The sequence below is a fragment of the Caryophanon latum genome (assembly GCF_001700325.1).
GTDB classification, from domain to species: domain Bacteria; phylum Bacillota; class Bacilli; order Bacillales_A; family Planococcaceae; genus Caryophanon; species Caryophanon latum.
The window spans coordinates 1-57,671 of sequence record NZ_MATO01000038.1 but is presented as its reverse complement, the minus strand read 5'-3'; the positions used below and the strand labels follow the sequence as shown (position 1 = coordinate 57,671).

The window sequence follows — 57,671 nt, the reverse complement described above, 5'->3', positions numbered from 1 at the left end:
CCAATTTGATGTTAAGGAAGGAGTTGAACGTTGATGAACTTATTCACAAGCGCTTGGATCCACCCGAAAATGACGACACGTTACGTCATTGAGTCAAAAAATATGCTCTTTACGATTTTACTTTTTTTAGCAACATTACTCGGTGTGTCGCTGACGAGCTATCACTTTAAAGCACAAATGGCACAAACGTTTGAGCCGCTTTCGCTCACGCAGTTTCTCATCGTCTACATCGTCGTCATTCCGCTTGCACTGCTGTTATTTTTAACGTGCGCGGCAATTATTACGACATGGGTCGGTAAGCTATTTAAAGGTACTGGTTCACTAAAAAACGTATTTCAAAGCATCGTCGTCGGGCATATTCCGATGTTGCTACCGATTCCATTTATGATCGCGTGGCTCATTGTCGATGTAAATGGCTTTTTAATGAGCACATCGTCACTTGCAGCGAATGTGTCACAGCTTGTCGCGGGGATTAGTGCCATTTGGGCTTTTTATATTACGGTCGGAACAGTTGCCGAGGCACACCGTTTCTCTTACGCACAAAGCATTATGACGTTATTAATTCCAGCTGCTCTATTTATGGGCTTTTTATTTATCGTACTCGTCGCACTCGTTACGTTTATGACAGGCACATAACGAACAAAAGGCAAGAGCTATTGCTGCATAGCTCTCGCCTTTTTCATGTATGCAACTTAGAAAATACCCGTTTCCATTTCTTCCTCGGATACGATGACGTATTCAATCGAAGTTAAGCCTGCTACTTGATGTGATAGCCCTTGGATAAAGACAACCTCGTTGTTATCACCAAACAACTTAAAGGCAAACATCGCATCCCCAACAGCGGCGTGGAAAATGTTGAAGCTACTTGCACCAATTTCCCAATTGACAACATGCTCGTCAAATAGCGCACCTGTAAACTGCTCGTACTCTACTTTTGTCGGTTTAAAGCCTAAATCTCGGAACGAAATGGCCGCTTCACTTTGCTCGTACGCGTGATACATCACTAACTCGACCTCACCAAACTCACTTACAAGCCCCGCACGCTTCGTTACACCTGCATCATTTTTAAACGTTACAATGTATTGTCCTACATCATACATCGTTAATTCAAATAGCTCGCTATCTTCGTAATACGTAAACTCATATAACGATTCGTCTAACGCCTCACCTGAAATTGACTCAATCGTCACGTCACTTGGAATGAAGCCGATGTCCATTACATCAAAAATAATGCTCGCCGGTGAAATCGATTCATCCTCTTCAATCGTCATTTCAAGCTTGCCATTCGTTTCTGTTACAGTAATTTCGTAATTTTGCGAGAATACGTATTCGATATATTCATCCGTTTCACGATATGCTGAAATTGTTAACGTCGACTTCCCTTCACTTAAACCTTCCACAACTAAATCGTCGCCTGAACGGTGCAATATTGCTACTGGATCATCTGGACCGAAAACGTAGCCATCTAGGAATGTTACGTTAAAGTCTGACGGGCGTAAACGTTTTACGACACGCTTTTCCATCACTTGTTGCGCACGGTGAATGAACGTCGCAAATTGTCCGCGTGTAACAGGGCTATATAAATCAAAAATGCCGTCTTTACCGATTGTAATTTTATGTTCATATAATGCACCGATATATGGCTGTGCCTCTGAGTCAACGATAACATCAGAAAATGGAAGTGGCGTATTTTGATAGCTTAACGCAAAAGCTTTTGCGAGCATACGCGCCATTTGCTCACGTGTCACACCGCGTCCTGATCTAAATGAGCCATCTGTAAAGCCGTTAATAATTTGCGCATTTTCAAGTGCTGCAATTTCCTTGTAATACGCATGCCCAACCGGTACATCAGAAAAGTTCGGATTTTCCACGTCGTTCGTATCCAACTCCATTAATTTCACTAACGTTTTCACCGCTTGTCCACGTGTCACGATGACACCTGGACGATATGTGCCATCTTCAAATCCTTGAATAATTCCTTGCTTCTGTAATGCTTCAATTGCTGCATGATGCGAGTTTGCTGGTAAAACGTCTGAAAATCCTGCACTTGCAGGCGTCACAGAGCATACTGTCATCGTGACAGCTAGTGTCATCGCTAATGTGTTAAACCAAAATTTTTTCATACTTTCCACTCCCTAATTACGTGCAACCATTCAGCACATTTGTTCCATTACTTTATGTGTAACTTTTATATATAGATGGTGAATGTATTTGTTAGTCGACTCTTCACATCAACGTAAACTGTTTAGCGGGCGTGTCGCTAGCTTTTCGTATTACGCTCACGCTTTTCTTGCTGGCGTCCGCTTCTTATTTCGTCGTTCGCATTATACATTTCAATACAGTCTATATACACAACGTTGAACTACTTTTTGGCTGCAATTCCTTTAGACGTATTTATACATGTGCGTCTTTTTATATAACATCAAACGTGTCATTTAGCTGGGCGCGTATTGCGATTCGCTACACATTCAATTTAGACAATGAAAAACATGAATCTCACTATCTACAAATGACGTACTAACACATGTGATCGTACATCATCACATTATTTATTTACGTTTATTGTAACACATCATGTGCATCGTTTAGCGAAATTCCTTGCGCATCCTCGTGTATTTTTACGCTTATGTAATATGCTATGTTTACATCACTACAGCGCCCACACCCACCAAAGAACGAACTGGAAAATAAACACGGAAATAGGAAACAATCCGAGGACGAGCGGCATGACCTTTCTAAATGTATATAAAACATCAATCGTGCTTGCGCGCCAACATAAAAAAACAGCATATGCAGACATACCAAGCACTGCGAATGTTACCCATCTCATTAAATAACGGTGCAGCGAAATGCCCGTCTGTAAAATCGTTTCAATGCTTGATGCCATCGTTAAAGCAAGTAATGTCAGAACAATGCTCGTACAAATACGCGCGACATACGGCTTTGGCCATTGTATATTTTTCATTTCAATTCCTCCTACATTGCTATTATCAGTTGTTTTAACAAAAATTGCACGAAAAAATATACGATGTATGCGTAATAAATGATCATTTCATGTAAACATGAAAAAAACACCACCCGAAACATATATGTTCCAAATGGTGTTACCGTTTTATTAAATGCTTCCAATCACAAGTAATACCCAGCCCGCTAAAAAGAATACCCCACCAATTGGCGTAATCGCACCAAGCTTTTTAATACCCGTGACAGATAACACGTATAAGCTACCTGAGAAAAATACGATGCCTGCGATAAAGCAATATGCTGCCCATGACAGCTCTGTGCTAGCGCCTAATAATGCATCATTGCTTAAAATGCCAACTGCTACGAGCGCTAATGCATGATACATATGATATTGCGTGCCCGTTTCCCACGTTTTTTCGTAGCGCTCCTCTGCGAATTTCCCCTTTAACGCATGTGCTCCGAATGCACCAAGCGCAACTGCAAGAAAACCTAAAATTGCTCCAATTCCAATCATTTAAAAAACTCCTTCCAACTTGTTCGTCTCAAGTTTATCGACAAACGAACGGACGCACAATAGCTTTTTGCCGCAACGAGCACTTTTTCGATTATAATTAAGTTGTAAGAAAAAATATTTCCTTACTTTTTTTCGGTAACAACGCATGTTACAATTTGAATAGTCTATTAAGGGAATGAAAAAGATGGTTCGAAACAGTACATTATTTTGCTTTATCGTATTTTTAGCTTTCGGTGTCGCAGCGTACATGACGTTCAATGTGCTATTTTTCACATTAGCGATGCTCGCAATTAGTATTATGACAGCGATTTTTGCTGTCGACGCATTAATGGGAAGTCGCATTTGGGAAGGGCTTATACATACAGGCTTAACGGCGCTCTTTTTAGGATACGGCTTTTTCGGTGAATATTTATTACAGCTTTTATAAACAATTTGAGTAAACATCATTTGAAACGAAATTGTTTCAAATGATGTTTTTTATCGATTTAGACGTGTCAATAGCAAACATAATAGTCGCAATTCATTTATTTTTTCAAAAACACTGGTTAATGTTGGTGAATTGTTTCACAATGTTTTACAATATAAAGTAACATTTTTTTATTTGAAAGGGGAATTTTAGTGTGAATTTGCCACATATGCTCGTTACATGTCAAGCATACGCTGCGATGTGTGAACAACGACGATTATTCATCGATGAGGAAGTAACGAAACTCCGCTTAGAGCGCTGGACACTCGCACACTGTATGCCGTTTTTGTATACAGTATATACGCAAAATAAAGCCGATCACCTGTACATTGCCCAGCACATGCAGCACGACATTGAACAGCAGCTATTTGCGCAGCTCGACACGCCATATGATGCGCGCGAGGAATGTCGTGCACTGTTTGATGATTTATTGTATCCACACGCTTCAAGCGACGCTATTACATTGTATAATAGCTTGCCATTACCGCTCTATATCGATATTTTAACGACGCTTCACAATCGCTCACAGCTGCTGCATGAGCGCATTGATTACAAAATTGCCCTTGGACAAGTTGCGCTGGCGACAGAACGCACAGAGCTTGCCCAAAGTCTTTTTGTGTGCGCTTGGCTCGATACGACGTTTGCGCAGCTGCAAGCTCAGCAAACACCTGACCGAACGTTCGATTGGATTTTACAATACAATATGAACGATACGACATGCCAAAATGAACTGCTTGCGTCACTTTGCGCGCGCCGTACATTTGCGACTGACCTTGAATACGGCTTGCATTTCTTTTTACACGAGCCTCTACAAAACATGACGATCGCCGAGCAATGCTTCTCACTATTTGCTGTTTATTACGACGATGCGATTCAAACATCGCAATTTGCACAAATTGAGCAGCGCTTTCTCGATTTGCAGCACGAACCACGTAGCACAAAAGCACAATTTTGTAACATTCAGCAACTGCTAAAGCTTTACAACGACGAGCAATATGAGCTGCTATTACCACTTTTACACGAGCTTGCAACACAGCAGCACGTTTTTGCGCTGTCGATGCTCGGGAAAATGTATCAAAAAGGGCAAGGTGTCGCACCACATATGTTTACGAGCTATGAATACTTAAAGGACGCATACTCACTTGGCGATGACGATGCGGCGATGCATTTAGCTGATGTTGCCGCTTCGATGCCGCACGCACTTCAACACCAAATCGTCCAAAAAATGCACGCAGTCATTAGCGAAAATACATCGCACGAATCGATTCCATCTTGCTTAATTTACGGCAAATGGACGTTGCTACACGGCGCACCATTTAACATGGAGCAAGCGACGTTTTTACTCGAGCATGCATTTTTGCACGGACTGCAATTTGAAAAAATGCATGCGGCGTATTTATTGTCTCGCCTATATGCAAAAACGGACGCCACTGCCTCAAACGAATGGTATGACATCGCTGAGCAGTACGGGCTTACACAGTTTAAACATTTGCTTGATTAAAAACGACCGTAACGATGAAAAAAAATAGAACAAAACAAAGCGTTATCAGGAAAATACAATTTCCCGATAACGCTTTGTTGCTTTCCGACTACGCTTCGTCACGCGGACGCCTTCCTCAGGGAGCGGCTCGAGCCTTACAAATGCAAGTCTCTCGGCACGTTCTGTTCCCCCTAGAAGTCGCCGCTTCACACGCTACGTCATCAAAATTCGCCTTTTTTTCGTTCTATATAGACGGTGAATGTATTTTAGCGTTTTGTTCGTCGGCTCTCCACATCGAGGCAGGCTTTCCGCGGGCGTGGCTCGAGCCTTTCGTGTCACGCTCACGCTTTTCCCGCAAGAGTCCGCCTCTTGTTTCGAGCCTCGTTCACATTCTAAATTTCAATCACCTTGTATATATATTAGCGAGATGCTTTTGGTGGTTGACACACTTCACATTTACGCTGATGATTTTCTTTAAATTTCTTCCATGGCTTTTCAAATGTGTTGCCACAAGCGCATTTGAACTCAAGCTTTTGTGAGAAGCCACGGTATTCTGTCGTTAATAATTCACTGTCTGAATTTTTTTCGACGAATTCTTTAATTTCCTTTAACGTCCATCGTTTACCCATCGTTACACCTCCGTTATACATAAGAATCCATTATATCACGCAAATGAAGTGTTGACGATTATTTTATTGCGCCAAGCATCGGCTCGAGCAATGTAGCCGTTGCAGCGGCGGCTTGCTCTACCGTTTCGCTATGCGTGTGCTGCCATTGTGAAAATGCTCCGTAAATCGCCCAGCTGATCATTTGTCTCTCGCGCTCGCTGCTTGCTGGTAAAACGCGTGCAAGCAATGCTTTCGTTTCATTTTTAGCGACTTCCTCAATCATGCTCGCAAATGAATCGTAGCCTTTTCGGCAACTGCTATGCATCGCGTCATGCACGTTCGCAATGCCTGTAAACAGCTCGATTATTAACTGCTCCCCTACCGTTTCGCTCGTCGCCTCGGCAAGCTGCTCCTCAACTAACTGCTGTAGCACCGTGTCTAGCAGCTCGTATTTATCGACAAAATGCGCATAAAACGTCGCGCGGTTAATGTGTGCTGTTTCGGTAATCATCTTCACTGAAATGTGTGAAAAATCGGTCGTGCGAATTAATATATGAAAGCTATCAACAATGAGCTGTCTCGTTCGAATTGTACGTGGATCCATTGGCCGCACCTCCTCTTTACAACAATTATACAAAACTGTCGTTTAAGCAACAAAGCGCGCACTCTGTCCATTGTTTACCAAATTTTTTCGTTCTATACTGAAGTCAACAACAAACGAGGAGTGACGATGATGAGAATAAAACAAATTCCACTACAAGCAGGCGACGGTCGCCATTTACATTACGCATTACAAACAGACGATTTATATGACAACGATCCGTTCATCATTTTAGCTGACGACCGCTTCGCTCATAACACATTTGCCGATCACCCGCATAAAGGCATTCAAACGGTGACATACGTACTTGACGGCAGCTTAACACATTACGATTCGAAAACAGGTGGCGGCGGTCGTTTACACGTAGGTGACTTCCAAATGATGACGGCAGGACGTGGCATTATTCATAACGAAAATCCAGACGCTAATGAGGACGTACGCGTATTACAGCTATGGGTGAACTTATCGAGCGAGCATAAAAAAGTAGACGGGTATTATGAAGATTTACCGAAAGCAAACGTTCCGCGTGTGGCGCTTAAAAATGGGCATATCGACGTCTTAGCAGGAACAATTGATGGCGTTTCCTCACCGCTGACGCTTCTTACGCCGTTCTTTTACGGCAACGTCGAGCTACAAGCAGACGCGGCGCATACGTTTACGATTCCAGCGACGTACAATTCATACGTGTACGTGTTAGACGGCGAGTTTACAATTGACGGCGAAACAGCGCGTGCGTACGACTTCATTCACCTTGACCGCAGCGACGACGAACAGCACGTGACGGTTCACGCAACGTCTAATACGCGCTTCGTCATCTTTAGCGGTGAGCCGATCAAAGAGCCGATTGTTGCACAAGGTCCGTTCGTTATGAATACAACAGAGGAAATTCAGCAAGCGTTTCGTAGCTATCGTGACGGCTCATTTTTAGACGGAAAAACGTATTAAAATACGTAAAATATAACAACGTAGCTAACATAACTATGGTATAATGGAAGCTCATATGAAGAGGTTGTTCGCAAAAAGAGATTGCGAACAGCCTCTTTCGTGTTTTCAGAAGAGTTGCAAGGGGGAAACATTGTGGATACATATACAAATTTACGTGCTGGTGAAAAAGGGGCGTACTTATCGATTATCGCCTACATTTTTTTAAGTACATTGAAGCTTGCGTTTGGCTATATCGGTGACTCACAGGCGTTACGTGCAGACGGTCTAAACAACTTAACCGACATTATCGCCTCGATTGCGGTGCTTGTCGGACTGCGCATTTCGCAGCGGCCACCAGATGATGACCATCAATATGGACATTTACGCGCTGAAACGATTGCGTCACTCATCGCGTCATTCGTTATGATTTACGTCGGCATTGAAGTGTTATTAACTGCGGTGAAAAGCTTATTTACGACGACGCACGGCAACCCAGATACGTTAACAATTTGGGTATCATTATTTAGTGCTGTTGTCATGTATGCAGTATATCGCTACAATTTACAGCTAGCTGAAAAAATTAAAAGTACAGCGGTGAAAGCAGCAGCGTATGACAATCGCTCTGATGCGCTCGTTAGCATCGCAACAGCGGTCGGCATTACAGCAGCGATCGTCGGCTTACCGATTATCGATACAATTACAGCGTTCATCGTCGGCATCATCATTTTAAAAACAGCGTACGAAATTTTAAAGGAAGCGATTCATTTACTGACAGACGGCTTTGATCACGACATTTTAGAACGCGTCAAAGTCGAAGCAGCACACATTCCGCAAGTGCGGGAAGTGCGTGATGTGCGCGGTCGCCAGCACGGAAGCTTAATGCTGCTAGACGTAACGGTTGCGGTCAATCCAAACTTAAATGTGCGCCGCTCCCACGAAATTACAGAAGAAATCGAAGCGTACATTCGTACAATTGATGAACATGCCTTGGCATTCGTCCACATTGAACCGTACGACCCGAAGGAAATGATTATTTGCGAAGACGATTATCATTTTTAAACGACAAAAGGCTTGCTCGAACAATTCCGTTCCAGCAAGCCTTTTTCGTTATTTCACGCGTTGAAAGCGCTCACATACGAGCAACATATCGTCTGAAAATGCTTCTCCGTGCTGCGGCAATGTTTCACTAAAATAAGCAACATGCCCGCGCCACCAATCGTCGTACGTGCCTTCACCTTCTGCAACGGCAAACGCCTCACTCACTTCATTCATCGGCACAATTGTCACTTCCGTTGTCTCGATAATTGCGATTGGCTGCTCGTCACCATTTAAAACGATTGAATACATGCCAACTTGCGGAAGTGGATCGCCTAATTTGTCGTACAGCACTTTCGCTGAGCGCGTCGCGGTTTTCGTACCATTAACGACGTAGCTGCCTAATTCATCGGCAAGCTCCTTCGTATGCGCAAACGAAAATGCTTCATATAGCTCTGCATGTGGGTGCTGCTGTAAAAATTGCGCCCAGTACTGTGTTATTGCTTCGTTCATTGCTTTGCCTCTTGTATAATGCCTACGATGCGCCCGTCTTTTTTAATGCGCAGCCCGTTTAATTGCCCGCCGAATACGCAACCACCGTCAATGCCGATGTATTTGCCATCGTTTGAAATCCAAATGCCGTGGTGCTCTTCGTGACTCCCGTGCTTTTCTTCCTCGCTTCGGATGCGGGCGGTCGGCGTATGCCCAAACACATTGCGTAGCCCTGAGCCATTTTCCTTACCGTAGTGCTGACGAATCCATAAAAAATGCTCCTCGGTGCTTTCTTGCCACGTCGTATATTTTGACTGGAAGCCCGCATGTGTAAACAGCACGTTGCCCCATTCGTAATAGAGCGGCAAGCTTTGTAAAAACGCCAGCTCCTGCTCGTAATGAGTCTCCATGTAGTTCGCCTGCTCCTCCCGACTAAGATGCGCTACTCGCTCACCGATAAACGATGCGAGCGTTTGCTGACCACCGTTACGTAAAAAACGCTCCGCTAACGTGCCACGCGGATCTTCGACAAATTCTCCGAGCATCGCATCATGATTCCCCTTTAACACAATTACTTGCTCTTTATATGTATGACAAAGTTGTTGTATATGTGCCATGACCTCTTTTGATTTCGTACCGCGGTCAATGTAGTCTCCCATTAAAATTAATTGCTCGTTGTCTACGTCCCAATGCTTTAGTAGTGCAACAAACTCATCGTAACACCCATGAATATCACTTACACAAAATGCTTGATTCATACAAACTGCTCCCTTCCATCCAATACGACGATGTACTCGCGTTATTTTCCCTTTGTACTACTAGTTTATCACATGTTATAGCTGTTGTTACAGTACGATATTTTTTTCTTTTTAAATTGCATATCGAAGCTGTTATATAACAAAGAAAAAGTGCAACGATTTAAACGCGTCGTTGCACTTTTTTCTTTATGTTTCCCACAAATGCTCTGGCGTACGAATGACGAGTACATCACACGTCGCTGAGCGCACAATTGCTTCTGACACCGAGCCGACGAACATGCGCTGTAAACCAGACTTACCTGTTGCACCACAAATAATTAAATCTGCCTGTATTTCCTTTGCATACTCTTTCACGATAAAGTTTTTCGGTGAACCAATTTCTGCAACAGTACGCACAAACTGCAAACCGTAATCTTCTGCCTGTCGTTCAAAACGCGCAAGCAGCTCATCTGCCTCACGCTGCACTCGCTCTAATGTAGTCGTTTCCATACCGCTATTTAATGGCGATAGTACGGATGAATCCATTACGTGTACAATGTGTAACGTCGAACCAATGTTGCGACTTGCGATACCTAATGCTGTTTGAAATGCATATGACGCTTCACTCGAGTGATCTACAGCAATAATAATTTGCTCATACAACCTTGTCATTGTAATGCCCCCCTACTTCTGTTCAGTCACGTGTGTATGAGTCTTCATTTAGATGATGTGAACGAATCAATACACCTCGTATTACATATCTATTCCCATATTCGGCGTCGTTACAAACATTGCGCAAACGACAAAAAACGCGAGAAGCCGCATTGACTTCTCGCGCATATATTAACCGAAGCGTCCTGTAATGTAATCTTCTGTACGTGAATCGTTTGGTGTTTGGAAAATGACGTCCGTTTCATCGTACTCAATGACTTCACCGTTTAAGAAGAACGCTGTTTTATCTGAAATGCGTGCTGCTTGCTGCATGTTGTGTGTCACAATCACGATCGTATAATCTTTTTTCAGCTCGCTAATTAATTCTTCAACCTTTAACGTTGAAATTGGGTCAAGCGCTGACGTCGGCTCATCCATTAAAATAACGTCTGGTTTCATTGCGATGGCACGTGCGATACAAACACGCTGCTGCTGACCACCTGAAAGACCGAGCGCTGACGTTTTAAGACGGTCTTTTACTTCATCCCAAATTGCCGCACCGCGTAAACTTTCCTCTACTAATGCGTCTAGCACCTTTTTATTTTTAATCCCTTGCATGCGAGGACCGTACGCGACGTTATCGTAAATGCTCATTGGGAATAAATTTGGCTTTTGGAACACCATGCCAACTTTCGTGCGCAGCTTAATGACATCTTGAGACGTGTAAATATTTTCGCCATCAACGGTAATATCACCTGAAACACGTACACCTTCGATTAAGTCATTCATGCGGTTTAACGTACGTAAAAATGTTGATTTCCCACAGCCTGAAGGACCAATTAGCGCCGTTACTTCCTTCTCCTGAATGTTTAAGCTTACGTCAAATAGTGCTTGCTTGTCACCGTAAAATAAGTTTAATTTGTCTACGTTGATTTTCGTTGCTTTATACCCGCGCTCCATTGCGATCGGTGCTGCTTGTGTGTACGTTGTTTCATGTAAAATCGTTGTCATAACGAAACCCTCCAAATGTTAAAAATCTGCTTTGTTTAGCTTTTTCGAAATAAATGTTGCTGTCATGTTAATAAAGAAAATTAACACGATTAAGACGATGCCGACTGCTGCTGCTAATCCGATGTCCCCCGACTCCTGCGTCACTAAATATGAATGAACGGTTAACGTACGTGCTGATGAGAAAATGCTATCTGGCATTGCGGCAACTGTTCCTGCTGTTAAGAAAATCGCTGCTGATTCCCCGACGATCCGTCCGATTGATAAAATAATTCCTGATAAAATACCTGGCATTGCGCTCGGTAAAATGACTTTATATAACGTCTGTAGCTTCGTCGTCCCAAGTGCGAGCGAGCCTTCACGGTAGCTTTGTGGCACAGTTTTTAATGCTTCCTCCGTCGTACGAATAATGACGGGTAACACGATGATCGTTAACGTTAATGATGCAGCGAGTATTGACATGCCGAGCTTTAACGTTGCTACGAAGAACACTGCCCCGAATAAACCGTAAATAATTGATGGAATACCTGTTAAACTTTCTGTTGCAAAGCGAATGATGTTTACTAAACGACCTTGCTTTGCGTATTCTTGTAAATAAACTGCTGCTAAAATACCAAGTGGTGTCGCAATTACTAACGAAATGATAATTGTGTAAATCGTTGTAACAATCATCGGTAAAATACCGCCGCCACCTGTTGGCGAGTAGTCACCGAAAATGAAGTCAAAGCTAATGTAGCCAATACCTTTATAAAAAATAAACCCAACGATGAGTAGTAATACGCCGATGGATACGAGTGCTGATGCCCACAATAATCCACGTAATACGGCGTCCTTTGCTTGTCTCATATTATTGACCACCTTTTGATAGCTTCGATAACACGAAGTTTAAAATTAAAATGAATGAGAATAATACAATCCCTGTTGCAAACAGCATTTCTTGATGCGTGCCTGCTGCGTAACCCATCTCAAGTGCGATGTTCGTCGTCAGTGGACGTACGGAATCCGTTAAGCTCGTCGGTACGATTAACGCGTTTCCTGCGACTAAAATAACGGCCATCGTTTCACCGATTGCACGACCGAGCCCGAGTACGACTGCTGCTAAAATTCCTGATTTTGCTGCTGGTACGATCACTTTAAAAATCGTGCCAATTTGTGATGCACCGAGCGCAAGTGAACCTTCACGATATGCTTTCGGTACAGCGCGAATAGCCGTTTCTGATACGGTAACGATCGTCGGTAACATCATGATCGCTAATACGATAATGACCGCAATTAAGCTTTGCCCACGCGCTAGCCCTAAATTGTTTTGTAAAAACGGTACGATGATCGCTAAACCGAACACCCCGTATAATACAGATGGAATACCTGCAAGCAATTGAATGGCAGGTGATAAAATTTTTGCAACTGATTTCGGTGCGATTTCTGCTAGGAAGATCGCTGTAAATAAGCCAACTGGTACGCCGATTACGAGTGCGCCAATCGTTGCGTATAGCGATGCGACGATCATCGGCCAAATGCCGAACTTATCTTCACTCGGCACCCAATCTGATGCGAATAAAAAGTTAATAAAGCTATATTCACCTGATACGAACGGTGTCGCGCCTTTATAAAACACGAAGCCGACGATCAGCACTAAACTAAAGACGGAAAGGAGCGCACACACTAAAAATAGCTTCGATGAAAATTTCTCTAGTGCGTATTTTCGTTTATTCGCTTTCGTCATGTCTGTATGTGTTGTGTCCACTTGTAAATCCTCCTAATTAGTCAAGACGAATGGCGCCCGCCTCTTCAACAATATCTTGTCCTTCACTGCTTAAAATGAAGTCAATGAACTGCTCGCCTGCTTCATGTAAGCCCGCCTGATGCACGAATAAAAATGGACGTGCTAGCGCGTAAGAATTATTTAATACGTTGTCTGCTGTTGGTGCGACCCCGTTAATATTTAATGTGCCAATCGTTTCATCAATATATTCAAACGAAATGAAGCCAATTGCATGCTTGTTCGTCGCAACGGTCGTTTTAATGTTGCCGTTTCCGCTTGCAACAATGGCGTTACGAATGAGTTCGCCTGAGCTGTAGCCAACGATTTCTTGGAATGCATCGCGTGATCCTGAACCGTCCTCGCGCGATACGACGACAATTTCTAAATCGTCACCGCCAAGCTGCTTCCAGTTCGTAATTTCGCCTGTGAAAATTTGCTTCACTTGCTCCATCGTGACGTCCTTTACTGAGTTACTCGGATGCGTTACGACTACGATGCCGTCATACGCAATGACAACTTCTTCGACTGCTTCTTTTTCTTCTTCTTTTAAATCACGCGACGACATGCCGATGTCCGATACCCCGTTCATCGCATTTGTAATGCCGGCAGAAGAACCAATTTGGTTTACTTCAATATTGACATTGACGTCTGTTTCATATTTCGCTGCAAGCTTTTCAGCAAGCGGACCGACCGATGTTGAACCAGAAATGGCAATTGTTTCACCGTCTCCACTTGTCGCTTGATCTGCTTGTTGCCCGTCGCTACATGCTGCTAGGACGAAGCTGCTTGCAATCGCTGCACTTAACCATGTCTTTTTCAGAACCTTCATTTTTCTCCACCGTTTCTTTACAATTTGTCTGTCTTTCCTTTAACGTATTTTCATCATAACGCCCTTTTATTAATCGCTTATACGACTTTTGTAAATGCAATGTAAAGATTCCGTTTCAAATTGCAAATAAATGTTGTAAATATTAAGAAAATTCTAATTCGTGTTTACAAGCGCAACGTAATTGTAAAAAGCAAGGATATTTTTCGTTATCGCTACGTAAAGCTAGTAATTTGTCACAAAAATAATATGGAAATTTTTTATAAAAAAGAGGATAATTAAGGGTGACAACGGCATGAAGGAAGTGAAAATCTTGATTCAATCACCAGAGCTTTTTGAGGCGGTATTTAATTTTCGAGATATAGGTGGGGTGCAAACGAAAGATGGACGCACTGTACGCTATCGTCACTTATACCGCTGTGGCGAAATTAGCCACGCAACACAACATGATTTGCAGCTATTGGATCAGCTCGAATTAAAAACGATTCTTGATTATCGAGATGAAGAGGAAGCAATCGTTAGCCCAACCCCTTCAATTCAAGGTGCTGAGTACATTCGCATTAGCGCAACGTTCACATCGACATTGCGAATGAACCCATCACTAGAGCAGCTACATGAGCAAAGCGACACGTTATTTACAAAAGAAAACTTTTTGCAAGCGTATCGTCAGCTCCCATTTAAAAATCCAGCGTATCGTGCATTAATGGATCGTATCGTAACGAAGGACGTACCACTTCTTCAGCATTGCACAGCTGGCAAAGACCGCACAGGCGTCGGCACAGCACTCGTTTATTTACTGCTCGGCGTTGACGAAGAAACAATTGTGCATGAATATTTACAAACAAACGCCATTATCGACTTACAGCAGCCAGAATGGTACACCCATTGGGCAGCAACATTCGGTCATATGGACGGCTTTACATATATCGCAAAGGCAAATGAAGAATGTTTACGTACTTCGCTACAAGCGATTTTAGAAACGTACGATAGCTATGATACGTATTTCTTTGAAGAATTCGGTATTACGAAGGCGATGCAGCAAGACGTGCAAAGCTACTACTTAAAATAAACAGCAAGCGTGTTGATCTATTCGTTTGAATAACATGCAACATTATCATAAAAACAACGAGCGGTGCTAACGTCAAATCGACATTAGCACCGCTCGTTGTTTACGCAACAAAAAAACAGCTACGACAGCTGTTTATGTATTCATTATTCCGTTGTTTTACGCAGCACAGACGTCATAAGAAGCGTTCCGGCCACAAAGAAAAATTCATCTTGAAATTGCTGAAAGAGCATCGGTGGCTCACTCATAATCGCAAATAAAACAACCAGCATTGTAAAACAAAAGCTCGCGACAAAAAATTTTTTTCCTTTCAATGTGGTGTCCCCCTTTACAGTACATAACGCTGACGCTGCACGTAGTCTTTTGGTTGCTTTATTTTTATTACATTCATTATAACTAACTTTTCTGAAAATTGTTAGCGCATTCATCGAATCTCCACTACATGTTATGTCAAATTCTTGTTAGTACACACAAAATAACAGCACCAACTTCATATTTTTCCTATTTCTCTATACCTTTTTTCTTTTTTTATGTAAAAGAATGCGCCAGTTGCAGCAAAGCAAATGGCGCGTTTTCGTTACACTCGTTTTTTATTAAATAAAAATAATAGTAATGCAGCTATAATACATGCTGCTGTAATATACAGCCATGTCCAAGACGTTTTTTCCGCTTCAGGTTGTGCAGCGACAACTTCGACTTCCTCTAACGCTTGTTCGATCGTCGTTTGTTGTTGCGTCTCGACTGGTAGCTCTGTATAGCGCTTCTCACCTAGTACGATAAACTGTAGCGCTGTATCGTCGCTTGCTTTATCAAAATCGCGCTCACCATTTGGTCCAAAATACGACTCCGCAATCGATTGCCCAACCCAAACAGCTGGGTCTGTCGTCGTCGCAATTGCACTCGGATGGTTGCCAAGTATATAATCTTGCCCGTTTACAGTAATGACGTTTTGCCCATTTTCAACGCGTGCTGCCTCAATAACACCAGTCGGACCTGCTGTAAAGCTTGCCGCTTCGATCATCGTTTGTCCGTTAACAGCGTTGTTAACGTGCTTCGCAACGAACTGCGCAAATGCTTCACGTGTCAGCTCACCTTGTTGCTCTGCCGATAGCGTTAACGCACCGTTAAAATAAGCGGTATTGACTGCTTCATATGTAGCATTCCCGTCTAACGTTTGAACAAAACCTGCATCAACTGCCGCTTGTGCATCCGCTAAGCTATAATACCCTGCGACCCACTCAGCAAGCTGCGCCATCGTTAACGTATTTGCAGGATCAAATTGCGGTGAATCAGCTTGAATAACGTGCAGCGCGGCTAGTAGCACGATGTCATCAGCCGCCTCCGTTACATACAAATCACTATATAAATTGTCGCGGTTCATAATATGTGCGTGCGCATTTGTCGCGATGAGCGAAAACAGCACGACCGCCATCATTATTTTTTTGAACATAGAACTTCCCCCTTTATTTCGATTGTAACTGTAAGCTGCCGTTACGCTGTGTAATAAATGGTTCATGCATGCCAGACAATGTGCGTAACGTGTCGTAATGAACTGTAAATGATGGTAATTCTACGAGTAATTCTTCTGGTAAAAAGAAGCCGTTGTAAAAGCCAGCTTCAATGACTAAGCTCGCTGCTGTGCCATCTTCATTTTGAAGCACTTGCCCGAGCAATAGCACGTGCGCATACTCCAGCTCGTACTCGATGTATACATGGTCGCTTCGGAAATAATAGCGTGCGTTACTACGGTCATTAAGCCACGACTCATGTAGCATGTAATTGTTTTCCCAGTCGAGTAGCTCCTCATTTACGAGTTTGGCGTCTGCCTGTAAGTCGTCAATAATATGCTCCTCAACTTCTGCTGTCCAGTCAATGTCTAAATAGTTGGCGATCACTTCGAGCTCAAGTCCTGCTGTTTCGTCTAAAAACACTTGACGTGCTTTCACATTTTTTTCAATCGCCACGAGCAAATCCGCATGTCCTTGCAGCGCTTCTTGGCTCGCCTTTAGCTGTGCGTACGTGCGATATAATACGTCGAGCTCTTGCAAGTAATCATGAATTTGCTGCTCCATTACCCATTTGCTGCCGAGTAAATCGACGACGTCACTGCCGCTATGAATCATCGCAAGCCACGTATCGAGCCCAACTTCTGAATAAAATTGCAACTGTTCAATCGCTTGCTGCTGATCCGTACGAAAAGCCGCTTCTGCTTGCTGTACTTTCGGCGTTAACGCTTCAATTTCACGCTTCGTTTCATCAAGCTCACCGTGCAGCTGTGAAATCGTCGAGTCGTCGTACACGATTGCTAAAAAGTCCGCAAATGCCCCCGTTAAATGCGCTGAAACCGGTATCGCACAGCTACAAAGTAACACGATCAATACAATTTTCTTACCCATTGGCAATCATCACCCTCGTTGACATATAGCTTGCAAGCAGTGAAATGACAACGCCACTTACTAGCTGCACGATGCAAATAACTGCGACGTCGCTTCTTGCTACTGAGCCTAAATACGGCATCGCCTGCTGAAGCGGCACAAATACGACGTTGTATAACATGACCGTCAACACAATCGCAATGAAGGAGCCGATGAAGCCAATCACGCTACCTTCAACTAAAAATTGTAAACGCACAACGCGTGGGTCCATCCCTAAAAAGAGCTTCACGCGTAGTTCCTTCTCACGCTGATACATCGCTAAATGGAACGTCACATATACGATGCCAAACGCGAGCGCAAAGAAAATAATGACAGTCGCAACGCTTAGTCGCTCAACAGTCGTTAACGCCTCATCAATGATGCTTGCCATTTGCTGTGGATATACAACTTGTACGATGCCGTTTACATCGTGTAACTGCTCGCTAATCGTTTTCATGTAGCTTGCATCATGCACTGTAAATTTCACCGCATCAGGTACAGAGCCGTCTGTAAAACTTTCTAGCATATGCTCCTTGCCGTTAAAGAAAAAGGCAATTTGCTCAAGCATTTGCTGCCCGGTTTCAATCGTGACGTCATCTGTATACGTTTGATGCGCTAAAATATCGGCAACGTCTTGTACTAAGCCATCCTCGACATATACTTTCATCGCAAGCTGCGACTCGACGTAATCGAGCGCATCGCTTAAATACGCACGCGCCAGCAGCAGCGAACCAATGAGCGTTAAAGCGATCAATAATAGTGCGACCGATGCGAGCACGCTTCCTTTATTGCGCTGTAAGCCGATTTTGGCATCGTCAACGATGTAGCTTAGTTGCTGCTTGTTCCACAATGCGTCCACCCTCCATCCAATACGTCGTTGCATCAATATGTTCATGCGATTGATGCGTCACGATGAGCATCGCAATTTGCTCCTCTTCATGTAGCTCATGCAGCAGTTGAAATATGTCCGCCGCTGTTTCTTCATCTAAATTTCCGGTTGGCTCATCTGCTAGCAATAATTTCGGCTTATTTAACAACGCGCGTACGATCGCGACACGTTGCTGCTGCCCACCAGAAAGCTGCGCTGGAAACATATGTAGCTTGTCTGAAAGTCCAACGCGGGCAAGTAAACGCTCCGCTTCCTCGGTAATTTGTGCAAGCGGTCGCCCAAGCGCTTTGCCTGCAAGCAGTACATTTTCAAGCACCGTTTTTTGTTCAATAAGCTCAAATGACTGAAAAATAATGCCCATTTTGCGACGCAGCTCAAACTTTTGAAGCTGCTGCATCGGCACACCGTCAATGAATAGTTCGCCACTTTGCGCTTCAACGTCGCGATACAATAATTTCAAAAACGTACTTTTACCACAGCCAGAGCGTCCGCGTAAAAACGCAAACGCCCCGTGCGGCAATGCAAAATGTACGTCCTGTAATACCGGCGTTTCACCGTACGCAACCGCTACATTTTGTAATGTAATCATTTAAATTACGCCTCGCTGTAACCAAGGTAAGAAGCCGCGTAAAAAGCGCTCCGTTGCCGGCATGAAATACGAGCCGTAGTGGTAATCCGGGTCTAGCGTCGTGTTCACCCAAATGCCGCCTGTGTTGACGCGGTCGATGTATAAAACAGCACCACCGTCTTCCGTTGATACGAGCGTTTCACAGCCTTCGCTCGGCCAAAATACACCGTGCTGATGCCACGTCGCATCGTCTAACGTTAAATAGTTCGTAAATAAATCGTGGTCTGCACCCGGTAAGCGTAAGCCAGAATCTGCACCTGGCTCTAGCCACCACCAAAAATTCGTCGGGCGGAATTCCCAGTTATGCTCTGGTAGCCATTCTGTATGCGGTGGACCGAACGTGACAACAATTTTGCCACTGTTTGCGAAGTCATAAATTTTCTCGATGTTTTGCGATAAAATGCCCGTGTGTGACTGCGACGGAATGAGTAGTACGTCAAATTCCGATAAATCCGTCGTCGCGAATTGACGTGCCGGAATGCGCGTATGAATGTACTGTGCAAACTCCGACGTTTTGTACGTGCGGTGGTGATGTGAGCTCCCGCTATATAATACAGCAATTTTACGCATTGTTTGCCCCTCCTTGTAAACGTGCCCATTCCTCATCAACCCATTGCAGCATGCGCTGTGGAATAACGTCGGTCGTTTTATTTTGCTCCAGCTGCATGCCAAGCCCTAGCTGGAAAAAACAACTACCAGCATGCATAAAAATCGTACCGTTCGTTGATTCGCGGTCGATGTATGTAATCGTTTCGCCACCTGGTAACGTAAGCAGCACTTCCGCATTCGCCGGCGCTTCGTGATGCCCACGCGCAAAGAAGCCTTTGACCCCTTTATTCGTCGTCATGTCGTCCTCTAGCACGCCGTCAAATAAAAAGTGGTCGCTTGCAATTTGCACGTTGTAATCGCCGTGCCAGCGAATTTCTTTAGGCTGAAACATCGCTTGACCTTGTAGCCACGGCGTTACTAAATTGCCAAAGAAGCATACAATTTTTCCTTCTTCTAAAAACGAATCGATCATCGCTTTTTCCTCTAATAAAAAATCTTGGTCAACGAAGCCGAGTACGATCATACATTTGTATAGTGTTAAATCGGTATTCGCTAAGTCGTATTGGTCGATGCAGTCAAACTGCGGTGCAATCGACTCTGGTGAAAACACATTTTGTGGATGAATTACGATGTAGTCTTTCATGGTTGCGCTCCTTCTAATAGTAATAATGCATCAATAAGTGATTTCGTAAATGGATGTGTCGGTGCATGAATGACATCATCAGTCGGTCCGATATCAACAATCTCCCCTTCATGCAGCACGATGATGCGGTCGCAAAAGCCTTTCGTTAGCGCGATATCGTGTGTAACAAATACATAGGAAATGCCGTACTGCTCGTTCATCGACTTTAATAGCTGAATAAGCTCTAGTCGCAGTGACGTATCGAGCATCGACGTCGGCTCATCCGCAATAATGAGCTTCGGCTTGCAAACGAATGCGCGTGCAACACCGATTCGTTGACGCTCACCACCAGACAACTCATGCGGGTAACGACTCATATATTTTTCAGGGTCAAGCGATACGACACGCAACGCTTCTTTCACCATATCGCGTCGCTTCTCTTTATTTTTTTCGATGCGCTGAATAATGAGCGGCTCTTCGACAAGCTCTTCAATCGTCATGCGCGGTGACAGCGATTCGTACGGGTCTTGAAAAATCATTGCAATATGCTTCGCGAATTTGCGGCGCTCCTTGCTCGGTAACGCCGTTAAGTTCGTCCCGTCGAAATCAATGTGCCCGTTTGTCGGTTGCTCAAGTCCTGCTAATATTTTACCAATCGTACTTTTTCCCGCACCAGATGCACCGATTAAGCCGATAATTTCGCCTTGTGCAAACGAAAATGACACGTCTTTTAAAACCGCTACTTGCTCGCTTTTATGATGACCGTACACTTTCATTAAGTTTTGAATATTAACGAGTCGCTCCATAGCTTTGCTCCTTCTTCGGGTGTAATAACGGAATGGCATCGATTAAACGGCGCGTGTACGGGTGTGTTGACGTCTTCGCTAGCTCACGCGATGGACCAAAATCGACAATGTGCCCGTATTTCATGATAATTAAGCGATCTGTAATCGATAATACTGCCGGTAAATCGTGTGAAATGAAAATCATCGACAAGTTCATATCTTGCTGCAATTTGCGCAGCAGCTGAATAATTTCGACTTGCACAATAACATCTAAACCAGTCGTCGGCTCATCAGCAATGACGAACTTCGGCTTATTAATGAGTGCCATCGCAATAATGACGCGCTGACGCATACCACCTGACAACTCATGAGAAAACGCATAACGCCATTTCGGCTCAAGCCCAACTTGCATTAACACTTCATCAATACGCGCATCAATTTCCTTTTTCGATACGTGCGCATGTGCTACGATCGCTTCCTTCAACTGACGCTCGACCGATAATACCGGATTGAGTGCGTTCATCGCCGCCTGTGCAATGTAGCCAATTTGCTGACCGCGCAGCTGACGAAGTTCCTCGTCGCTAAACTGCTTGACGTCTTGCCCTTCAAAATAAATCGAGCCAGTCGGTACGTGCGCCTTGCCACGCAACTGCTGAATAATCGCGGCTGCAACCGTTGACTTTCCGCTTCCAGACTCGCCGACAATGCCGAGCACTTCCCCCTCTTTTACCGAGAAGTTCACGTCTGATACGACTGACGTGTACGCATTGTTTTTCGGATATTGCACCGTTAAATTTTCCACACGTAACGCAATATGATGTGCCACAAGCGCTTCGTTCGTCGTAATGTGTTGCTTCGGACGTTTCGGCGCGACCGTATATGCTCCAAGACGCGGATTCACTTTTTCCTCTAAGTAATAGCCGATAAATGAAAACGCGAGCACGACAAGCACGATGCACACACCAGGTGGGATAATCCACCACGCCCAAGCGTCTGTTAAAAAGCCGCTTCGACTGTTCGCGTAATATAAAATACTGCCCCAGCTTTTCATCGTCGGGTCGCCCATACCTAAAAAGCTAAGCGACGACTCCATTAAAATGGCCGCGTTCACCGAGCCAACAAACTGCGGAATAAAGAGCGGAAACACGCCTGGAATAATGTGACGTCTAAAAATATAAAAATCGCTCGCCCCCATCGTTTTCGCCGCAAGCACCGGACCTGCTGACTTAATCGATAACGTTTGCGCACGAATTTGACGCGCCTTCCCTGCCCATAATACGAGCGTAATAACGAAAATTTGCGTGAATACACCAGGACCGATATATACCGCTACAACGATCATGAGCGGTAAAAACGGCAGCGTTAACACAATGTCGATGACGCGCATGACGAACGTTTCAAATCGCCCGCCAATGTAGCCAGCAAGTACGCCAATAAAGCCACCGATCAATGTCGCTAAAATCGCCGTCATCATACCGATAAATAGCGACGTTCGTGCACCGACCGCAAGCTCTGCTAAAATATCTTGCCCCATATCGTTCGTACCGAGCCAGTGCTGTGCGCTCGGTGGTAAAAACGATCCGCCAACTTGCTTGTACGCATCGTACGGAATAACCATTGGACCAAATAACGCAAATAGCAGCACGACCGCAAACATGCCGACGCCGACAGCACCAATTATTTTTGTCGATTTACGCATTATGCTTGCACCTTCTTCGTCGTTGATTTTGCACGCGGGTCAATAAATGGATACGTAATGTCTGCTAAAATATTCGCCGCAATAACACCGAGTGTAATCATGAAAAACACCCCTTGTAGCATCGGGAAATCGCGTGCAACAACGCTTTCATATAACAAACGCCCAATGCCCGGATATGAAAACACCGACTCGACGATGACCGAGCCACCAATTAACGACCCGAGTGCCATCGTAAACTGCGTATAAATCGGCAGCAGCGCATTGCGTAACCCGTGATTGAAAATAAGCGTTCGTTTTTTTACACCTTTTGCTTCTGCCATAAGCATGTAATCTTGCCCGAGTGATTCAAGCATTGATGATCGCGTCAGTAAATAGTTCGAGCCGACCGTCGCAATGCTAAGCGTCGTCACCGGTAACACTAAATGCCAAAGCACGTCCTTCACATAGCCCCACGTCGTTCCGTCTTGCACGATCGACATCGCACCGTACGTCGGGAACCAGCCTAACTGCACCGCGAAAATTGCAATAAAGAGCATGCCAATCCAAAATCCCGGAATTGCTTGAAACGTTAACATCGTCGTTAGTAATGTGACGTCACGACCTTTTCCACGATTCCACGCTGAATACGCACCAATCATAACTCCGATCAATGTGCTCAGCAGCAATGCTGGTAATACGAGCAATAACGTCCAGCCGAGCTTGTCCGCAATAATGGCCGTCACAGGCTGCGCGTACGTAATCGAATAACCGAAATCCCACGTCAAAATGCCTTGTAAATAACTAATATATTGTTCCCACAATGAGCCGCCTAATCCTACCGAATTGAGAACATCCTGTCGCTGCACATCTGTTAGCTCGCGAATAGTCGATTCATCAAAAAAGTAAAGGAGCGGGTCTCCAGGTGCTAAACGTGGCAATCCGAAATTAATCGTGATTGCCACAAAAAGCACGAGCATGTATTGGAACAGTTTTTTTCCGATTGTCGAAAATGTTCTGCTCATGTACGTTGCCACCTTATTTTACAATTACTGGTTGTGTTGCAGATACTGCTTGCTTCGTTTCCTCTGGTAAGAATGAGAACTTGTTCACAATGCCGTAGCCTAATGATTCTACGTAGCCATCATATTTTTCCGCGTTGTATGCATACACTTCTTTTGGATAATACAGTGCAACCGCTGTTGGCTGCTCGTTATAAAGCTTTTGCATATCAAATGAAATCAACTTGCGGTCTTCAATCGTCGATGCTGCCATCCATTGTTCAATTAACGTATCCATCGCTGGGTATGGCATTTCTTTTGCCCATAAGTAGCCCGAGCGGTGCGACATAATGAACTGGTCTGGATCCGCTACGCCGTGTGGGCCGATTAAGCTAACGTACGTATCGAAGTTTTTCTCTGAGTTATGTGCTGCAAACGTCGTTGGGTCTAACGTTTCAACGAATAACTTTAAGCCAACTTGTTTATATTGCTCAACCATCATTTCTGCTGCGCGTACGTAAATTGGTTCTGCTGATGATACTTTAATCGAAATGTTTAGCTCGTCGCCTTCTGGTGTTTCACGGAAGCCGTCACCGTTCGCATCGCTATAGCCAAGTTCATCTAAAATCGCGATCGCTTGTGCTGTATCGTACGGTGTTGAAAGCTCTGGACTCGTCCATGGTGATGCTGGGTGCGGATAGCCTTTATCGCCTGCTTGCCCTTGTCCGAGTAAAATCGTATCGACAATCGCTTGACGGTCGATTGATAACGACATCGCTTGACGGAATTGCTCGTTGTTAAACGGCGCTTTTTGATAGTTTAAGCCAAACTGCACAATCGATAAGTTCGATGCTTCGGCTAATTTAAACTCACCTGATGATGTGAACGTACTCACTAGCTCTGCTGGCACGGTGCGAGATGACACGTCAATTTGACCTGATTTTAACGCGTTAAACATTGCTGACGGGTCGGCAATAATCGGTAGCGTTAATTTTGCAACAGACGGCTCACCCATGAAGTAATCGTTGTTTGCTTCTAAAATGTAATGCTGGTCTGCTACGTATTCCGTTAACTTAAATGGTCCTGTGCCGATTGCAAGGTCCGTGTATTTACGCGGGTTTTCAACGTTGCTCCAAATGTGCTCTGGTAAAATCGGTAAGTCTGCAAATGTAATCGTTTGCAGTGATGGGCATGCGTATGCACACTCAAATGTTACCGTTTTGCCATCTTCCCCAATGTTAATTTCATCAATTTGTGGCACTTCGCTTACGTGGTGTGTATGACGATTCGCTGGGCCGTCGCGGTAATACTCATATGTAAATTTTACGTCTTCAGCTGTGAACGCTTCTCCGTCGTGCCACGTAATACCGTCACGCACAACGACTTCCCACGTATCGTCATCAATTTGTGTTGCCGATTCCGCTAACCATGGTGTCGGCTCGTCAACGTACGGCGATGGTGAAAACAATTTGTCATACACCATATCTGTTAGCCAGTCCAAGTTGCCTGTATAAATGTTTAACGGACCGACATCACTTGATAAGCCGATTGTTAAATTATCGAGTTGCTCTGTGCTCGCTTCATCGGTCGCATCTGCTTGCTCCTTTTCATCATTGTCTGAGCACGCAGCGAGCGTTAGCGTTAATGCAAGCGCTGGGAGTGCTACCCACTTTCTCACGTTTTTCATCTATGTTCCTCCTCGAAATTGTCTCTACAAGTTCGTATCATACAACTAATGATAATGATTATCAATGTCACTGATAATATTATCAATTAGTTGCTTATGTATTTACACTTCGTTTACGAACACTTCACGTCACTGTTATAAAAATATTAAATATATACATAAGAATTGCGAATACAAGTATGTTAATTCATTAAATCTACAGGTGCGTTATGCGGCTCGCGTTGCTGGGGCTCGGCAGCGAACACGACGTTTGTCATGAAGGCCGTGACTCGTGTAGTCGCGATCATTGCCTTCCTCAACGTATAATTTTAGTTCCCCTAGAAGTCTCGCCGTACGCTACCTATCATTCATATACAGCGTTTATTTCAGCTTGGTAACTAAAAATCATGCATTTCACTGTATACAAATGGCGTATCAACAGACTTGACGTAATATTAAACGCGCTCATGTTCCCCATTACAAAAAAGAGCGAACGAATAAGTTTTCACCTAGTCGTTCGCTCTTTCATATGACATTTTCTTTGATGTCTCTCCATATATATTTAGTCTAAAGATAATAACTCCTCTTCTAAATGAAGCATAAAGCGCGTAAACGTCGCCATTTCTTCATCTGTAAAATTAGCTGTTACTTTTTGCTGTAGCGCTTCTACTTCTACTAAAATTTCTTCATAAACCGCTTCCCCTGCATGTGTTAGCGCCAAATTTTTCACGCGCTTATCTGCACCTTGCGTAATGGCAACCCATTCTTTATCATGCAGTCGACGAATATGTTCAGATACAGTTGGTTTTTCTACTTTCCACGCTTTTACAATATCCATGCTCGTACAGCTTCCATAGCGGAAAATATAGCGCAAAATTTGAAATTGCATAGATGTCATTTTACGTGTCGTGCAAATTTCATTTACTTGTGCAATATAAAAGCGATTTAATCGATTCATTGACGTAAATAATTCCATTTGTTCTCTCCCTACTGTCTATGCCCATTCACGGCGCGCAACCGCTTACATACTTATCATTATAAAAGATGTAAAAATGAAATAAAAGAATTCCCCTCGCTTTGCACAAATTTTACAAAAATCACGCATAAACCTTCAAAAAATAATGATTTCTAACAAAAACTGTAACGTTACAGTTGTCATTTCGAGCAAATTTCCCCTTCGAATTGACACGTATTCTGTAATTCGACACATATTGACGTACTATTTTCGTCCATCTTCATTTTTTTAAGCGCATCTATCTTTTTTTTACAAAGCAATGTACAGTTAAAAGAACAAAAGTAATACTTGGAGGAGTGTATGAATAACAAACGTTGGATTGGTGTTTTTTTCGCCTTAATTAGCGCCGCCTTTTGGGGAATTGGTGGAACAGTTGCACAATATTTATTTCAGCAGCAGCACGTCGACGTCAATTGGTTTGTCACGGTGCGTCTATTACTTGGTGGTACTTTGCTCGTCGGCTCACAAGTATTACTCGGTAAGCCGATTTTTAACATTTGGAAAACGAAGCGAGATGCTGTGCGCCTCGTTATTTTCAGCATTGTCGGCATGCTGCTCGTGCAATATTCGTATATGCTTTCCATTGCACTTGGCAACGCAGCGATGGCGACACTGCTGCAATATTTAGCGCCCGTATTCATCATTTTATTTTACATTATAACGAAGCAGCAGCCATTTACGAAGCTTGATGGCGCACTCATTTTTTTCACGATGATCGGGACGTTTCTATTGCTTACAAACGGCGATACGTCATCGCTGTCAGTGCCAGTTGCTGCGATCGTGTGGGGCATTATTTCCGGACTTGCACTCGCCTTTTACACGCTGTATGCAAAGCCGCTTCTTGAAACGCAATCATCTATTTTAGTCGTCGGCTGGGCAATGCTTGTTGCAGGTGTCATGTTTAATTTTATCGCACCATTTTGGCAAACAAGTAATATGACGTGGAGTACACCGACAATCGTTGGCTTAACGTTTTCAATCGTTTGTGGCACAGCGCTTGCTTTTTGGCTGTTCGTCGCAAGCTTGAATTACATTTCCCCGAAAGAAACGAGCATTTTTGGTACATTTGAGCCGCTCACTGCGGTCGTTAGCAGCATCGTCTGGCTCGCTCTTCCATTTGGCATTTGGCAATTTGTCGGAGCGCTGTGCATTATCGGCATGGTGCTTGTGCTGTCGTTAGTGCCGAAAAAAGCATAACGAAAAGGCTAGAGGAAAAAACGTCCTCTAGCCTGTTTGTGCGCTTAATACGTTACGTGAATGTAAATCGTTAATGCTTTGTCCCAGTTATTATCCCAATCTTCTTGTGGTACAATTTGATATTCTACAACACCGGGGCGTACAAATGTATTGTATAGTCCTTCTTCATCGCCCATTACATCGCTATGACTTGTCATAATACTAACAGGCTTTTCATACCAATCGTATTCACCTTGGTCAAAGTCTAATACTTGTCCAACTTTTGCGTAAATTGTTTCGCCGTTGTAATACGATGATTTCACTGTACCATCTTCTCGAATGCTATATTGAATATTTAACGTATTAGCAGGCTCCTCGATTTTTGGCAGCTGCGTTAATGATTTTGCTACTAGCTTACCTTGCTCAAACGCATATAAACCTGAATAACTAGAGCTAGATTCTAATACTAATTTTTTATCGATAACTGACCAATCTGCATGTTCATGCGCAAATAATGGTGTTGATGATACTTTTACATCATATAAATCTTTCGCTGTGACTGCTGCAATCGTTAGCCTACGATATGCTCCTGAATACATAAGTAATTGCTCAGCTTGATCCCCTGTCATCGATACTATTTCATTTCTATACCAATTATCATCGCCGACTGTGAATAAAAAGTCACCATCTGTATATTCCCACTTGTTCGTCTCATCATTGAAGCGATATAACGCAAAGTAACGATACGCAAATAAAGCATCTTTCCAGCCTGGAGATTCTGGGTCATCTGGAATCGTATCGTATTTTATAAGCATTTCATTGATACCATCCCCGTTAAAGTCCGCTACGACCGGCTCTAATAAAATTGAATCATCTGCAAACAGTTCGCTTTCTGCAAAGCTCTTCTGTAACACATGCTTTTCAAAATACCAATTCGTATACAAGTTTTTGAAAAACTGCGCCATATGCTCGCGCTTTAACGGATCACTCCCACCGAAATCGACGTACTTGTCGGTGCTAACACCTTTTCCTTTTGAAATGTTATACGCATACATCCAGTCGATTGCTTGTTGATCGGTCGGCGTCTTTCCTTCTACGTACGTGTAAAATGCTTTCGCCACTTGTAAACGTGTAAATGTCGCTGCTTGTGCTGTTTTATTCCCTTGTCCTGCTAACGAAATGCCGTGCTTTTTTAAAATGCTATACGCCACATCACGTTCATTGCCTTTTGACGTCTGTAACGTGTTGCGGTCAATAAAACGTGCCATCATTAACGCAAAATGCGCTTCCGTTAACACTGCTTTTGGCTTAAACGTCCCGTCACCGTAGCCGTTAATTAGCTCCGCTGAACCTGCCCACGTAATTGGCTCGTAAAATTGCGTCGTACGCGGCACATCGTCAAACTCCATAATGGCATGCGCTGTCATTGACGTAGCGAACATTGCTCCTGCGATAATCGCAGCTTGTGTAATCGTTTTGAAAACTCCCATTTACCCACCTCTTTTAATAATATTTGAATCTTTATACTTATTTATTGTAGTGCATCAACTAAGTCAAAAGATGTCCATGTAAAGAAAATAAATACAACTATTCATGAATATGTCGTTGCCTTTCCAATGAAAAGCGCGTGAATTTCCAATTACATAAAAAAACACTTCGGAAGCGAACTCCGAAGTGTTGTCGTTACAAGCGTGTTGATTAGCCATTCAACTGGCATTTCGCGTAGTGCGGCTCGCTTTCCTGGGGCTCGGCTCAAGCCTCCGCACCGCTCCTACGTCGCGCTTTACGGGGTCTTGAGGCACGAGCTGTTCCCCAAGGAGTCTCGCCGCACGCTTCCTGCCACTACAATACTGCCTTCATCTCATTTTTGCTGCTGAAAACAACCGATTCAGCTGTATACAAGTAGCTAATCAACAGACCTGTTGTCGTTATTATGTATTATTCGTTAGGCGTTGCTGTTTCTTGTAATGCCGTTGCTGGCACGTTATACATCGCACCTTCAAGCACACTGTACGTCTTTTGCCCTTGTGCATCTGTAAACGTTATTAATACATCATCGTAGTTTGGCTGTGGTAATCGTTGTAGCGTTGTCGGCTGCACGTTATATTGCGTGCTACCTTCTTTATAATGATATGCATTCGTCGCCTCATCAAATACATATATAGCAAAATAATGGTCTGTTTTAATTGTTTTGTATGCTTCCTCTGGCACGTCATCATACATATTAATTTCATGGTACATGACCAATTCTTCAACTTTGTCACCATTTAAATCGGCATATACCGGCGCAATTGGCTGCTGCTGTAGCTGTTCAATTTCTAATTTCGTGTACGCTGTCTTTTCAATGTACATGCGCGGGGCAAATACTTTTGTATAAAAGCTACGGAAAAACTGTGCGGCATGAACGCGCTTTAATGACTCATGCCCACCGAAGTCCACATATTTGTCCTCACTAATACCTTTTCCTTTTGATAAACCGTGTGCATACATCCAGTCAATTGCTTCTTTATCGCTTGGCACTTCTCCTTCAACCGCTGTATAAAATGCTTTCGCTACGTCTAAACGTGTAAATTCACGGTCGCGCAGTACTATATCATTTTCTACAGTACTTATGAACGTCACACCGAGCGATTCCAAATAATGATAGGCAAAATCATACGGGTTCTCCGCCGTCTCCTTTAAAGCAGCCGCATCAATCAAGCGCGTTAGCATCATAACAAACTGTGCCTCTGTAATAAAAGCATTTGGCTGAAACGTACCATCAGGGAAGCCTTGAACGACGCCACGATCTTTGGCCCATTGCAACGTTTCATAATATGTATAGTTCGCTGGAATATCTGCATAAATCGAAGCCTCTGTTGCAACCGCACAAGACGTCACTGCAACGCTCGATACCATTGTCGCTAAAAATGCTTTTTTCAAAAAAATCGCTCCTTATATAAATAACATACATTTAGTGTACAAATATTTTAGCGTATAGTCAATTAGACGAAAAAAACGTTTTTTAAAAAATCGACCGAAATGATTATATGAAAATAGGAAAAAAGGTTTATTGGCGATAAAAAAGCTAAGGAATAGTTAATCATTCCTTAGCTCACTCCTATATTACTACGTTTTACAAAACTATAAATCGAAAAACCTATTGCTGTGCCCAATAAAATCAAAAGAATGATAAGCATTTCTAAATTTCCTAACCCAAATGTGTGACCTTGTGCAACATATACGTCCTTCACACTTAAATACGCAAACAGCAGCGAAACTTCAAGCTGCAACGAAATGATCATATTAATGGCAATACGATTTTGCTCGTCATTACGCGACTTAACGTCATCCGCCATATTAATAAACTGAGGAAAACGCTTCACTACTTCCATTCCTATCCAAAGAATAATGCCAATTACTGGTGGAAAGAAAATAAATGGCTTTGCCGCCCACTCATCGACCTCACCTGCAAAATTGTAATGTTGCGGCACTTCAGCTGGAATGACCGACCAATTGACGATAATATGTGCGAGCGCCGCAACTAATGCGGCAAGCCCAATCCATTTTAATCCATTTTGCATACCGCTCACCTATCCTTGTGACATTTGCATATATACTTCCTCATACGGCTGCACAATAACAAAGCCTGTTCCTTCAAAGCGCATTTGAATCGAATCACCACTGCCTCGCCCAATGAACGTACGTAACGTCACGTCAGTTTGAATGACCGGCTCTAAATTTCCACTCCACGCAACAGTCGCGTTCGGGTCTGTAATAATTGGCTTGCCTGGGCGCACTGCTAACGTTAGCGGCTCATAGTGTGCGGTAATGGCCACAAGTCCAGTTCCTTCACAGCGCACGTTAAACAGTCCACCTGCAAGCATACCCGCTACTTTTTTCATCATTTTAATGTCGTGCTGAATACTCGGCTCAAACGCTAGTAAATCGTTGCCGTTTACAACGATCGCATCATTTTGCAACTCTAAAATGATAATGCGCTTACCGCTATCTGCTAAATATAGCTTCCCTTCACCTGATGCTCGCATTAATGAAGCACCTTCACCTGTGAACGCCTTTTTAAACATCGTACCTAACCCTTGCTCTCGAAGACGTTCACGCTCAAATTTAATATCGCCTGTATATGCAACCATTGAGCCTGCCTTTGCCCAAATATCCCCGTTTAAATTCACTTCAAGCGTACGTGGTGTTTCAAGCTCAAATATCCCTTCATTGCGCTCTATTTCCTTCGTTTCACTTACTAACTCATCTAATGTATAACGCATCGTCTCATCCTTTCAGTCGTTGAAAATCTCGCTGCAAGCTCGCAACTTTTAATTTTTTATGCTGCCATAAATAACGTAAATCGGCCGCGTTGTCGTACGATAATTGCACGTAAAAGTAGTTGATGTACTCAAGGAGCGCAAATACGTATATACCAACAATGACGAGTAACGTCGCCGTTGATACGTGCCACAGCTCAATCATACATATAATGCCAACAACTACGAATAGCACACCGTTTATTCGTTGCCAACGCTTAAACGTTCGTATGCGTGAAAGCGAAATTCGTTTGCGTGCGATGTAGCTGTTATATTTGACATACCAATAATACGTACCTTGTGCAAGCAACAGCTCCAGCAATAAAAACGCACTCCAAAACGCCGACGATGTATATAACGTCAAGCTTTCGTATGTATAGTCGACGAGCGCGCTTAACCCGATAAACAGTATAGCTGCCGTCGCTTCGCCAGTATATAAATAGCGAAATCGCCTTGCAATATGATCCATATAACACCACCTTCAAAAAACACTTCCGTACTATACTATACGAAAGTGTTTTCAGAAAGTTTCAACTTTTTTATCGAACGAGCTGTAAAAAATATTTTAAAATGCGTGCCGTTAAGCCCCAAATCGTATAGCGATCGTAATCGTAAAACCACTCTTCCATTTTGCGTGAGCGCCACTGATATTGCGCACCGTTCATAATTTTTTCAAACGGGAAATCTTCCCCAGGCTGCGGCGCGACGTCGACTAAATGCACGTACGGCTCATAGCTCAGTAAATAGCGCAGCGGCACGAAAAACAGCTCGGCTACTTCCGCTTCGTTAATATGAAAATCATCGACTGACAAAATGCCGACAAATGGATAAACGATAAATGATGGGGATGCGATATACGGGCTAAGCTCTGCAATAACGTGAATGTCGCTATGGGCGATGCCGAGCTCCTCATGCGTTTCACGAATAGCAGCCGCAAGTGGCGAATCGTCCGTCGCATCAATTTTACCGCCTGGAAAGCTAATGTCTCCTGGCTGTTTTCGCATCGTGTACGAGCGCACTTGAAATAGTACGTGTAGCTCGCCATCTTTTTCGACAAGTGGAATCATAACGGCGGAGCGAAAAGCATCCTCTTCACCGATAAATAACGGCTGTGCTTTTTGTAAATTCGCAATAATTTTATCTCGCAATAGTGACCTCTCCAATCTGTAAATGCTTGTGTCAATATCGTAACATGTTCCTTTAGAAAATACGTACGACATGCTTTTTTGCTTACAAAAAAAGCAGTACGCACAGCGGCATACTACTTTTCTAGCAATTATGATGTAATTTTCTTCATTGCTGGATCTTTCCACATAATCGCAATGACTAATCCGACAATAATAAACACCGTCGCAAAGTAATACGGATAATTAATATCAATATCAAACAAAATCCCGCCGATAATTGGGCCAAATACGTTCGCAAGCGATGTGAAAAACGAGTTCATCCCCCCAACGAAGCCTTGATCGTTCCCCGCAATGCGCGATAAATACGTTGTCACTGCTGGACGAATTAAGTCAAAGCCGATAAATACCGTAAACGTTACGAGCATAACCATCCAATATGAATTGACAAGCGTCATCGCAAACACTAAAAATGCCGACAACAACAGCATCCATCGAATTAACTGAATTTCACCCATTTTTCTCATCATCGGGTCAAATAGCACAACTTGACAAATCGCACCTAAAATCGCACCACCTGTAATGGCAATCGCAATGTCGGTCGGTGTGAATGCAAATTTGTGATCGACATATAACGAAAAGAACGATTCAAATGCTGCTAATCCGAATGACGAAATGAAAATAACGATAAACGCAATGAGGAAAATCGGCATTATAATTTTACGTAAGCTGCTTTTTCCTGCTCCCGCCGATTCATCGAGTGGCATTTGTTGACGCTCTGGCTCACGCAGTAAGATGAGCGATAAAATTGCCGCCACGACACCGAGTACGCCGGCTGAATAAAACGGCACACGCGTCCCAATTTCTGCGAGGAAACCGCCAATCCCAGGTCCGATAATGAAGCCTGTACTAATGGCCGCCGACATGTAGCCAAGCGCTTTCGGACGCGTTTCCATCGTCGTAATATCGGCAATAAACGCAGTAACAGCTGGCATGATGAACGCCGCACTCACACCGCCTAAAATGCGCGATACAAATAATACTTCGATCGTTTTCCCAAAACCGAATAAAAATTCCGAGAAACCAAATACAAATAAACCGAGGACGATCATAATTTTTCGTCCGAATCGATCGACTGCTTTTCCGGCAAATGGTGACACAATTAATTGTGTTAATGCAAACGCCGCTGTTAAATAGCCGACCGTTTTTCCATCAATATTTAGCTCGTTCATTAACGTCGGCAATACCGGAATGACTAACCCGATCCCTAAAAACGCAATGAATAAGTTCATTAACAAAATCGACAATGTTAATTTTTGTTTTTTCTCCATCGTTATTCTCCTATACTAGTAAACTATACGTACTAGCATAAACCCTATAGTAACTATACAGTCAATCGATGTGCTCTATTTTTTATTCTACCCGTAGTTTAAGCTCCACAATGTACTGCGTATCCTCATGTGGCGAGTAGCTCATCGGCATGTAAAACTCATACACGTTCGATAGCGGCACGAGTGCATGCTGCTGTATATAATTATACAAGCGCTCATACTCCTGCAAATACGTATGTGCGTTAAAAATAAACGCGATGCATACGTAACGCCCATCCTTCATACGCATAACGTCCATTCCTGGATTCAATTCTTCAATGTAGCGCTCAGTCAACAGCGGCGTAAACAAATAGTCATACTGCAGCGCTTCAAGCGAATCATATCGCTGCAACGCAAAAATCCCGCCGTACCGACTATTCATGACACTGCCTTCTCGCTCGACCGTTTGAAGCATCGACGAAAAGTACGATGTTGGAATGTACGCGGGCGTTAAACCTTTTGCGCGAACGACAAGCAAGCGCTCTGCCTCCTCCTGTCGCTCGTATACTTCCGTAAAGCTCGGAATATTCAATTGATCTTCGAGCTGCTTTTTCGTTTTCAATAATGTGTGCTGCACTTCCTTCATTTTGCGCAGCTTTTGCTCGACGATTTTTTCCTGCTGCGCTAAAAACGCAACGAGCTGCTCGGTTGTGAGCGATTGGGCATATTTAATATCCTCAAGCGACGTACCGATATATTTCAGCGACTTAATTAAATCGATGTAATATATTTGTGCTTCTGTATAATAGCGATAATTCGTCGTCTCATCGACAAATGCAGGCTTTAACAACTCAATTTTGTCATAATAACGTAGCGTCTGAATCGACAAATTCGTAAGCTTTGCGATTTCACCAATCGTATACATTTTCCCTACGTCGTCCACGCTAAATCCCTCATTTCTCACTCAATCCACTCTCCCACTAATCGAGAAAGACATACTGACATATATACGTGTTTACGCATAGTTTATCGTAGCGAAAATGTTTTTTCAAATATCAAGCGTGTTGATTAGCCATTCAACTGGCATTTCGCGTATTGCGGCTCGCTTTCCTGGGGCTCGGAGGCGAACACGATGTTGGTCATGAAGGCGGTGCTACATGGACGTAGCGTTCACCGCCTTCCTCAAGCCTTCGCACCGCTCCTCCGTCGCGGCTTACGGGGTCTTGAGTCACGAGCTTTTCCCCAGAGAGACTGTTATTTCTTCTAAACGATCTGCATGTTCATATTTCAATCCACCGAAAATGTACCACCTGTCGAACCACCGCGCGAAGTAATTTCAATCCACTCTCCCTATACAGAGAGAGACTGAGGTGTGATGTATGTACAAACGATTAATGCGATTTCAATCCACTCTCCCTATACAGAGAGAGACCATCACAATATTTTTTAACTGCTTCTAAGTAGACAATTTCAATCCACTCTCCCTATACAGAGAGAGACCGCTTTTTTCATTGCTGCTGATAAGTGCTCTTTTATTTCAATCCACTCTCCCTATACAGAGAGAGACTTTATTATGCAGAAATGAGGGGTTATATGTTGACGATTTCAATCCACTCTCCCTATACAGAGAGAGACTATTACCATAAGCATCTTCACCTGTAACCAATATTTCAATCCACTCTCCCTATACAGAGAGAGACTCAGAAACGATAGGCCGCTCAAAAGTGGTTGTGCCATTTCAATCCACTCTCCCTATACAGAGAGAGACCTTTTTGGATGGGGATAAACAAAACCTCGCACTCATTTCAATCCACTCTCCCTATACAGAGAGAGACGCTATCCAAAGCTTAAAAAAGCGCCGACCGTCATTTCAATCCACTCTCCCTATACAGAGAGAGACTCGTACAGCGCACAAAACGCTGGGTATCGTGCATTTCAATCCACTCTCCCTATACAGAGAGAGACGCGTCTTCCGGTACAAACAAGCCCCAATACAACGATTTCAATCCACTCTCCCTATACAGAGAGAGACATGGTTTGGCCCAGCACGCCGACGCAATTTCGGATTTCAATCCACTCTCCCTATACAGAGAGAGACACGAAAATCGATTCAAACATATCTTGCAGATCCATTTCAATCCACTCTCCCTATACAGAGAGAGACGCACGCATTGTACGCGACGATTGTTTTCAAATATTTCAATCCACTCTCCCTATACAGAGAGAGACATCGCGTCTACCGATGTACAGCGCCATTGGTCTGATTTCAATCCACTCTCCCTATACAGAGAGAGACCTTGTTGCTTACAAAGTTCGATACATAAGCTTTAATTTCAATCCACTCTCCCTATACAGAGAGAGACGGCTGTGCGAGTGTTATAAGCTTGAATGAATTGCAATTTCAATCCACTCTCCCTATACAGAGAGAGACTGCCAAATCTAGCAAAAATAAATAATAAATAATATAAAAACAACATTTCTATCACCAACGATATATATATAGAATTAACCTATGTCGTTCCACTCTCACATCTCACTAGTTTTCAAGTGCGGATGATGTTAGATTTTATGTTCACTTCACATTCGCACTATCACAAAATCAGTGGCTCTTCGACATTTAATGCTTCCTTCACACCGAAATGCACAACTTTGTTTTTATAATTATTTCCAAGTTCATAAAAACGTAAACTATCTTCGGATTCCTTAATAATATCGAGCAAAGCAAGCTGTAATTGTTTATATTGTGTTGCATCGACTTTACATTCAAATACTGAATTTTGTACACGTATACCATATGCCTCACATACTTTCGCAACACGGCGCAAACGTTTCTGACCAAGCGGCTTGCTTACAGCGACATCATACGTTACTAAAATTAACATAGCATCACTTCCAAATAAATGGTGGGTATTGCTCCACATCTTGACGAATCGTACGTGCAAGCAATAATGCCTGCGCATGTGGAACGAGCCCCCAATTAATTTTTTCACCTAAAAATGGATGAGTTAACGTTTCTTGCTTTCGTTCTTGCCAATACTTTAAAAACTTTTTGCGCGCATCATCAGTAAGTAACACTGCACCGTTTTCCTTTTCAATAAAATCTTGCGCACTGACCATTTTTTTATTAATGAGCTTCAGTACAAAACGATCCGCTACGACTGAACGTAGCTCTTCCATCACATCGAGCGCGAGCGATTGGCGACCTGGTCGATCTGTATGCAAAAAGCCCACGTACGAATCAAGCCCCACATTCTCAAGTGCGGCCGCCGTATCTTTCATGAGCAGCGTGTACGTAAATGACAGCAACGCATTCACACGGTCAAGCGGTGGACGGCGACTTCTCGTTTTATATACGAAATCGTCCTTTTGTTGCAAAATAAGTTGATTGAACAGTTGAAAATAATGCAATGCTGCTTGTCCTTCGATTCCTCGTAGCGATTCTTCATCAGTACAGGCGAGTACATCTTTTAACATGCTACTTAATCGTGCAGACGTTTCTTTAAAAACAGGCACGTCAATACGCATCGGATTTTCACGCGTTGCCCGCTCAAGCATCCACTTTTGATTCGCAATTTTGCCAAAAATAAAATGTTTCGCGTAATGCAGTCGGTCCGTTTGGCTATCAGAAATACGATACTGCGTTTTACGTAGCACAACATTGCCATACGATTCGCCGACGACACGCGCTAAAAAACGACCTCGTCGATCTAAAAATGTCAAAGCAATATTTTTAGATGCACACGCATGCATAAGCGCAGGACTCGCTCCTGCATAGCCGAACGTACAAATTGCTTCTAGATTCAGCAGCGGTACGCGCGCAAGCTGCTCTTCCTCTTTCGTAACAATAATCGTGTCACCTTTTAATGTTAAATAAATATCCGGCGTTGTAATATAAAGCGTATTTAACAGCTTGCGCATTACATAAACCCCCTCATATATGCAGCAACACTTTTCGATTCATTTAATACAGGTAAGCAAATCGATTCGAGTGAACAACTTAAACAATGCTTACCCGTTTTTACTTTTGGCGTGTGCTGACGCGTATAATAGCTTTGCATCTCCTTCACCATATTACGTACGTGCTGCTTGTCGTCCTCCGTAATATCAATCGTTTGGCGACGGCGAATTTCATCATAATACAGTGATGCCTCTGCGATTGTACAGGCGAGCATTTCTTCTAAACACATCACCTGCGCGACAAGCTGTACAATATCCTCCTTGCCGCGCTTTGGCTTACCACGTTTGTACTCGACTACATGAATGGTATACGTATCATTATATGCCGGCAAATATACGCCATCACGATGTCGATGAAACTCCACAACGTCACACACGCCTTGAATACGAAGCTCATGTGACAATACAGGCATTGCGCGCACGACAATCTTGTCGCCACGCTTTTCTTTTATAGCAGGCTGATCTACTTTTGTATGTACCGCCTGCCCTTCCACCGTCTTTACATTTTCAAGCCATTGCTGTTCAATATGAATGAGCGCCCATTGCCGACGACAAAATTGAAAATGTTGAATGCCCGACAATAACAAGTAATCACTGTCCGTCGTAAACAATTGGCGTTAACCCCTCGAGTTCTGTTAGTTCAATGTTGAGTTCGTTAATTGAATTCGCGTCCTCTGGCATTGTAACACGTAAGCTACGATGTACTTTTGCAGAAGAATATTGTCCCATTTTGCTATCGTGCTCCCACCAATACACATGTAGTACTTCCATCGAGCCATCTGGACGAGCAGATGATGTATCGTTTTCAAATAATGTACGAAGTGCCTCTTTTATCTTTTGAGCGTCCTCATATGTAAAACCTGTTTTTTCCGCTAACTGCGGGTTAATGCTTCCAACAAATTTGTATACGCCAAAGTCAACACGATGTTTCATACCCATAGTGTCTGAGCTTTTTCCGTCCTTCGTTACTGAATTCACGCTTTTCGTAATTTGTGTACTCGTAATGTTAACAGGTTGCAAGCTAATCGCCGGGTGAAGCGACACAGGACCTCGTACGCCGACTGATAATGTATCTCCGCTAAACGCGAACACTTGTCCAAATGCACGCACGTCCAACCATTCTTGTGCCGCACGAGCTGCGTAAAGCACTGGGTCTGCATTTTTCTTCGACTTCTTTAATGCAGCTAAATCGGCGACTGCATCTGCACGATCTTTTAAACTTTTAAAACCATCTGTTGCACGCTCGTCTGATTGCACAAAAATCGCTTCTCCTACATCTTGCAAGCGATTACGAACTTTACGCTTAATGCATACGTCTGATACTTCTCCGTAACCTTCAAAGTTTTGACGTGGACGATTTCCATTTAGCGGATCACCATTTGGATTAGCATTTTCTACACTAAACACAACAGCGAAATCAATTTTTTGTTGTAACGTTGTCATTATTTGTTCCCTCCACTTTATCTTTTTTCGTGTAAAACGCCTTTAGCTGACTGTAGTATCCTAGTAAATATTGACCATCTAACGCCTTGTTACTCATATAAGAGTCTGCATCAAACTGCGCTATAATGTCCTGCAGTACGCGGTCATAATACACACCGCTTCCTCCTAGCTTTTGGCGATACGGCGTTAAACTATGGTAAATTGTCATCCACGTACGTTGTGGATTCATTTGGAATGCATTCATATAGCGCATTGCATTCGTCGTACGCTTTTCCTCTAACTGTGCACTTCGCTCGATGATTTCTGCGACCGCAAGTAAACGACCAAATAAATATGAGCGATTGTTATTCTGTTCTTGAAGTGCCACTGTATAGTCCTCCTTGTCAAAATAATATTTCATGACGCTACATGCAACCTCGACCGCCTGTTCAAACTGTGATATAGATTCAAAGCTATGCGGATTCGATGCACGCGCAAGCATTTTTTGTACAACATCAAATGGCATTGGTCGCTGCTCTAAAATAATCGGAATGAGCCGCTCCACAGTTTGCTTCACGATTTTATCGCTTGCACGTGGACCGTATGCAATTTGCGCAATTGTCCGAAGCGTCGGTGCTTGCATATACGTACGCGGCTTTTTGTCAACCCACACCGTTTGTAGCCAGCTCGCCTTCACTTGATACATCGCTAGCCGTTCGAAATATTGTGCCGTTTGGAAATTGCGATACGATAAAATACTTAAACGCCCGGTCGTAGCAGCATCAAGTGAAATAATATGCACATGCTCATTTTCGATATGCTCAGCAATATTGGCACGCATTCCCTGCATAAGCTTAGCAACATTTTCAGCAAGCACTTTATTTGTATGCTTTTTAACAGGTGCATTTTCTGTAACCGGCTCAGTAACTTCATCAACTAGCGAAAACATGTCAGATAAGTCTAACTCAGGCTGCTCTAAAAAATGCGGCACATCAACTTGTTGCTCTGACCAAACGACATACACACGACCATCAATCGTAATGCCTTGCTGCTCGATCAGCCATTTTAAAGCATTATGAATCTTCTGAGATGCTTCATAACTAATCGATGCATTTTCAACAAATTCCTTCGCCGATTTGAAGCGACCTCGATACGTAAAGCCGGACTCGTCATTTGTAGAAATAAGTTTGCCTTTATCACCGGAATTGCGAATTTTATTCGGATGCTTCATCGTTCGCACACTTTCCTCACCTGTGATGTAACATAAGTCAACGTTATGAATCGTACTCATATAATACTGCATGTACTTTGCAAATAATTCCTTGTTTTCCCACGGTGGCACACTGTCGATTTTACGCACACGAAAACGCACGAACGCCGATTCTTGCCCTGATGCGACAACTTGGAATATGTCCGGCTTATCTTCTTTACTTGTCCATTTTTGTAAAAGCAGTCCCTGTTCATCTGTATGTAATACGCCCTCTTTCACTAAATCACGAATAACCGTGCCTTTTGAAATATATGCATAAATGGCTTGCACGTCGGCATGCGTATAGGATGACTTTGCCCAACTCCCAAGTTGCTCCTTATACTTCAAAAACGCATCCTTTTTATCCGGTTCATTCATAAATGCAGCGTAATCACCTGCTACGTACATGAGTTTATCGTGCAATGCATGTGGAGAAAACACTTTCCCGGCGCGCGAGCCCGAATCTTCGGTAAACGGTAATACGGTTGATTCTTTTTGTACTACGTGCGCGGAGTGATACTCTCCTTGCTCTGTCACGTAAATTTCAATATGCGCTGTCTGTGTCGTATGCGCAAATGGCAACAACATATATGTACGCATCGTTCCATCCTTTAACGGTTTCGCAATGACCTCTCCCGCTTTATCCTCATAATTTGTGTACGTATTGTATAACGCATGTAATACAGACATATTATTCACCTACCAATTCGGCATACGTATCATCAACAGACTGCATATTTCGACCAATTGTAAACGACTTCGCTTCATACGTACTTAGTTCTCGACGTATCGTACATTCATCCGGACGAATAAACGTAATGACGCCATTTTTCATTACAGGTGTCCAAAGGCACGTCATAAGCTGTTCCTTCCCTGATTCATCTGGATAATCAATGCCATGCACCATGACACCGTAGTGTAGCTCATCGATATTATCATACGCTCCTTCGCCACTGCCAAATTCCTCATACTCCACATACGCTTGACATTCGCGCGTGCCGAGAAAAATATCACGACGTCCGCCTTTTTGTACAGCGCGCTTTGCGATATTGTGATGCTTATGCTCATTGAAATCTGACTGTAAATCAGGACGACGATGATTAAATTCAAAATGAGCGCGCACTTGATACTTTACGTCTTTTAAGTAGCTGTAATACGCTAAATCATTTTTACCGTCCATTTTCATCGGACGCATTCCTTTTGACTCCATTTGAATCGGACTCATGACGCGCACTTCATCAATAATCCAAATGATGCTAGGCTTCCAATAAATAGAACTCGTAATACCTTTTAATGCTTCATACGTCGGAATATGCATCGTCATCTTTTCACCACCTAGTTTCGTGAAAGGGTCTGTAAATAACGCATAGTCACCGTACACTGTATACTCGATTTGATTACGCATCGTATTCCTCCTTCTAATTCTTTAACTTATTTCTCATATGCCCATGAAGCCAAGCTCTGCATCACCTTGCACATTAATTCCATAATCTTGATCGTATGCTCCTTCTCGCACGTAATAAATTCGTAAAAAGGGCGTTTCGTATAACGCGAGCATTTGGCTTCTCTCTAGCTTTTGGCGTTCGTGTGCGAAAACATTAACGCTATAATGCTGTGCTTTTTTTAAAAACTGCGAAAAGTCATCAACGTCTCGCGCCTCCAATGAAGCAATAAGCTCCTTCCCCTCTTTCTCATATGGCACAATGACAGCTGTTGTTGCACTATCAATTACTTCAAAATAACGTCCAACTGTTTTGAATGCGTAATGATGCTGTAAATTTGATAGTATTTTTCCTTCTAACCAATGTCCATCTAATGAAAATGCCAAGTCGTGTAACGTATACTCTTTCCCATTTATACTGAAATGTTGCTCATGCTTAAATGCATTGTAAAACTCACTAAAATATATATTCATTATGTCAGGCGAAAGTAAATTTTTTGCGTTTGATTCATCGTCGCGTAGCAGTAAACTCGTTTGATGTGCTCCTTCCACAATCGTCGGTAAGAAATGACGCTTCGGCAGCTTCATATTCATAACGTATACATCACGAGCTGCAACCTCACCGTTACGATTACATCGCCCTGCTGCTTGCGCGATGCTATCAAGTCCAGCAAGCGCACGAATAACGCATTGGAAACTCACGTCGACACCCGCTTCAATAAGCTGTGTGCTAACGCAAATAAGCGGCTCGCCTTCCTTTAGCTTGTCGCGTATTTCTGCCAAAATGTGCTGCCGGTGCGCTGGACACATCGACGTACTTAAATGGTATACTCCTCCTTGACCTTTCAATTGCTCATACAGCCGTAGCGCATCGCTTTTCGTATTCACAATAATCAAAATATTACCAACATGCTCGCGCTGCTGCTGCGCAAACTCGGCAACGTCCTCCACTGTCCAAATGTCGTCGCGTACGTGCGAAATGACATTCGTTCGCTTAAAGCTTGGTAAAATGGAACGCAGGTCGTCAATAAGCTCACCGTCAATCGTAATATGATGCTTCACATTTTGTAGAGCAGGCTGTGTCGCCGTGCATAAAATCACTGTCGTATTGCATACATCCTTTAAAAACGTAATAAACTCATTAAATAAGCTAATTGTTTTAATTGGCAATGCTTGAATTTCATCAAAAATGATGATGCTATTCGCTAAATGATGGAAACGACGCGTATAGCGAGACGATTTTTCGTACGCAATATTTAAAAACTGTACCATCGTTGAAAAAATAAGTGGCATATCCCAATTATCCTTTGCTCGATGAAGCTTACGACGTTGCTCGTGTTCCTCAAATGTTAGCTGTTCCACATCTCGATCTTCAACGATATTGCTATGATGTTCAAGTAGATCCTTTGTTTGCAGCACATCGCGTGTTTCCTGTGCATTTTGCTCAATAATCGTTGTAAACGGCACAATTTGAATGATGCGCTCCTTGTCATACAGCTGTGCATGTCGAAGTGCAAACCGTAAACTTGCGAGCGTTTTGCCACCACCTGTTGGAATCGATAACGTATAAATTCCTGTTGGCAAAGTTGCCTTCTCAAAGCATTGATCACTCAAATATTGACGCGCCTTCGTAATATCGTTTGGCACTGCTTTTTTCTGCTTGTCGGCGAGTGCCTGTTGTAGACGCTCCTCGTATAAAGGAAATGGCGGCTTTATTCGTAATGTACGTTCTTCATTTTCATCAAATAGTCGCGCATTCGTTCGGTCTGCATCGATCAATGCGCTAAATATGTATTTTGCTAAAAAGAAATGGAGTACACCTTGTTTTTGTAGTTTGCGCTTCAATAATTTGTACTCTGCATGTGCGGCGAGCAAATAGTTTTTTAAGTCACTCGCTGGCATCACTTCCTGAAAAAAGTGTTGAAGCATGCTTTTTAATTCAGGGTGAAGCTTGCCCCGCTTTACAAACGGTGATTGTCCATTTTCATCTAAAAAATCAAGTAATGTACTATGGTGTCCGTAAACCGCATTCGCGACAAGTTCACATACAAACTGAAGCTCTGGCAACTCCTTTGAAAGCTGCAAAATAATTTGCCCACCTGCTGTTGAATGGTCGACTGAGCCGCGCTTCGGTGGTGCGTCAGGGTTCGCAATCGCCTCTCGAATGTACGCTTGAAACTCAGTACTATATTTGCCAAAATCATGGAATAGCCCTGCTAAACCGACGATATGCGCTGCGCCAATTTTCGCACCGATTTCCTCACAATGTGCCTGTACTTCGCGTAAATGATTCGCTAAAAGCTGCGGTGTGTCGTCCTCACGTCGATAATGTGCAATAAATCCCATTTTACCACCTCACATGAATTGTAACTAATTAACATTTAATTGTAAATATTAAGCATATAAATAGCGCTAAACTTTTATTATATTCTGTCAATTAAACTCGATATAATGAGAAAAGCGAGGTGATAGCTGTTACGTATTCAACGTAGCAGCGTGCAAATGAAGCGATTACTATTAATTCCCGCGCTATGCCTAGTCGGTTGCAGCGATGGAACGATGTTATCAAATGAGCCTGCACCGACGACGGAAACAGAAGCGCCAGCCGAACAGCCTACAACCGAAACGAATGGAAACGAAGAGCAAGCGACGGGAGAAGAGCCGGTAGAAAACGACGGAGAAACGATTGATGATGACGAGTTGACAGCCGAAGAGATACTCGATGAAAAAGAAGAACATGTAGAGGAGGAAGCGATTCCATTAACTGCTCTTGAGCGAAACTTATTTAACGGTGCAGTCGATGCAATCGATTCACTTTTACAATGGGATAGCTATCATTCTGTTAAGACGACGGATCATGTTGTGCGCACGAATCCAGATAACAGCTATAGCTATAAGCATACGTTGTCGTATATGAAGCAACCGCACGAAACACATCTTATTTATGAAAGTGAAAACCCACAGTACATGGAAATTTACGCAAATGATACGGACGGCATGTATGCGAATGATTCAGCCGATGAGCCAAACTGGACGTATACGATGGATCGTGACACAATCGAAATGTGGCAGGAGGAGCCATTACCTGATACAACGGAGCTACTTCGCCTCATTGCGACAGAATCTGAAACGTTCACAGTCGTCGATGAAGATGCCCAAATGATTGAATTCTCATTAGCGGTGCCATCGACTACAATCGATGATTTACTAGATGTCGGTGATAGCGAGCCACCTACTATGTTTTTAAACTTAACGTTAACGATGACGTTTTCTGAGCGTGGCGTTGAGGAATACAAAATTGTGAGTGATTACGTCACACAAGAAAATGATGAAGGTCAAATAACGATTGAAGAAACATTTACAGAAGTGAATAATTTAGCGAATGTACGTGTACCTGCACATGTGAAGGAGCAAGCAGTGTTAGATGATGAAGTCATTGAATGGAATGAATAAATATAACAGCGCGCCTGAGTAAACGAACTCAGACGCGCTATTTTTTATGAAATGCGCTCCCACTGGTCAAATTCATCAACACCAGCTAAGCGTAGCTCGCCCGCTAAAACCGCGACGTAGCCATCTGTATGGGCAAATGCAAAGCCGTCGTCACAAACGAATATTTCATCAACGACCGGGCGTTCAATAAGTGGATTAAAAAAGTACATATATGTCGATTGAGCAATCGTAATCGGTAAATCTAAATCAAAGCGATTCAGTGCAAGAAGCGTGCCGCGTGATGCATCATTATAAATGGCTAATTCGCCGTCCTCTAGCTGTAATACAATCGGTGCGCGTTGTAACGGTTCATCTGTGTGCAGTTCATGTGCTGTCCATATGCCGAGGCAGCGTTTGCCAATGATCGCATTGCGCATATGACGCTGTGCCACGAGCTCTGGAGCTGTAATAACCGGTTGTTGAACATTCATAAAAATCACCTCATGCTTTATTACAGCCAATGTACATGATTTTCACGCATCGCACAACTACTTTGATTACCATTTCATAAAAATTTTTCGTCGTTTAACGAATTAAGCGCGTGAGCAATGTCGCAAGTAATTCGTCGCGTCGTGCGAACGTAGCAACGAGCGATTCCTCATGCTCGCCGTTATTCGTCACTAAATGAATGACCGGACAAATTTGCTTTAACTGATGAAAGGCGTGCTGTGCTTTTTCGTGACGCGTACGTGGCTCAAGCTTTGCAGGCAACGTTACAATCGCTTGCATGAGCGGGTCTTTACGTGTGCAAATTTCCGCAATAAACGGCGTTACGTGCGACGTCGTTCCTCCACCTAAGCTCGATAAAATGTATACGTCCTCATATTTTTCAAGTATTTTTTGTAATCGTGCTGCGTCGGTCGTGCTTTGTCCGCTCGCAATATATAACAGTTCACCGCGCGTGCCGATGACATGATCTGCCGTTTCACTAACGATGTCGCCAATGTAATCGCGCACCTTTAAGCTTAAAAAATCTTGTTGGTGTGAGCCAATCCATACAATTTGTACAGGTTGCGCCTCTGTTTGTAGCCATTTTGTTAACACATTGACCGTTGCCGCGCCAATTGCGATAAGCGCCTTTGCCATATTCGTCTCCCCTTTAATGCATAATACGTTCATTATACGAAAAACAAGATGGCATTGTCGCTTGTTTATGCAATTTTAAATGTTTGCATTAGCGTATTTAATTGCTTCGAAATGTTTTGCAGCTGTTGCACATTTTGCGTAATCGTTTCGACTTCCTCCGTTTGCATCATAATCGTCGCGGTCACTTCCTCCGTCGCTGCTGCACTTTGCTCGGAAATGCTTGCAATTGTCTGCATGCTTTGTAACATATAATCCTTTTGCTCGACCATACTTGCAAGGCGACTCGTCAACTCCGCAATATCACGATCTAGCTGCTGTGCACGCATCGCTTGATTATGAAACATCTCCTCCGTTTCAGCAATGACGCTCGCCTGCTCCTTCAACTGCTCCGTGCTTGTTTCCACTGTTGCTGCCGTACGTGCTGACGCCTGCTGAATTGCTTTAATCGTTTGCCAAATCGCTTCTGTTTCAGCATGTGACTGCTCTGCTAGCTTACGAACTTCCTGCGCGACGACCGCAAAGCCTTTTCCTGCATCGCCTGCTCGTGCCGCTTCGATTGATGCATTGAGCGCAAGTAAATTCGTCTGCTCCGAAATGCTTTGAATCGTTTCCATCACGTGCCCTATATCATCAACATAATGCAGCAAACCGGTCATTTCATGTGACAGCCCTTCATGCACAATCGTCGTTTGTTGCTGCTGTTTACGCAGCTGTACAATTTGTGTAATACCTTGCTGTGACTCGTTCATCGATGTCGCTACTTGCGCTTCCATTTGCGCCGACATCGTATGAATCGTTTCAATATTTGTTGATAAATGCGTCACATTTGTAAGCGATTGTTCCGTTTCATCCGCTTGATGCTGTGCACCACCTGCAATGTCAGCGAGCGCTTTTGTCGAATGCCCAAGCCCTTCATGCACCGCTTCTGCTGCCTCTGTTGAGCTCGCCGTTTCAACTTGCATATCATTTGCCGCATGCATCACACTCGTTACAGCATGACGCGTCTTATTAATCATATGATTATATGCTTTTGTTACCATACCAATTTCGTCATTCGTCACACGTGTCTCATCGACGTTTGCTGTTAAATCACCTGTTGCCGCCTTTTGTAGCGCCGCCTGCAACGGTATTAACGGCTTTAAAATGTGACGCACAACAAAGAAAATGGTCGCACCGAGCAAGCATGCCATCGCGATTGCGCCAATGATTGACCAACGTAGCTGTGTTAGTAGCGGTGCATTTATGACAGACGTCGGCATGCTCGTCACAACACCCCAGTTACCGTCGATGTTACGAAACGTAATCGGTGTAACGACTTCTGCAACCTCAGCTTGTAACAATGCATCGTTCTCATACGTTAATGTCGAGCTAGTAGCCGCTAGTTCAGACATGAGCTCCTCCTCTTTTGATGAAAAAATCGAAATAGTTTCGCCAACGACGCTTGCATCATTGCTATTTGCTGTAATGAGCCCACTATTTGTGACGACGCGCTGTACACCATCTGCCGGTGCATACGTCGTCACTAAACCGCCTAAAAAATCGAGCGAAAAGTCCGCAGATACGTAACCAATTGCGGCGTCATTCGTCATAACAGGTACAACGAGTGTTACCATTGATAACGTTTCACCACCGACCTCATAATCGTACGGATCGGTAATCATCGTCTCGCCATTTTGAATCGGACGCACGTACCACGCCTCTTGCTCATACGCTTCAATATTCGTCTCAGTCATCGTGCCATCGTCTTCCCGGATGAAATACGGCACAAATCGATTGCTTGCATCAATAAATTTTTGCCCTTCTATGGTCGAAGCTGTGACGACATTCGGCTCAAAAATCGCGGAATTACTAAGCCAGCTCGTATGTTTAGCGAGCAAATCACGCTTCATCGCTACAATCATTTCTGCTTGAAGCCCACCATCTCGATACGCCGACGCAAGCATATTCGCCTCCGTCTGTAATATGTCAAACGTTTCATTAAACACCGCCTGCATTTCAAGCGCAGATAACTCCGACGTACGCATTAACGATTCTTCCTGCGCCGCCTTACTCGCTTCCCAATCTGCCATACTCGTCATCCATGTGTAGAGAGAAAAAATGACTAAAAAGACTGCTAAAATTGTAACCGTTAATTTTGTATTTACCGATGCGCGCATATCGTTCCCTCCAAAATAAAGTAAGTTACATATTCCTTTCCCATTTGTACAAACAACGTAAACAAATACGACTACACAAAAAAATACAACGAAGCGCTATTTTTCATTTATAGCTTATTAAAACGTGATGATATACATCGAAACATATAAGTCATTATACCTTTTTACGCATAAAAAAATGACATAAGGGAATGTTCACCTTATGTCATATATTGTTCGTCATACTGTTCTTGGCATGCGCACAACGACTTTAAATAAATCACCATCGACATCGATCGTCATATCCCCTTGATGCAAATTAACAATAGACGCCGCAATCGCAAGCCCGAGCCCCGAACCTTCTGTATGACGCGCCGTATCAGCACGTTTAAAGCGCTCAACTAATTCCGTCGCATCTTCATTGAGCGCATAATTCGCCACATTTTTTACCGACAAATATATTTCGTCATCCTCTAGACGCAAATGAATGTATACACGCGTGTTAGGAAGCGAATATTTATACGCGTTAACGAGCAAATTATCGAACATGCGCCACCATTTTTGTCCGTCAATATACGCTTCGATCGGCTGTTGCGCAATCGTTACACGCACGTCCAACTGCGCTGCTTTAAACGCCTCTTCATGCTCACCGATCGCCTGCTGAACAAGCTGTGCAACGTCGACTTTGCTTTTTTGCATCTCGACATCACCGCTCGCCATTTTTGACACTTCGAATAAATCGTCAATGAGCACTTTTAAGCGACTTGCTTTCGCATCGACAATCGTCACATATTTTTGACGCTCTACTTCATCTATATGCGGCTGCTTTAACAGCTCCGTATATGTCATAATCGCAGTAAGCGGTGTGCGCAAGTCATGGCTCACATTCGTAATGAGTTCGGTCTTTAGCCGCTCGCTTTTTTGCTGCTCGAGCAAGCTATCACGCATGCCTTCACGCAACGTTTGCACATGCTCGCTATGATGCGCTAACGGATGATTTCCTGTAATCGATATCGCTTTTGGCGTCTGCCCGTTCACAACGTCCGCAGTATAAGACATAATTGTTGTGAGCTGCCCGACGCGGTGCAGCATCATAAAAAATAATAGCACGACAATTACGGTTAACACGATTACCGCTTCGGTCGCACTATACACGCCGCGAAACTCACCGACTAAAAAGCTCGCTCCACTAAATGCGACCATCCATAATACGATTTTCGTACCGATTGAACGTTTTTGAAAGGCGATGCGTACGATGTCGATTCCTTTATACAACACCGTTTGTCGCCAGAGCTGTTGCCACGACAATGTTTTCACACGCATAACGAACGCGAATGCCACATATAAAACGATGATGAACATGACGAAAATAATCGTGGCCCACGTTAGCTGCTTCGTCCATTCATATATGCTAATACGCTCTTGAACGATATCGATAACGAACATACCTGGTGTGTACGATAACGAATAGATGAACGCCCATACGATATAAATAGCACCGATGATGAATAATGCGAACATATCAATCGGTACGCTCGCTGTATACGTCACGAACGGGTTGTTACAACATAACACTTTACGCACATTTCGTCGCACACGCCATGCATATAGCGCACCGATTACCGCCATTGCCATCATACTGTACACGACGTATTGCATCATGACGAAAATGCTGTATTCGGACACGTATGATACGTTCGCACGTTTCGCGATCGTCATCGTTCCCCAAACGTGCTGCAATGAGCGTTCCACCGTATATGAAATCGGCTGAAGCGCGGGTACATCGTAAGAACCAATTAAAAATGTTCGCCTCACATTTTGTAAATCGCCTTCTTCTATATGATGTGTAAAAATCGCATCATCGTGAATATTACCGAACGCCGCTTCACGCATCGTTTTACTATCGTATAAATCATAGCTATAATACGTAAAGCTACTTAAATTGTTTTGCTGCTTCTTCGCCTCCTCAATCACAATTTTTTGCACAACTTGCTCCTTTAATGCGAGCACTTTCGTACGCACATATGCATCGTCAGTAAATACGCGCTCGATGTCGGCTATTTTTTCCGCACGTTCTTGCTCCAACGCACGCGCAACGTCTTCGTTTACACTTTGCTGTTTTTGTGCATATTCCGCTTCAATTTTCGTAAGTTGCTCAGATAGCGTGCCGTAATAATGACGATATGCTTCGACGTCTTTTGCGGTCACAGTTAAATAGTCGTTGAAATGCTCTTTCGTTAACGGTTGAATGACATGTGCCGCAATCGTTTGTGCAACGGTGTGCGCCTCGTTTTGCAACTGGCTTGACTGCCCGTATGTTTTTCCGATATATACAGGGCCGCGCTCAATAATTACACAAAGCGCAACGAGTACAACAAACGTTATAAATAAATGAACGAAATGTTTTATACGCACGCGACTTCCTCCTCACTGCTTTTCAATTTTGTAGCCAACGCCCCATACGACCTTTACGTAACGCGGATTTTTCGGATCTTGCTCAATTTTTTCGCGAATTTTTCGAATGTGTACAGCAACGATGTTTTCAGCGTTAAACGCCTCCTCGTTCCAAACGATTTCGTAAATGTCACGAATCGAATAGACGCGCCCTGCATTTTTCAGCAGCAATGCCGTAATATTGTATTCTGTCGGCGTTAGCTTCACTGGCTCGCCATCTACGCAAATTTCACGCGCTGCCTCGTCGATCGTTAAACCGCTTTTCACTTCGTTGTACGTGCCAAACTGAACGTAACGCCGCAGCTGTGATTTTACACGCGCAAGCAGCTCCATCGGGTGAAATGGCTTCGTAACGTAATCATCTGCGCCGACTGATAAACCGTGAATTTTGTCCGCCTGCTCCACCTTCGCACTAAGCATAATAATGGGAATGTTTCGCTCTTTCCGAATCGTAAATGTCGCCGTAATACCGTCCATATTCGGCATCATGACATCTAAAATAATGAGATGAACGTCGTGCTGCTCAAGTAACGCAAGCGCCTCTAGTCCGTCTGCTGCTTTAAGCACGTTATAGCTTTCGTTTTGTAAATAAATATCGATGCCGTCACGAATCGCTTCATCATCATCGACTACGAGCACTGTATATGTCATATATATCCCTCCTATTCTTCTTTATCATACCGTGTAAAGATGAGGAAAGTTGTATGCAAAATCTGAAGAATTTCTTAAGATTACGGCTTTGCGCAAGTACGACCTCAACATATTTTTGGTTTGTGCTTTTCCTGCTGGAGTCCACCTCTTGTTTCGAGCCTGCTCTCACTCTAAAATTTAATCGCCGTCTATTACGATGTTATCGCAAACGCCAATAAAAAAACTGCCCGAAAATTGCTTCTCGGACAGTTTTCATTATTTATGATAAGCGGTTGCGGTAATCTTCGTATACAAACGTACGCACCGTTTTCACGCCTTCTTCTTCGTTAAATAAACAAAGACTCGGTAAGTTTACACCGTTAAACATATGTGTTTTTACCATTGTGTAGTGCGCCATGTCTGTAAACACGAGGCGGTCACCTGGCTCTAGTGGCTCATCGAATGAATAATCACCGATAATGTCACCTGCTAAGCACGTCATTCCACCTAAGCGGTATGTGTACGGCTTCTCACCTGGTAAGCCTGAGCCGATAATGTGCGCGCGGTACGGCATTTCTAACGTATCTGGCATATGACACGTTGCTGACGAGTCAACAATCGCTAAGTCCATACCGTTTTGAATTGTATCAAGCACCGTTGCGACTAAGTAACCTGTATTCAGCGCACATGCTTCACCTGGCTCTAAAATGACTTTCACATCGTACGTATCTTGAATGCGCGTAATGAGCTTAATTAGTAACTCGACGTCGTAATCTTCACGCGTAATGTGATGCCCACCACCGAAGTTTACCCACTTCATTTGATGTAAATACTTGCCATACTTTTCTTCAAAGTGCACTAAAATGCGCTCTAGCACATCGGCACCTTGCTCGCACATCGCGTGGAAGTGAATGCCGTCTACACCGTCTAAGCTTTGTGGCTCAAACGACTCAAACGGAATACCAAGACGAGAGTTAATGTAGCACGGGTCATATAGCGGTGTTTCAACCTCTGAATACCCAGGGTTAACACGTAAACCGATTGAAATATGCTTTTCGTGATGTTGTACTTTATCTTTGTAGCGACGTAATTGGTCAAACGAGTTGAACACAATATGGTCGACATACGTTAAGTACTCATCAATTTCGTGCTCTGCATAAGCTGGTGCGTATGCATGCACTTCCTTGCCGAACTCCTCGTAGCCAAGACGCGCTTCAAATAATGAAGACGACGTAATACCTGCTAAGTAGTCGCGCGCCATCGGGAACGTCGACCACATCGAGAAGCCTTTTAATGCAAGTAAAATATCGCAGCCAGTGCGGTCTTGCACCGACTTTAAAATTTCCCAGTTGCGTTTTAAAAGTCGCTCATCAACAACGAACGCAGGCGACGGCGCAGTAGTCCAGTCAATGCCTGTTTCTGCTTGCGCCTGCGCCATCGCTTTTGTGATGCGCGCTTGTTTCGCGCCGCTCATTATTTCGCGTCCTTTGGGTTTGTAAAGTCTAAATCCACTAAATCTGGGTTATGCGATTCTTGCCACGGTAGACCCCATTTGTTTAATGCATCCATGAATGGGTCTGGATTGAAGTCTTCTACGTTCCAAACACCAGGACGCTGCCACTCACCGTTCATCACAAGCATTGCACCGATCATTGCTGGCACACCTGTTGTATATGAAATTGCTTGAGAGCCCACTTCACGGTAACACTCTTGGTGGTCACATACGTTGTACACGTAATACGTTTTTTCTTCGCCGTCTTTAATACCGCGCGCGATAATACCGATATTCGTTTTACCTTTTGTCAGTGGTCCAAGTGTTGCTGGGTCTGGTAATACTGCTTTTAAAAATTGGATTGGTTGAATCATTTGCCCTTGGAACTCGATTGGCTCAATTGATGTCATACCAACGTTTTCAAGTACGCGTAAATGCGTTAAATATTGTTGACCGAACGTCATCCAAAAGCGAATTTGCTTTAAGCCTGTAATATTTTTTGCTAAAGACTCTAACTCTTCATGGTAAAGTAAGTAGCAATCTTTTTCGCCAATTTCCGGTAAATTGTATACCATTTTGTGCTCAAGTGGTGCAGTTTCTACCCACTCACCGTCTTTCCAAAATCGACCGTTCGCTGTAATTTCGCGAATGTTAATTTCTGGGTTGAAGTTCGTTGCGAATGGTAATCCGTGATCGCCACCGTTTGCATCGACGATATCGATGTAATGAATTTCATCGAAGTGATGTTTTAATGCGTGTGCTGAGAAAACACCTGTTACGCCCGGGTCAAAGCCAGAACCTAACAATGCCGTAATGCCTGCTTCCTCAAAGCGCTCCTTGTAAGCCCATTGCCATTTATATTCGAATTTCGCTGTATCTAGCGGCTCGTAGTTTGCTGTATCTACGTAATGCGTTTTCGTCGCTAAACACGCATCCATAATTGTTAAATCTTGATAAGGAAGTGCCACGTTAATGACTACATCCGGATTGAATGAGTTAATTAGCTCGATTAATTCGTCTGTGTTATCAGCATCTACTTGTGCTGTGTGGATCATTGTTTTACCACCATCTAATTTTTCTTTCAGAGCGTCACACTTTGATTTTGTGCGACTTGCAATCATAATTTCCTCAAATACCTCTGAATTTTGAACACATTTGTGTACGACTACACTAGCTACTCCGCCAGCGCCGATAATCAATGCTTTACCCACGTTCATTCCTCCTAGTAAACGACCTACATAGTGTGTTTGCCATCGTTTGACAACAGCTTTGATTATAATAAATAAACTTAAAGTTTACAATTACATTTACTAAAAATTATTATTAATTTTCAAATTATAAGAAATTCATTAGCATTCCAACAATTTCAACGCATAATATAGCACACTGTTCCATAAACGAAATTTTCAAAAAACAATTCTCTTCTATTAAAACTACGTACTTTACAAATCATCAAGCGTGTTGATTAGCCAATCAATTGGCAGAAGCGTATTGCGGCTCGCTTACTGCCATTAATATGCAGCATTTATTTCCAGATGGTTGCTAAAAACAACCGATTTCACTGTATATAAATGGCTAATCAACAGACCTGACAAATCATGCCTTGCCGTTCATTTTGTCAACGCGTACATTGTGTGCCATACTTTTCACAACTACTTAAAAAGAAATAGGTGACCTTTATGTTTAAAACAATCGGTATTTTCGCCCACGTCGACGCTGGAAAAACGACATTCGCCGAGCAGCTACTATTTACGACAAATGCGATTAAAACGGTCGGGCGCGTTGATCATCAAAACACATTTTTAGATAACGATGAGTTAGAGCGAGCACGCGGCATTACAATTTTTGCAGAGCAAGGACGCTTCACATACAACGATTGCACATATCACATCATCGACACACCAGGACATGTCGACTTCTCCCCAGAAATGGAACGCTCGCTTGCGATACTTGATGCTGCCATCATCATTGTAAGTGCCGTCGAACGTGTACAAGGGCATACAGAAACGGTGTGGCAGCTGCTGCGTACTCGACAGATCCCAAGCATTTTTTTCGTTAACAAAATGGATCGTGAAGGAGCAAGTTTGGAGCAAACGATGGCGCAAATTCAGCAGCTGTTGTCACCGGATGCAGTCGTTGTTGACGAAACATTTGTAAGCGCGGTTGCAGAGCGTCACGAAAAAGTGCTCGATGCATACATTGCTGAAAACGTAAGCGATGAGCTATTGACGCATTCGGTGCAGCAGCTCATGCAAAACGGCGCGCTTTTTCCAGTCTTTAACGGGGTTGCGTTGCACGGAGATGGCATTGACCGCGTGTTAGATGCGCTTGACCGCTTCGTGACGACGACGTATGACAAAACAGGTGATGTACAGGCGAACGTCTTTAAAATTCGCCACGAGCTCGACCAGCGCTTAACGTTCATGAAGCTCATGCGCGGCACATTACACGTTCGAGATGATGTAATAATTCGCGGCAACGTATACAAAATACTCGAAATACGCGCATATAACGGGCAGCGCTTTAAATCGGTACAGCAAGCGTTCGCCGGTGATGTCGTTGCGCTAAAAGGCTTGCACGAAGCAGTTGTCGGTGATGTTATTGGCGATTGCATGTCGCAACAATTAACGTTAACACCGACGCTACAGGCAAAACTTCATGTTCATAACAAAATTCATGTAAAAGAAGTGCTTGCAATGCTACGTGAGCTCGAAGCAGAAGAGCCGACGTTGCGTGTCACATGGCATGAGCGCCATCAAGAAATTCAGCTGCACGTCATGGGCGTCATTCAACTTGAAGTGTTAACACATATATTGCGCGAACGCTATCGCCTTGACGTGACGTTCGATACGCCGACGATTTTGTACATGGAAACAATTGCAAAGAGCGCTTACGGCTACGGGCATTTTGAGCCGCTGAAACATTACGCAGAAGTACATCTTCACGTTGCACCGAACGCACGCGGTCGCGGTATGACGTTTACAAACCGCTGCCACGCCGACGATTTAACGACCGGACATATGCGCTTAATTGAGCATCACCTGTTTGAGCAAGAGCATCATGGCTTATTAACAGGCTCACCGATTACAGACGTGCATGTAACGCTATTAAACGGTGCGGCACACGCGAAGCATACAGCAGGCGGCGATTTTCGTGAGGCGACGCATCGTGCATTACGTCAAGCGTGTGAGCAAGTAGAAAACGTATTACTTGAGCCGTATTACCGCTTCCGCCTGCGCGCTTCAATCGACCACCTCGGACGTATGATGAGCGACGTACAGCAAGCAAGTGGTACGTTCGATGCACCAGCATTAACGGAGCATGATGCACTATTAACAGGGCGCGTACCGGTCGCAACATTTATGCATTATGCGACGACATTTTTAGCGTACACAAACGGCAAAGGTTCGATTTCGCTTCAGTTTGATCGCTACGATGTGTGCCATAATGCAGACGAAGTAATCGAACGGATCGGCTACAATAAAGATGCTGACCCGGACTACACATCGTCGTCTATTTTTTGCGCTAAAGGAAAAGGCTACTCGGTGCACTGGACAGAAGCGGCTGAGGCGATGCACTGCGTAAAGAAAACGTTGGAGTAAGCGCAAAAAGACGCTATACTAATCGAAAAAGGAGTGGTTTTATGCAACAATTACAATCAATCGAGCAATTTGAGCAACTTAAAAATGAAAAAACGATGTTCGTCTTCTCAGCTGACTGGTGCCCAGATTGCACGTTTATCGACCCATTTATGCCAGAAATCGAGGAGAAATTTTCAGCGTTTACATTTGTCAAAGTAGACCGCGATGACTTCATCAACGTATGTGCAAGCCTTGACGTATTTGGCATTCCAAGCTTCGTCGCATTTGATGGTGGCGAAGAAATCGGACGCTACGTGAACCGCGACCGCAAAACGCAGAAGCAAATCGAGACGTTTATTGAAAAGTTAGTGTAAAACGCAAAAAAGCATCAGCGACGAGGGAGGGCACTGAAAAACTTCCGTTTTTATGACTCTTCCATTTTT

Annotated in this window: 56 protein-coding genes and 1 CRISPR repeat array; of the genes, 10 read left to right on the top strand and 46 right to left on the bottom strand. The window is 43.6% G+C overall.

Features of this window, described 5'->3' with window-relative positions; all coding sequences use genetic code 11:
• Positions 1-33 precede the first annotated feature (33 nt).
• Entirely contained in the window at positions 34-636 is a 603-nt protein-coding gene (locus A6K76_RS10795; protein ID WP_066464924.1) for a Yip1 family protein, read from the top strand.
• 56 nt (positions 637-692) lie between these two features.
• Here the strand turns inward: A6K76_RS10795 and A6K76_RS10790 are convergent, their stop codons facing one another.
• The 3 genes from A6K76_RS10790 to A6K76_RS10780 all read right to left on the bottom strand — a co-directional run bounded on the left by A6K76_RS10790 (position 693) and on the right by A6K76_RS10780 (position 3,478).
• A complete protein-coding gene (locus tag A6K76_RS10790; protein ID WP_066464923.1) occupies positions 693-2,123 on the bottom strand; it encodes an S-layer homology domain-containing protein in 1,431 nt (476 codons plus the stop codon).
• 527 nt (positions 2,124-2,650) lie between these two features.
• Positions 2,651-2,965 (bottom strand): hypothetical protein, encoded by a 315-nt coding sequence (locus tag A6K76_RS10785; RefSeq protein WP_066464921.1) that lies wholly within the window; start codon positions 2,963-2,965, stop codon positions 2,651-2,653.
• Between the two features lie 150 nt (positions 2,966-3,115).
• Positions 3,116-3,478, bottom strand: coding sequence for a DUF423 domain-containing protein (locus A6K76_RS10780; protein WP_066464920.1), 363 nt, complete (start codon positions 3,476-3,478; stop codon positions 3,116-3,118).
• Between the two features lie 184 nt (positions 3,479-3,662).
• Between A6K76_RS10780 and A6K76_RS10775 the strand changes: the two genes are divergently transcribed.
• Positions 3,663-3,905 (top strand): hypothetical protein, encoded by a 243-nt coding sequence (locus tag A6K76_RS10775; RefSeq protein WP_066464919.1) that lies wholly within the window; start codon positions 3,663-3,665, stop codon positions 3,903-3,905.
• A 193-nt stretch (positions 3,906-4,098) separates the two neighbouring features.
• Positions 4,099-5,445, top strand: coding sequence for an SEL1-like repeat protein (locus tag A6K76_RS10770; RefSeq protein ID WP_066464918.1), 1,347 nt, complete (start codon positions 4,099-4,101; stop codon positions 5,443-5,445).
• 398 nt (positions 5,446-5,843) lie between these two features.
• On the opposite strand, the gene A6K76_RS10765 is transcribed toward A6K76_RS10770, so the two are convergent.
• Together A6K76_RS10765 and A6K76_RS10760 are read right to left on the bottom strand one after the other, a co-directional pair.
• Positions 5,844-6,053 carry a hypothetical protein gene (locus tag A6K76_RS10765; protein ID WP_066464916.1) on the bottom strand — a complete coding sequence of 70 codons (210 nt, stop codon included), beginning with the start codon at positions 6,051-6,053 and terminating at the stop codon, positions 5,844-5,846.
• Positions 6,054-6,111: 58 nt separating this feature from the next.
• The gene (locus A6K76_RS10760; protein WP_066464914.1) at positions 6,112-6,636 is read right to left on the bottom strand and encodes a TetR family transcriptional regulator; all 525 of its coding nucleotides are present in this window, start codon (positions 6,634-6,636) and stop codon (positions 6,112-6,114) included.
• Between the two features lie 129 nt (positions 6,637-6,765).
• Here A6K76_RS10760 and A6K76_RS10755 point away from each other — a divergent pair, with 129 nt between their 5' ends.
• Together A6K76_RS10755 and A6K76_RS10750 are read left to right on the top strand one after the other, a co-directional pair.
• Positions 6,766-7,578, top strand: coding sequence for a pirin family protein (locus A6K76_RS10755; RefSeq protein ID WP_245671980.1), 813 nt, complete (start codon positions 6,766-6,768; stop codon positions 7,576-7,578).
• A gap of 132 nt (positions 7,579-7,710) precedes the next feature.
• The gene (locus A6K76_RS10750) at positions 7,711-8,616 is read left to right on the top strand and encodes a cation diffusion facilitator family transporter (protein ID WP_066464909.1); all 906 of its coding nucleotides are present in this window, start codon (positions 7,711-7,713) and stop codon (positions 8,614-8,616) included.
• A 48-nt stretch (positions 8,617-8,664) separates the two neighbouring features.
• On the opposite strand, the gene A6K76_RS10745 is transcribed toward A6K76_RS10750, so the two are convergent.
• From A6K76_RS10745 to A6K76_RS10715, 7 genes are all read right to left on the bottom strand, one after another.
• A complete protein-coding gene (locus tag A6K76_RS10745; protein ID WP_066464908.1) occupies positions 8,665-9,105 on the bottom strand; it encodes an ASCH domain-containing protein in 441 nt (146 codons plus the stop codon).
• On the bottom strand, positions 9,102-9,842 hold the full coding sequence (locus A6K76_RS10740; RefSeq protein WP_066464907.1) for a metallophosphoesterase family protein: 741 nt from the start codon (positions 9,840-9,842) through the stop codon (positions 9,102-9,104). The genes A6K76_RS10745 and A6K76_RS10740 overlap by 4 nt, the downstream gene beginning before the upstream one ends.
• Positions 9,843-10,028: 186 nt before the next feature.
• Complete coding sequence (locus tag A6K76_RS10735; RefSeq protein WP_066464906.1) at positions 10,029-10,493, bottom strand: universal stress protein; 465 nt, start codon at positions 10,491-10,493, stop codon at positions 10,029-10,031.
• A gap of 171 nt (positions 10,494-10,664) precedes the next feature.
• Positions 10,665-11,432: a phosphate ABC transporter ATP-binding protein PstB gene (pstB, locus tag A6K76_RS10730; protein WP_066464985.1), complete on the bottom strand. Its 768-nt coding sequence runs from the start codon at positions 11,430-11,432 to the stop codon at positions 10,665-10,667.
• A 69-nt stretch (positions 11,433-11,501) separates the two neighbouring features.
• Positions 11,502-12,326 carry a phosphate ABC transporter permease PstA gene (pstA, locus tag A6K76_RS10725; RefSeq protein WP_066464905.1) on the bottom strand — a complete coding sequence of 275 codons (825 nt, stop codon included), beginning with the start codon at positions 12,324-12,326 and terminating at the stop codon, positions 11,502-11,504.
• A gap of 1 nt (position 12,327) precedes the next feature.
• Positions 12,328-13,224, bottom strand: coding sequence for a phosphate ABC transporter permease subunit PstC (pstC, locus tag A6K76_RS10720; protein WP_066464903.1), 897 nt, complete (start codon positions 13,222-13,224; stop codon positions 12,328-12,330).
• A gap of 16 nt (positions 13,225-13,240) precedes the next feature.
• Positions 13,241-14,071: a phosphate ABC transporter substrate-binding protein gene (locus A6K76_RS10715; RefSeq protein WP_066464901.1), complete on the bottom strand. Its 831-nt coding sequence runs from the start codon at positions 14,069-14,071 to the stop codon at positions 13,241-13,243.
• Between the two features lie 292 nt (positions 14,072-14,363).
• Here A6K76_RS10715 and A6K76_RS10710 point away from each other — a divergent pair, with 292 nt between their 5' ends.
• Positions 14,364-15,137 carry a tyrosine-protein phosphatase gene (locus A6K76_RS10710; RefSeq protein WP_083995398.1) on the top strand — a complete coding sequence of 258 codons (774 nt, stop codon included), beginning with the start codon at positions 14,364-14,366 and terminating at the stop codon, positions 15,135-15,137.
• 143 nt (positions 15,138-15,280) lie between these two features.
• On the opposite strand, the gene A6K76_RS16795 is transcribed toward A6K76_RS10710, so the two are convergent.
• From A6K76_RS16795 to A6K76_RS10655, 12 genes are all read right to left on the bottom strand, one after another.
• Positions 15,281-15,448, bottom strand: a complete 168-nt coding sequence (locus tag A6K76_RS16795) for a hypothetical protein (protein ID WP_169818012.1) — start codon at positions 15,446-15,448, stop codon at positions 15,281-15,283.
• 263 nt (positions 15,449-15,711) lie between these two features.
• Positions 15,712-16,584, bottom strand: coding sequence for a hypothetical protein (locus A6K76_RS10705; protein WP_066464899.1), 873 nt, complete (start codon positions 16,582-16,584; stop codon positions 15,712-15,714).
• A gap of 13 nt (positions 16,585-16,597) precedes the next feature.
• On the bottom strand, positions 16,598-17,530 hold the full coding sequence (locus tag A6K76_RS10700) for a hypothetical protein (RefSeq protein WP_066464897.1): 933 nt from the start codon (positions 17,528-17,530) through the stop codon (positions 16,598-16,600).
• A complete protein-coding gene (locus A6K76_RS10695; protein WP_169818011.1) occupies positions 17,523-18,398 on the bottom strand; it encodes a cell division protein FtsX in 876 nt (291 codons plus the stop codon). The genes A6K76_RS10700 and A6K76_RS10695 overlap by 8 nt, the downstream gene beginning before the upstream one ends.
• Positions 18,364-19,026, bottom strand: coding sequence for a cell division ATP-binding protein FtsE (locus A6K76_RS10690; RefSeq protein WP_066464895.1), 663 nt, complete (start codon positions 19,024-19,026; stop codon positions 18,364-18,366). The genes A6K76_RS10695 and A6K76_RS10690 overlap by 35 nt, the downstream gene beginning before the upstream one ends.
• On the bottom strand, positions 19,027-19,635 hold the full coding sequence (locus tag A6K76_RS10685) for a hypothetical protein (protein ID WP_066464892.1): 609 nt from the start codon (positions 19,633-19,635) through the stop codon (positions 19,027-19,029).
• Positions 19,628-20,257 (bottom strand): hypothetical protein, encoded by a 630-nt coding sequence (locus tag A6K76_RS10680; protein WP_066464890.1) that lies wholly within the window; start codon positions 20,255-20,257, stop codon positions 19,628-19,630. The genes A6K76_RS10685 and A6K76_RS10680 overlap by 8 nt, the downstream gene beginning before the upstream one ends.
• Entirely contained in the window at positions 20,254-21,042 is a 789-nt protein-coding gene (locus A6K76_RS10675) for an ABC transporter ATP-binding protein (protein WP_169818010.1), read from the bottom strand. Before A6K76_RS10675 ends, A6K76_RS10680 begins: the two co-directional genes overlap by 4 nt.
• Positions 21,026-22,720 carry a dipeptide/oligopeptide/nickel ABC transporter permease/ATP-binding protein gene (locus A6K76_RS10670; RefSeq protein ID WP_211271755.1) on the bottom strand — a complete coding sequence of 565 codons (1,695 nt, stop codon included), beginning with the start codon at positions 22,718-22,720 and terminating at the stop codon, positions 21,026-21,028. Before A6K76_RS10670 ends, A6K76_RS10675 begins: the two co-directional genes overlap by 17 nt.
• On the bottom strand, positions 22,720-23,721 hold the full coding sequence (locus tag A6K76_RS10665) for an ABC transporter permease (protein ID WP_066464886.1): 1,002 nt from the start codon (positions 23,719-23,721) through the stop codon (positions 22,720-22,722). The genes A6K76_RS10670 and A6K76_RS10665 overlap by 1 nt, the downstream gene beginning before the upstream one ends.
• A 13-nt stretch (positions 23,722-23,734) precedes the next feature.
• Complete coding sequence (locus A6K76_RS10660) at positions 23,735-25,384, bottom strand: ABC transporter substrate-binding protein (protein ID WP_066464884.1); 1,650 nt, start codon at positions 25,382-25,384, stop codon at positions 23,735-23,737.
• Positions 25,385-25,925: 541 nt separating this feature from the next.
• Positions 25,926-26,339, bottom strand: coding sequence for a MarR family winged helix-turn-helix transcriptional regulator (locus tag A6K76_RS10655; RefSeq protein ID WP_066464883.1), 414 nt, complete (start codon positions 26,337-26,339; stop codon positions 25,926-25,928).
• 339 nt (positions 26,340-26,678) lie between these two features.
• On the opposite strand from A6K76_RS10655, the gene A6K76_RS10650 reads away from it, so the two are divergent.
• A complete protein-coding gene (locus tag A6K76_RS10650; RefSeq protein WP_083995396.1) occupies positions 26,679-27,575 on the top strand; it encodes a DMT family transporter in 897 nt (298 codons plus the stop codon).
• Positions 27,576-27,619: 44 nt separating this feature from the next.
• On the opposite strand, the gene A6K76_RS10645 is transcribed toward A6K76_RS10650, so the two are convergent.
• The 15 genes from A6K76_RS10645 to A6K76_RS10575 all read right to left on the bottom strand — a co-directional run bounded on the left by A6K76_RS10645 (position 27,620) and on the right by A6K76_RS10575 (position 44,704).
• Entirely contained in the window at positions 27,620-29,044 is a 1,425-nt protein-coding gene (locus tag A6K76_RS10645; RefSeq protein WP_066464880.1) for an S-layer homology domain-containing protein, read from the bottom strand.
• Between the two features lie 448 nt (positions 29,045-29,492).
• The gene (locus tag A6K76_RS10640) at positions 29,493-30,476 is read right to left on the bottom strand and encodes an S-layer homology domain-containing protein (protein ID WP_066464878.1); all 984 of its coding nucleotides are present in this window, start codon (positions 30,474-30,476) and stop codon (positions 29,493-29,495) included.
• A 167-nt stretch (positions 30,477-30,643) separates the two neighbouring features.
• Positions 30,644-31,117 carry an SdpI family protein gene (locus A6K76_RS10635; protein WP_066464979.1) on the bottom strand — a complete coding sequence of 158 codons (474 nt, stop codon included), beginning with the start codon at positions 31,115-31,117 and terminating at the stop codon, positions 30,644-30,646.
• Between the two features lie 9 nt (positions 31,118-31,126).
• Positions 31,127-31,819 (bottom strand): AIM24 family protein, encoded by a 693-nt coding sequence (locus A6K76_RS10630; protein WP_066464876.1) that lies wholly within the window; start codon positions 31,817-31,819, stop codon positions 31,127-31,129.
• Positions 31,820-31,823: 4 nt separating this feature from the next.
• The gene (locus A6K76_RS10625) at positions 31,824-32,324 is read right to left on the bottom strand and encodes a hypothetical protein (protein ID WP_066464871.1); all 501 of its coding nucleotides are present in this window, start codon (positions 32,322-32,324) and stop codon (positions 31,824-31,826) included.
• A gap of 70 nt (positions 32,325-32,394) precedes the next feature.
• Complete coding sequence (locus tag A6K76_RS10620) at positions 32,395-33,003, bottom strand: NUDIX hydrolase (RefSeq protein WP_066464870.1); 609 nt, start codon at positions 33,001-33,003, stop codon at positions 32,395-32,397.
• Between the two features lie 128 nt (positions 33,004-33,131).
• Positions 33,132-34,310, bottom strand: a complete 1,179-nt coding sequence (norA, locus tag A6K76_RS10615; RefSeq protein ID WP_066464868.1) for a multidrug efflux MFS transporter NorA — start codon at positions 34,308-34,310, stop codon at positions 33,132-33,134.
• An 82-nt stretch (positions 34,311-34,392) separates the two neighbouring features.
• Positions 34,393-35,214 carry a MerR family transcriptional regulator gene (locus tag A6K76_RS10610; RefSeq protein WP_066464977.1) on the bottom strand — a complete coding sequence of 274 codons (822 nt, stop codon included), beginning with the start codon at positions 35,212-35,214 and terminating at the stop codon, positions 34,393-34,395.
• Positions 35,215-35,622: 408 nt separating this feature from the next.
• Positions 35,623-36,720: direct repeats of the CRISPR family, unit length 33 nt; unit sequence ATTTCAATCCACTCTCCCTATACAGAGAGAGAC.
• Positions 36,721-36,880: 160 nt separating this feature from the next.
• Positions 36,881-37,171: a CRISPR-associated endonuclease Cas2 gene (gene cas2, locus A6K76_RS10605; RefSeq protein ID WP_066464864.1), complete on the bottom strand. Its 291-nt coding sequence runs from the start codon at positions 37,169-37,171 to the stop codon at positions 36,881-36,883.
• Between the two features lie 4 nt (positions 37,172-37,175).
• Entirely contained in the window at positions 37,176-38,207 is a 1,032-nt protein-coding gene (cas1c, locus tag A6K76_RS10600; RefSeq protein WP_066464862.1) for a type I-C CRISPR-associated endonuclease Cas1c, read from the bottom strand.
• The gene (cas4, locus tag A6K76_RS10595) at positions 38,207-38,857 is read right to left on the bottom strand and encodes a CRISPR-associated protein Cas4 (RefSeq protein ID WP_066464860.1); all 651 of its coding nucleotides are present in this window, start codon (positions 38,855-38,857) and stop codon (positions 38,207-38,209) included. The genes cas1c and cas4 overlap by 1 nt, the downstream gene beginning before the upstream one ends.
• Positions 38,838-39,689 (bottom strand): type I-C CRISPR-associated protein Cas7/Csd2, encoded by an 852-nt coding sequence (gene cas7c, locus A6K76_RS10590; RefSeq protein ID WP_066464858.1) that lies wholly within the window; start codon positions 39,687-39,689, stop codon positions 38,838-38,840. The genes cas4 and cas7c overlap by 20 nt, the downstream gene beginning before the upstream one ends.
• Positions 39,664-41,607 carry a type I-C CRISPR-associated protein Cas8c/Csd1 gene (cas8c, locus tag A6K76_RS10585; protein ID WP_066464856.1) on the bottom strand — a complete coding sequence of 648 codons (1,944 nt, stop codon included), beginning with the start codon at positions 41,605-41,607 and terminating at the stop codon, positions 39,664-39,666. Before cas8c ends, cas7c begins: the two co-directional genes overlap by 26 nt.
• Before the next feature lies 1 nt (position 41,608).
• A complete protein-coding gene (gene cas5c / locus A6K76_RS10580; RefSeq protein ID WP_066464855.1) occupies positions 41,609-42,322 on the bottom strand; it encodes a type I-C CRISPR-associated protein Cas5c in 714 nt (237 codons plus the stop codon).
• Positions 42,323-42,355: 33 nt separating this feature from the next.
• The gene (locus A6K76_RS10575; RefSeq protein ID WP_066464854.1) at positions 42,356-44,704 is read right to left on the bottom strand and encodes a CRISPR-associated helicase/endonuclease Cas3; all 2,349 of its coding nucleotides are present in this window, start codon (positions 44,702-44,704) and stop codon (positions 42,356-42,358) included.
• Positions 44,705-44,860: 156 nt separating this feature from the next.
• On the opposite strand from A6K76_RS10575, the gene A6K76_RS10570 reads away from it, so the two are divergent.
• Positions 44,861-45,811: a hypothetical protein gene (locus A6K76_RS10570; RefSeq protein WP_139108686.1), complete on the top strand. Its 951-nt coding sequence runs from the start codon at positions 44,861-44,863 to the stop codon at positions 45,809-45,811.
• Positions 45,812-45,855: 44 nt separating this feature from the next.
• Here the strand turns inward: A6K76_RS10570 and A6K76_RS10565 are convergent, their stop codons facing one another.
• The 7 genes from A6K76_RS10565 to A6K76_RS10535 all read right to left on the bottom strand — a co-directional run bounded on the left by A6K76_RS10565 (position 45,856) and on the right by A6K76_RS10535 (position 54,858).
• A complete protein-coding gene (locus tag A6K76_RS10565) occupies positions 45,856-46,281 on the bottom strand; it encodes a hypothetical protein (protein WP_066464851.1) in 426 nt (141 codons plus the stop codon).
• A 94-nt stretch (positions 46,282-46,375) separates the two neighbouring features.
• Positions 46,376-46,936: an FtsZ/tubulin family protein gene (locus A6K76_RS10560; RefSeq protein ID WP_066464849.1), complete on the bottom strand. Its 561-nt coding sequence runs from the start codon at positions 46,934-46,936 to the stop codon at positions 46,376-46,378.
• 65 nt (positions 46,937-47,001) lie between these two features.
• On the bottom strand, positions 47,002-49,092 hold the full coding sequence (locus tag A6K76_RS10555) for a methyl-accepting chemotaxis protein (protein ID WP_066464847.1): 2,091 nt from the start codon (positions 49,090-49,092) through the stop codon (positions 47,002-47,004).
• 219 nt (positions 49,093-49,311) lie between these two features.
• Positions 49,312-51,486, bottom strand: a complete 2,175-nt coding sequence (locus A6K76_RS10550) for a sensor histidine kinase (protein ID WP_066464846.1) — start codon at positions 51,484-51,486, stop codon at positions 49,312-49,314.
• A 12-nt stretch (positions 51,487-51,498) separates the two neighbouring features.
• The gene (locus A6K76_RS10545) at positions 51,499-52,176 is read right to left on the bottom strand and encodes a response regulator transcription factor (RefSeq protein ID WP_066464844.1); all 678 of its coding nucleotides are present in this window, start codon (positions 52,174-52,176) and stop codon (positions 51,499-51,501) included.
• A 259-nt stretch (positions 52,177-52,435) separates the two neighbouring features.
• A complete protein-coding gene (nspC, locus tag A6K76_RS10540; protein ID WP_066464969.1) occupies positions 52,436-53,593 on the bottom strand; it encodes a carboxynorspermidine decarboxylase in 1,158 nt (385 codons plus the stop codon).
• Positions 53,594-53,628: 35 nt separating this feature from the next.
• Positions 53,629-54,858, bottom strand: coding sequence for a saccharopine dehydrogenase family protein (locus tag A6K76_RS10535; RefSeq protein WP_066464842.1), 1,230 nt, complete (start codon positions 54,856-54,858; stop codon positions 53,629-53,631).
• 468 nt (positions 54,859-55,326) lie between these two features.
• Here A6K76_RS10535 and A6K76_RS10530 point away from each other — a divergent pair, with 468 nt between their 5' ends.
• The gene (locus A6K76_RS10530) at positions 55,327-57,249 is read left to right on the top strand and encodes an elongation factor G (RefSeq protein ID WP_066464840.1); all 1,923 of its coding nucleotides are present in this window, start codon (positions 55,327-55,329) and stop codon (positions 57,247-57,249) included.
• Positions 57,225-57,602: a thioredoxin family protein gene (locus A6K76_RS10525; protein ID WP_281181449.1), complete on the top strand. Its 378-nt coding sequence runs from the start codon at positions 57,225-57,227 to the stop codon at positions 57,600-57,602. Before A6K76_RS10530 ends, A6K76_RS10525 begins: the two co-directional genes overlap by 25 nt.
• Positions 57,603-57,671: the final 69 nt, after the last annotated feature.

Excerpts from the sequence above, each read along its gene's own strand:
- cas1c (WP_066464862.1), bottom strand. The coding sequence starts at position 38,207 with ATGCGCAAGCTGTTAAATACGCTTTATATTACAACGCCGGATATTTAT.
- A6K76_RS10665 (WP_066464886.1), bottom strand. The coding sequence starts at position 23,721 with ATGAGCAGAACATTTTCGACAATCGGAAAAAAACTGTTCCAATACATG.
- A6K76_RS10760 (WP_066464914.1), bottom strand. The coding sequence starts at position 6,636 with ATGGATCCACGTACAATTCGAACGAGACAGCTCATTGTTGATAGCTTT.
- A6K76_RS10570 (WP_139108686.1), top strand. The coding sequence starts at position 44,861 with ATGAAGCGATTACTATTAATTCCCGCGCTATGCCTAGTCGGTTGCAGC.
- A6K76_RS10680 (WP_066464890.1), bottom strand. The coding sequence starts at position 20,257 with ATGAAAGACTACATCGTAATTCATCCACAAAATGTGTTTTCACCAGAG.
- pstA (WP_066464905.1), bottom strand. The coding sequence starts at position 12,326 with ATGAGACAAGCAAAGGACGCCGTATTACGTGGATTATTGTGGGCATCA.
- A6K76_RS10735 (WP_066464906.1), bottom strand. The coding sequence starts at position 10,493 with ATGACAAGGTTGTATGAGCAAATTATTATTGCTGTAGATCACTCGAGT.
- A6K76_RS10795 (WP_066464924.1), top strand. The coding sequence starts at position 34 with ATGAACTTATTCACAAGCGCTTGGATCCACCCGAAAATGACGACACGT.
- A6K76_RS10560 (WP_066464849.1), bottom strand. The coding sequence starts at position 46,936 with ATGGCAAAGGCGCTTATCGCAATTGGCGCGGCAACGGTCAATGTGTTA.
- A6K76_RS10785 (WP_066464921.1), bottom strand. The coding sequence starts at position 2,965 with ATGAAAAATATACAATGGCCAAAGCCGTATGTCGCGCGTATTTGTACG.
- A6K76_RS10710 (WP_083995398.1), top strand. The coding sequence starts at position 14,364 with ATGAAGGAAGTGAAAATCTTGATTCAATCACCAGAGCTTTTTGAGGCG.
- A6K76_RS10790 (WP_066464923.1), bottom strand. The coding sequence starts at position 2,123 with ATGAAAAAATTTTGGTTTAACACATTAGCGATGACACTAGCTGTCACG.
- pstB (WP_066464985.1), bottom strand. The coding sequence starts at position 11,432 with ATGGAGCGCGGGTATAAAGCAACGAAAATCAACGTAGACAAATTAAAC.
- A6K76_RS10780 (WP_066464920.1), bottom strand. The coding sequence starts at position 3,478 with ATGATTGGAATTGGAGCAATTTTAGGTTTTCTTGCAGTTGCGCTTGGT.
- A6K76_RS10700 (WP_066464897.1), bottom strand. The coding sequence starts at position 17,530 with ATGGGTAAGAAAATTGTATTGATCGTGTTACTTTGTAGCTGTGCGATA.
- A6K76_RS10740 (WP_066464907.1), bottom strand. The coding sequence starts at position 9,842 with ATGAATCAAGCATTTTGTGTAAGTGATATTCATGGGTGTTACGATGAG.
- A6K76_RS10675 (WP_169818010.1), bottom strand. The coding sequence starts at position 21,042 with ATGGAGCGACTCGTTAATATTCAAAACTTAATGAAAGTGTACGGTCAT.
- norA (WP_066464868.1), bottom strand. The coding sequence starts at position 34,310 with ATGGAGAAAAAACAAAAATTAACATTGTCGATTTTGTTAATGAACTTA.
- A6K76_RS10565 (WP_066464851.1), bottom strand. The coding sequence starts at position 46,281 with ATGAATGTTCAACAACCGGTTATTACAGCTCCAGAGCTCGTGGCACAG.
- A6K76_RS10685 (WP_066464892.1), bottom strand. The coding sequence starts at position 19,635 with ATGCGTAAAATTGCTGTATTATATAGCGGGAGCTCACATCACCACCGC.
- A6K76_RS10630 (WP_066464876.1), bottom strand. The coding sequence starts at position 31,819 with ATGCGTTATACATTAGATGAGTTAGTAAGTGAAACGAAGGAAATAGAG.
- A6K76_RS10670 (WP_211271755.1), bottom strand. The coding sequence starts at position 22,720 with ATGCGTAAATCGACAAAAATAATTGGTGCTGTCGGCGTCGGCATGTTT.
- A6K76_RS10625 (WP_066464871.1), bottom strand. The coding sequence starts at position 32,324 with ATGGATCATATTGCAAGGCGATTTCGCTATTTATATACTGGCGAAGCG.
- A6K76_RS10660 (WP_066464884.1), bottom strand. The coding sequence starts at position 25,384 with ATGAAAAACGTGAGAAAGTGGGTAGCACTCCCAGCGCTTGCATTAACG.
- cas5c (WP_066464855.1), bottom strand. The coding sequence starts at position 42,322 with ATGCGTAATCAAATCGAGTATACAGTGTACGGTGACTATGCGTTATTT.
- A6K76_RS10690 (WP_066464895.1), bottom strand. The coding sequence starts at position 19,026 with ATGATTACATTACAAAATGTAGCGGTTGCGTACGGTGAAACGCCGGTA.
- A6K76_RS10755 (WP_245671980.1), top strand. The coding sequence starts at position 6,766 with ATGAGAATAAAACAAATTCCACTACAAGCAGGCGACGGTCGCCATTTA.
- cas8c (WP_066464856.1), bottom strand. The coding sequence starts at position 41,607 with ATGTCTGTATTACATGCGTTATACAATACGTACACAAATTATGAGGAT.
- A6K76_RS10655 (WP_066464883.1), bottom strand. The coding sequence starts at position 26,339 with ATGGAATTATTTACGTCAATGAATCGATTAAATCGCTTTTATATTGCA.
- A6K76_RS10555 (WP_066464847.1), bottom strand. The coding sequence starts at position 49,092 with ATGCGCGCATCGGTAAATACAAAATTAACGGTTACAATTTTAGCAGTC.
- A6K76_RS10650 (WP_083995396.1), top strand. The coding sequence starts at position 26,679 with ATGAATAACAAACGTTGGATTGGTGTTTTTTTCGCCTTAATTAGCGCC.
- A6K76_RS10530 (WP_066464840.1), top strand. The coding sequence starts at position 55,327 with ATGTTTAAAACAATCGGTATTTTCGCCCACGTCGACGCTGGAAAAACG.
- A6K76_RS10765 (WP_066464916.1), bottom strand. The coding sequence starts at position 6,053 with ATGGGTAAACGATGGACGTTAAAGGAAATTAAAGAATTCGTCGAAAAA.
- A6K76_RS10575 (WP_066464854.1), bottom strand. The coding sequence starts at position 44,704 with ATGGGATTTATTGCACATTATCGACGTGAGGACGACACACCGCAGCTT.
- A6K76_RS10635 (WP_066464979.1), bottom strand. The coding sequence starts at position 31,117 with ATGCAAAATGGATTAAAATGGATTGGGCTTGCCGCATTAGTTGCGGCG.
- A6K76_RS10705 (WP_066464899.1), bottom strand. The coding sequence starts at position 16,584 with ATGTTCAAAAAAATAATGATGGCGGTCGTGCTGTTTTCGCTCATCGCG.
- nspC (WP_066464969.1), bottom strand. The coding sequence starts at position 53,593 with ATGGCGCAGGCGCAAGCAGAAACAGGCATTGACTGGACTACTGCGCCG.
- A6K76_RS10645 (WP_066464880.1), bottom strand. The coding sequence starts at position 29,044 with ATGGGAGTTTTCAAAACGATTACACAAGCTGCGATTATCGCAGGAGCA.
- A6K76_RS10745 (WP_066464908.1), bottom strand. The coding sequence starts at position 9,105 with ATGAACGAAGCAATAACACAGTACTGGGCGCAATTTTTACAGCAGCAC.
- A6K76_RS10775 (WP_066464919.1), top strand. The coding sequence starts at position 3,663 with ATGGTTCGAAACAGTACATTATTTTGCTTTATCGTATTTTTAGCTTTC.
- A6K76_RS10715 (WP_066464901.1), bottom strand. The coding sequence starts at position 14,071 with ATGAAGGTTCTGAAAAAGACATGGTTAAGTGCAGCGATTGCAAGCAGC.
- A6K76_RS10545 (WP_066464844.1), bottom strand. The coding sequence starts at position 52,176 with ATGACATATACAGTGCTCGTAGTCGATGATGATGAAGCGATTCGTGAC.
- cas7c (WP_066464858.1), bottom strand. The coding sequence starts at position 39,689 with ATGACAACGTTACAACAAAAAATTGATTTCGCTGTTGTGTTTAGTGTA.
- cas2 (WP_066464864.1), bottom strand. The coding sequence starts at position 37,171 with ATGTTAATTTTAGTAACGTATGATGTCGCTGTAAGCAAGCCGCTTGGT.
- A6K76_RS10610 (WP_066464977.1), bottom strand. The coding sequence starts at position 35,214 with ATGTATACGATTGGTGAAATCGCAAAGCTTACGAATTTGTCGATTCAG.